The organism is Klebsiella sp. A-Nf5 (assembly GCF_002810545.1).
GTDB classification, from domain to species: domain Bacteria; phylum Pseudomonadota; class Gammaproteobacteria; order Enterobacterales; family Enterobacteriaceae; genus Klebsiella; species Klebsiella variicola.
On record NZ_PIOG01000184.1, the window covers coordinates 54696 to 98718 of the forward strand.

The 44023-nt window shown below is 59.6% G+C and carries 40 protein-coding genes and 1 pseudogene (1 of these 41 running past the window's edge); 28 read left to right on the top strand and 13 right to left on the bottom strand.

Annotated elements, in window-relative coordinates:
* Nucleotides 1-590, bottom strand: the start of a protein-coding gene (gene pqqU, locus CWM53_RS19880) for a TonB-dependent receptor PqqU (protein WP_165785100.1). Its footprint begins 1516 nt before the window's first position; the window shows 590 of its 2106 coding nt (coding positions 1-590); it begins with the start codon at nucleotides 588-590; its stop codon lies off the left edge, out of view.
* 259 nt (nucleotides 591-849) lie between these two features.
* Between pqqU and CWM53_RS19885 the strand changes: the two genes are divergently transcribed.
* Both CWM53_RS19885 and CWM53_RS19890 read left to right on the top strand, forming a co-directional pair.
* Nucleotides 850-1911: a YncE family protein gene (locus tag CWM53_RS19885; protein WP_008804698.1), complete on the top strand. Its 1062-nt coding sequence runs from the start codon at nucleotides 850-852 to the stop codon at nucleotides 1909-1911.
* A 161-nt stretch (nucleotides 1912-2072) separates the two neighbouring features.
* Complete coding sequence (locus tag CWM53_RS19890) at nucleotides 2073-2294, top strand: YgdI/YgdR family lipoprotein (RefSeq protein WP_002906779.1); 222 nt, start codon at nucleotides 2073-2075, stop codon at nucleotides 2292-2294.
* A gap of 50 nt (nucleotides 2295-2344) precedes the next feature.
* Here CWM53_RS19890 and ansP read toward each other — a convergent pair whose 3' ends face one another.
* Together ansP and CWM53_RS19900 are read right to left on the bottom strand one after the other, a co-directional pair.
* Nucleotides 2345-3799 (bottom strand): L-asparagine permease, encoded by a 1455-nt coding sequence (gene ansP, locus CWM53_RS19895; RefSeq protein ID WP_100696468.1) that lies wholly within the window; start codon nucleotides 3797-3799, stop codon nucleotides 2345-2347.
* Between the two features lie 189 nt (nucleotides 3800-3988).
* The gene (locus CWM53_RS19900; protein WP_100729612.1) at nucleotides 3989-4876 is read right to left on the bottom strand and encodes a LysR family transcriptional regulator; all 888 of its coding nucleotides are present in this window, start codon (nucleotides 4874-4876) and stop codon (nucleotides 3989-3991) included.
* Between the two features lie 194 nt (nucleotides 4877-5070).
* Between CWM53_RS19900 and dapF the strand changes: the two genes are divergently transcribed.
* Nucleotides 5071-5937 carry a diaminopimelate epimerase gene (gene dapF / locus CWM53_RS19905; RefSeq protein ID WP_074385707.1) on the top strand — a complete coding sequence of 289 codons (867 nt, stop codon included), beginning with the start codon at nucleotides 5071-5073 and terminating at the stop codon, nucleotides 5935-5937.
* Nucleotides 5938-5960: 23 nt separating this feature from the next.
* Here the strand turns inward: dapF and CWM53_RS19910 are convergent, their stop codons facing one another.
* Entirely contained in the window at nucleotides 5961-6656 is a 696-nt protein-coding gene (locus CWM53_RS19910) for a class I SAM-dependent methyltransferase (protein WP_074385708.1), read from the bottom strand.
* A gap of 95 nt (nucleotides 6657-6751) precedes the next feature.
* On the opposite strand from CWM53_RS19910, the gene CWM53_RS19915 reads away from it, so the two are divergent.
* The 8 genes and pseudogenes from CWM53_RS19915 to CWM53_RS19955 all read left to right on the top strand — a co-directional run bounded on the left by CWM53_RS19915 (nucleotide 6752) and on the right by CWM53_RS19955 (nucleotide 14911).
* On the top strand, nucleotides 6752-7303 hold the full coding sequence (locus CWM53_RS19915) for a shikimate kinase (protein WP_074385709.1): 552 nt from the start codon (nucleotides 6752-6754) through the stop codon (nucleotides 7301-7303).
* Nucleotides 7304-7394: 91 nt separating this feature from the next.
* Nucleotides 7395-8402: an MsnO8 family LLM class oxidoreductase gene (locus tag CWM53_RS19920; RefSeq protein WP_074385710.1), complete on the top strand. Its 1008-nt coding sequence runs from the start codon at nucleotides 7395-7397 to the stop codon at nucleotides 8400-8402.
* Nucleotides 8392-9513, top strand: coding sequence for a M20 peptidase aminoacylase family protein (locus CWM53_RS19925; protein ID WP_100729613.1), 1122 nt, complete (start codon nucleotides 8392-8394; stop codon nucleotides 9511-9513). Before CWM53_RS19920 ends, CWM53_RS19925 begins: the two co-directional genes overlap by 11 nt.
* 24 nt (nucleotides 9514-9537) lie before the next feature.
* Nucleotides 9538-11801: pseudogene (locus tag CWM53_RS32025) on the top strand (NtaA/DmoA family FMN-dependent monooxygenase).
* A gap of 11 nt (nucleotides 11802-11812) precedes the next feature.
* Nucleotides 11813-12322, top strand: coding sequence for a GNAT family N-acetyltransferase (locus tag CWM53_RS19940; RefSeq protein WP_008804708.1), 510 nt, complete (start codon nucleotides 11813-11815; stop codon nucleotides 12320-12322).
* 9 nt (nucleotides 12323-12331) lie between these two features.
* The gene (locus CWM53_RS19945; protein ID WP_008804709.1) at nucleotides 12332-13258 is read left to right on the top strand and encodes an amino acid ABC transporter permease; all 927 of its coding nucleotides are present in this window, start codon (nucleotides 12332-12334) and stop codon (nucleotides 13256-13258) included.
* Nucleotides 13242-14021 carry an amino acid ABC transporter ATP-binding protein gene (locus CWM53_RS19950; protein WP_008804710.1) on the top strand — a complete coding sequence of 260 codons (780 nt, stop codon included), beginning with the start codon at nucleotides 13242-13244 and terminating at the stop codon, nucleotides 14019-14021. Before CWM53_RS19945 ends, CWM53_RS19950 begins: the two co-directional genes overlap by 17 nt.
* A gap of 38 nt (nucleotides 14022-14059) precedes the next feature.
* The gene (locus CWM53_RS19955) at nucleotides 14060-14911 is read left to right on the top strand and encodes a transporter substrate-binding domain-containing protein (protein WP_162678287.1); all 852 of its coding nucleotides are present in this window, start codon (nucleotides 14060-14062) and stop codon (nucleotides 14909-14911) included.
* 65 nt (nucleotides 14912-14976) lie between these two features.
* Here the strand turns inward: CWM53_RS19955 and CWM53_RS19960 are convergent, their stop codons facing one another.
* Entirely contained in the window at nucleotides 14977-16287 is a 1311-nt protein-coding gene (locus CWM53_RS19960; protein WP_100729615.1) for an MFS transporter, read from the bottom strand.
* A 204-nt stretch (nucleotides 16288-16491) separates the two neighbouring features.
* On the bottom strand, nucleotides 16492-17688 hold the full coding sequence (locus CWM53_RS19965; protein WP_061154444.1) for an L-talarate/galactarate dehydratase: 1197 nt from the start codon (nucleotides 17686-17688) through the stop codon (nucleotides 16492-16494).
* Between the two features lie 304 nt (nucleotides 17689-17992).
* Between CWM53_RS19965 and CWM53_RS19970 the strand changes: the two genes are divergently transcribed.
* From CWM53_RS19970 to pptA, 3 genes are all read left to right on the top strand, one after another.
* Nucleotides 17993-18997 (top strand): LacI family DNA-binding transcriptional regulator, encoded by a 1005-nt coding sequence (locus CWM53_RS19970; RefSeq protein WP_100675513.1) that lies wholly within the window; start codon nucleotides 17993-17995, stop codon nucleotides 18995-18997.
* Between the two features lie 83 nt (nucleotides 18998-19080).
* Nucleotides 19081-19698, top strand: coding sequence for a glutathione S-transferase family protein (locus tag CWM53_RS19975; protein ID WP_100630559.1), 618 nt, complete (start codon nucleotides 19081-19083; stop codon nucleotides 19696-19698).
* A 70-nt stretch (nucleotides 19699-19768) separates the two neighbouring features.
* The gene (pptA, locus tag CWM53_RS19980; RefSeq protein WP_002906690.1) at nucleotides 19769-19996 is read left to right on the top strand and encodes a tautomerase PptA; all 228 of its coding nucleotides are present in this window, start codon (nucleotides 19769-19771) and stop codon (nucleotides 19994-19996) included.
* Between the two features lie 39 nt (nucleotides 19997-20035).
* On the opposite strand, the gene CWM53_RS19985 is transcribed toward pptA, so the two are convergent.
* From CWM53_RS19985 to CWM53_RS19995, 3 genes are read right to left on the bottom strand one after another with little or no spacing between them, the layout of a single operon-like run.
* Nucleotides 20036-21646 (bottom strand): carbohydrate porin, encoded by a 1611-nt coding sequence (locus CWM53_RS19985; RefSeq protein ID WP_012968090.1) that lies wholly within the window; start codon nucleotides 21644-21646, stop codon nucleotides 20036-20038.
* A gap of 42 nt (nucleotides 21647-21688) precedes the next feature.
* Nucleotides 21689-23071: an MFS transporter gene (locus tag CWM53_RS19990; protein ID WP_100729616.1), complete on the bottom strand. Its 1383-nt coding sequence runs from the start codon at nucleotides 23069-23071 to the stop codon at nucleotides 21689-21691.
* A 23-nt stretch (nucleotides 23072-23094) separates the two neighbouring features.
* On the bottom strand, nucleotides 23095-24663 hold the full coding sequence (locus CWM53_RS19995; RefSeq protein WP_100729617.1) for a family 78 glycoside hydrolase catalytic domain: 1569 nt from the start codon (nucleotides 24661-24663) through the stop codon (nucleotides 23095-23097).
* Between the two features lie 204 nt (nucleotides 24664-24867).
* Between CWM53_RS19995 and CWM53_RS20000 the strand changes: the two genes are divergently transcribed.
* Entirely contained in the window at nucleotides 24868-25692 is an 825-nt protein-coding gene (locus CWM53_RS20000) for a helix-turn-helix domain-containing protein (protein WP_074385719.1), read from the top strand.
* 56 nt (nucleotides 25693-25748) lie between these two features.
* Here CWM53_RS20000 and CWM53_RS20005 read toward each other — a convergent pair whose 3' ends face one another.
* On the bottom strand, nucleotides 25749-26330 hold the full coding sequence (locus tag CWM53_RS20005) for a flavin reductase family protein (RefSeq protein WP_004151228.1): 582 nt from the start codon (nucleotides 26328-26330) through the stop codon (nucleotides 25749-25751).
* A 211-nt stretch (nucleotides 26331-26541) separates the two neighbouring features.
* Between CWM53_RS20005 and CWM53_RS20010 the strand changes: the two genes are divergently transcribed.
* The 4 genes from CWM53_RS20010 to nhoA all read left to right on the top strand — a co-directional run bounded on the left by CWM53_RS20010 (nucleotide 26542) and on the right by nhoA (nucleotide 30848).
* Nucleotides 26542-27246, top strand: a complete 705-nt coding sequence (locus CWM53_RS20010) for an ABC transporter ATP-binding protein (protein WP_012541582.1) — start codon at nucleotides 26542-26544, stop codon at nucleotides 27244-27246.
* Nucleotides 27243-28211, top strand: coding sequence for an ABC transporter substrate-binding protein (locus tag CWM53_RS20015; protein ID WP_008804721.1), 969 nt, complete (start codon nucleotides 27243-27245; stop codon nucleotides 28209-28211). The genes CWM53_RS20010 and CWM53_RS20015 overlap by 4 nt, the downstream gene beginning before the upstream one ends.
* A gap of 59 nt (nucleotides 28212-28270) precedes the next feature.
* On the top strand, nucleotides 28271-29926 hold the full coding sequence (locus tag CWM53_RS20020) for an ABC transporter permease (RefSeq protein ID WP_100729618.1): 1656 nt from the start codon (nucleotides 28271-28273) through the stop codon (nucleotides 29924-29926).
* Nucleotides 29927-30002: 76 nt separating this feature from the next.
* On the top strand, nucleotides 30003-30848 hold the full coding sequence (nhoA, locus tag CWM53_RS20025) for an N-hydroxyarylamine O-acetyltransferase (RefSeq protein ID WP_070544480.1): 846 nt from the start codon (nucleotides 30003-30005) through the stop codon (nucleotides 30846-30848).
* A 189-nt stretch (nucleotides 30849-31037) separates the two neighbouring features.
* Here the strand turns inward: nhoA and CWM53_RS20030 are convergent, their stop codons facing one another.
* The gene (locus CWM53_RS20030) at nucleotides 31038-31613 is read right to left on the bottom strand and encodes a TetR family transcriptional regulator (RefSeq protein ID WP_100729619.1); all 576 of its coding nucleotides are present in this window, start codon (nucleotides 31611-31613) and stop codon (nucleotides 31038-31040) included.
* Nucleotides 31614-31736: 123 nt separating this feature from the next.
* Between CWM53_RS20030 and kmrA the strand changes: the two genes are divergently transcribed.
* Nucleotides 31737-33236, top strand: coding sequence for an efflux MFS transporter KmrA (gene kmrA / locus CWM53_RS20035; protein WP_061154453.1), 1500 nt, complete (start codon nucleotides 31737-31739; stop codon nucleotides 33234-33236).
* Here the strand turns inward: kmrA and CWM53_RS20040 are convergent.
* Nucleotides 33231-34067, bottom strand: a complete 837-nt coding sequence (locus CWM53_RS20040; RefSeq protein WP_165784119.1) for an IclR family transcriptional regulator C-terminal domain-containing protein — start codon at nucleotides 34065-34067, stop codon at nucleotides 33231-33233. The genes kmrA and CWM53_RS20040 overlap by 6 nt on opposite strands.
* 171 nt (nucleotides 34068-34238) lie before the next feature.
* Here CWM53_RS20040 and CWM53_RS20045 point away from each other — a divergent pair, with 171 nt between their 5' ends.
* The 7 genes from CWM53_RS20045 to CWM53_RS20075 all read left to right on the top strand — a co-directional run bounded on the left by CWM53_RS20045 (nucleotide 34239) and on the right by CWM53_RS20075 (nucleotide 40487).
* Entirely contained in the window at nucleotides 34239-35402 is a 1164-nt protein-coding gene (locus CWM53_RS20045) for a muconate cycloisomerase family protein (RefSeq protein WP_165785101.1), read from the top strand.
* A 12-nt stretch (nucleotides 35403-35414) separates the two neighbouring features.
* The gene (gene catC / locus CWM53_RS20050; RefSeq protein WP_061154455.1) at nucleotides 35415-35705 is read left to right on the top strand and encodes a muconolactone Delta-isomerase; all 291 of its coding nucleotides are present in this window, start codon (nucleotides 35415-35417) and stop codon (nucleotides 35703-35705) included.
* 69 nt (nucleotides 35706-35774) lie between these two features.
* Nucleotides 35775-36701 (top strand): catechol 1,2-dioxygenase, encoded by a 927-nt coding sequence (gene catA, locus CWM53_RS20055; protein ID WP_100729621.1) that lies wholly within the window; start codon nucleotides 35775-35777, stop codon nucleotides 36699-36701.
* Between the two features lie 109 nt (nucleotides 36702-36810).
* Nucleotides 36811-38193 (top strand): Rieske 2Fe-2S domain-containing protein, encoded by a 1383-nt coding sequence (locus CWM53_RS20060; protein ID WP_100729622.1) that lies wholly within the window; start codon nucleotides 36811-36813, stop codon nucleotides 38191-38193.
* Nucleotides 38193-38678 carry a benzoate 1,2-dioxygenase small subunit gene (benB, locus tag CWM53_RS20065; protein WP_100630551.1) on the top strand — a complete coding sequence of 162 codons (486 nt, stop codon included), beginning with the start codon at nucleotides 38193-38195 and terminating at the stop codon, nucleotides 38676-38678. Before CWM53_RS20060 ends, benB begins: the two co-directional genes overlap by 1 nt.
* A gap of 9 nt (nucleotides 38679-38687) precedes the next feature.
* On the top strand, nucleotides 38688-39704 hold the full coding sequence (gene benC, locus CWM53_RS20070; RefSeq protein ID WP_100729623.1) for a benzoate 1,2-dioxygenase electron transfer component BenC: 1017 nt from the start codon (nucleotides 38688-38690) through the stop codon (nucleotides 39702-39704).
* A gap of 9 nt (nucleotides 39705-39713) precedes the next feature.
* Nucleotides 39714-40487, top strand: coding sequence for a 1,6-dihydroxycyclohexa-2,4-diene-1-carboxylate dehydrogenase (locus tag CWM53_RS20075; protein ID WP_100750838.1), 774 nt, complete (start codon nucleotides 39714-39716; stop codon nucleotides 40485-40487).
* On the opposite strand, the gene yddG is transcribed toward CWM53_RS20075, so the two are convergent.
* On the bottom strand, nucleotides 40484-41362 hold the full coding sequence (yddG, locus tag CWM53_RS20080) for an aromatic amino acid DMT transporter YddG (RefSeq protein WP_074385729.1): 879 nt from the start codon (nucleotides 41360-41362) through the stop codon (nucleotides 40484-40486). The genes CWM53_RS20075 and yddG overlap by 4 nt on opposite strands.
* A gap of 225 nt (nucleotides 41363-41587) precedes the next feature.
* Here yddG and fdnG point away from each other — a divergent pair.
* Nucleotides 41588-44023, top strand: a 2436-nt coding sequence (fdnG, locus tag CWM53_RS20090) for a formate dehydrogenase-N subunit alpha (RefSeq protein ID WP_165785102.1), incomplete at its 3' end; no start/stop codon positions are given.

Here is a 44023-nt window from a genome sequence, read left to right on the forward strand (position 1 = left end):
ACATCGCCTGCATGGCTGCCGTCGCCAACCGCGCCAGTGGCCTTCATCCCGTAGTGCCAGGTACCGAAGCTGCCATAGTAGCTGCTGGCTTCCACGGTGGGCGGCTGGGTGCCGGTCTGGCTGGTGACGTTGATCACCCCGCCGGACGAGTTACCGTACAGGGCAGAGAAGGGGCCGCGCAGCACCTCAATAGTGTCGACGCTGCCAATATCGATATTCGAGGTCTGCCCCTGGCCGTCGGGCATGGTCGCCGGAATGCCATCGACATAGATGCGCAGTCCGCGTACGCCATAGGTTGAGCGGGAGCCAAAGCCACGAATCGACAGTTGCAGATCCTGGGCATAGTTTTGCCGGTTCTGCACCTGCAAGCCCGGTACGGCGCCCAGTGATTCAGAGAGGTTGACGCGCGGGGCGGCCTGGCGCATTTCATCCCCATTGACCACGCTGACGGCGGCGGGGGTATCCAGTTCAGAAACAGTGGTTGGCGCGGCGGTCACCACCATGGTTTGTTCATCAGCGGCCTGGGCGGCGGCGATGAGCGGCAGCAGCAGAGCCGGCAGGGCCGCGTGACGCACGGACAGGATTTTCATCGATAGTACTCGGGAAACGAACCAAATGGAACATATGTAGATATGTTACCCCGTTTGTAAAATATTTGAAAATTATTAACCGTCGTTGGTTAACGGATAGTGCTTCTTGCTGATGAATTTACCGAACAACAACAATTAGCGCTCCACTTTGAGATAAATAATGATTACTATTCGCATTCAAAAATAAAGGTAAAGCCAGGACTTTACCGCCGGAAGCGATGTCGGGTCAGCACATACTGGTTTATCAAAGGGAGTCGTCATGTCACTACGTCATTTTGCCGCGCCGCGTCTGCGCCATTCACTGTTATTCACCTCTCTGCTGCTGGCAGGTAGCTTTAGCGCCCACGCTGCGGATGAGATGCTGCGTAAGGCCGTCGGAAAAGGGGCCTACGAAATGGCCTACAGCCAGCAGGAGAACGCGTTATGGGTCGCCACGTCGCAGAGTCGCTCACTGGACAAGGGCGGTATTGTTTATCGTCTTGACCCCACCACCCTGGACGTGACGCAGATTATTCACAACGATCTGAAGCCGTTCGGCGCCGCTATCAACCATGCCACCGGCACGTTGTGGTTTGGCAATACCGTCGACAGCACCGTCACCGCCATTGACGCCAAAACCGGCGCCGTGAAAGGGCGTCTGGTGCTGGACGAGCGTCAGCGCAGTGAAACCGTACGCCCACTGCAACCGCGCGAGCTGGCGGTCAATGAGCAGACCAACACGGTCTACATTACCGGTCTGGGCAAAGAGAGCGTGATTTGGGTGGTAGATGGCGCGACCCTGAAGCTGAAAACCACTATTACCGGCACCGGGGCAATGGCGACGGGTCTGGCGATCGATCCGCAGGCGAAACGCCTCTATACCACCAATGCCGACGGCGAACTGCTGACCATCGACAGCGAGAGCAATACCATTGTGTCGCGCAAGAAATTGCAGGACGATGGCAAAGCGCACTTCTACTTAAACCTGAGCCTTGATACCGCCGGTCACCGCGCCTTTATTACCGACAGCAAGCAGCCGGAAGTGCTGGTGGTCGATACCCGCGATGGTAAGGTGCTGGAGAAAATCGCCGCGCCGGAATCGCTGGCGGTGCTGTTTAACCCGACGCGTAATGAAGCCTATGTGACGCACCGTAAGGCCGGGGAAGTCAGCGTTATCGACGGTAAGCGCTACAAGATCGTGAAGACCTTTAAAACGCCGACTCACCCCAACAGCCTGGCGCTCTCTGATGACGGCAAAACGCTGTACGTCAGCGTGAAACAGGCTTCCAGCCGTGAGAAAGAGGCCACTGCGCCGGATGATGTGATCCGTATCGCGCTGTAAGCCAGCTGCCCGGGCGCGACGACGATCGGTCAAGGTCGCGCCCCGTATGCCGTCCGGCACCTCACCCTCTGTTACAAACGCGTATTGGCCTGATAAACCAGATGGTTATACACTTAACCCTTTCCCGCTTCGCGCGGGCAGTGGTAATCAGTGGAGATAAAATGAAAAAGCCATTTATGGTGATTTGCGCCGGTGCGATGCTGGCGCTGCTGGCAGGCTGTTCGTCCAACTACGTTATGACCACCAAAAGCGGTCAGACGATCGTCACCCACGGCAAGCCGCAGCTGGATAAAGAAACGGGGATGACCAGCTATATTGATGAGTCTGGTAATAAGCGGGAAATTAACAGCAGCGACGTGTCGCAGCTGGTTGAGGATAACTAAATCCTGACCTCCCGGTTTGCCCGCGATGGACAAACCGGGAGTCCTGCCAGTTACTTCCTGAGCGTCGGCGCCGTACTGTGGATCGCATGCACGCGTTTACGCACGCCAAACCAGCCAGCTACCAGCAGCACCGCCAGCAGTGGAATTGAGCCAATGGTGTAAGTGCCGTTCGGATAATCGAAGGCCATCAGCACCAGCACGCTGAACAGGAACAGCAGCGTCAGCCAGGAGGTGAATGGCGCCCCCGGCATTCTGAAGCTCACCTTCGCCGCTTTTCCTTCCTTGATCGCTTTGCGCAGACGCATCTGACACACCACGATAAAGCCCCAGGAAGCAATGATCCCCAGTGACGCGACGTTCAGCACGATCTCAAACACCTGCGACGGCACCAGATAGTTGAGGAACACCCCCACCACATACACCGCCAGCGTCGCCAGGATCCCGGCGTAAGGGACGTGGTGACGGCTCATCTTCGACATAAACTTCGGCGCGGAGCCCCCCATCGACATCGAGCGCAGGATACGTCCGGTGCTGTAGAGTCCGGAGTTGAGGCTGGAGAGGGCGGCGGTTAACACCACGATGTTCATCACGCTGCCGATATAAGGCACGCCCAGTTTTGAGAAGAAGGTGACGAACGGGCTCTGTCCTGCCTGGTAGGCGGTCCACGGCAGGAGCAGCACCAGCAGCACTACCGAACCGACGTAGAACAGGCCGATACGCCAGATCACGCTGTTAATGGCCTTAGGTACCATCGACTCCGGATCTTTACACTCGCCGGCCGCGGTGCCCACCAGCTCAATAGAGGCGAAGGCAAAGACCACGCCCTGCACCAGCACCAGCGCCGGCAGGAGGCCGTGAGGGAAGAAGCCGCCGTTATCAGTGATCAGGTGTAAGCCGGTGGTATTACCGTCCAGCGGCTTACCGGAGCCGAGGAAAATGGTGCCGACCACAAGGAACGCAACGATAGCCAGCACTTTGACCAGCGCGAACCAGAATTCCATCTCGGCGAACCATTTTACGCCGATCATGTTCATGGTACCGACGATCGCCAGCGCGCCAAGGGCGAAGACCCACTGTGGCACATCGCCAAACGCGCCCCAGTAGTGCATATACAGCGCCACGGCGGTGATATCGACGATCCCGGTCATGGCCCAGTTAACGAAGTACATCCAGCCGGCCACGTAAGCGGCCTTTTCACCGAGGAATTCCCTGGCATAGGAGACGAAGCTGCCGCTCGAGGGTCGGTGGAGAACCAGTTCGCCGAGAGCGCGAAGAATAAAGAAGGAGAAGATGCCGCAGACCAGATAGACCAGTGCGAGCGCTGGCCCTGCCATTTGTAAACGTGCCCCGGCGCCGAGGAACAAACCGGTACCGATAGCGCCGCCGATGGCGATCATCTGTACCTGACGGTTGCCCATCGCTTTGTGATAACCCGCTTCATGCGAGTTGAGCCAGTGGCGTTTTGCAGCATGGTGCTCCGCTGCAGTGTCGTGTTTCGTATTCATTGATGTATCAGTTTCCTGTCAATGCCCATGTTTGCAGCCGGAGTGGATGACGGCTGGCACATTATGCTGGCTTTCTCATCATTCTGACGTAGGAGATAAGCTCAGACATGGCGCTGAATCCTACACGTAACGTAATAGTTACGCACCTAAAACATTTACCGATAGCATTTGACAGATTTATCAATGAGATCAATGTCGCAGAGTTTTCAGCAACAGAGTGAAAGCGCTGGTATGCTGGCGTCGACTGGGGTAGTAGAGATGGTAGCCGGGGAAGGTAGGCGTCCAGTCTGCCAGCACCCGCACCAGCCGGCCACTGGCTACGGCCTCCGCTACACAGTCGTCCGGAACGTAGGCCAGACCCAGGCCCGCCTCCGCCGCGTCGATGCGCTGCGGCAGGCTGTTGAGGATCACTTGCCCCTCCACCCGCACCTGAATCTCCCGGCCGTCGCGGGCAAACTCCCAGGCGTAAAGCCCACCCCGTGTCGGCAGCCGCAGATTGATGCAACGATGCTGCGCAAGATCCCAGGGCGTCTGCGGCGTACCGGCCAGCTGCAGATAGGCTGGCGAACCCACCACCGCCATCCGCATATCCGGAGCAATGCGCACGGCAATCATCTCTTTCGCCACCTGTTCGCCGAGTCGCACCCCGGCGTCAAACCGGCCATCCACGATATCCGTGAGGCCATTATCAACAGTGATTTCGATGTTAATATCCGGATATTGCAGCATAAATGGCTTTAGCGCCGGCCAGAGTACGGTGCTGGTGGCATGCTCCCCGGCGGTGATGCGCAGGTTGCCCGCCGGGCGTTCGCGCGTATCGCGCAGCGCGGTCAGCGCCCGCTCCATCTCCTCCAGATGCGGACCGAGGCGCTGAATCAGTCGCTCGCCGGCCTCGGTCGGTACCACGCTGCGGGTGGTGCGGGTCAGCAGCCGCACATCGAGACGCGCTTCGAGATGGCGCATGGCATGGCTGAGCGCCGACTGCGACACCCCAAGCTGGGCCGCCGCGCGGGTAAAGCTGCGCTCACGCGCCACCACCATAAAGGAGAGCAGATCGTTTACGTTCTCTTTTAGCATAATCTTTCCGGATTGATGAATACTGCTCACAGGTACGCAGAGTGTATGCCCGATGAAGGGGAGGCGCCAGCCTGTTGGCCGGACGCAGTGGAGCAGAATGACCACGACGGTTAACAACGCAGGGTTTAATTCATCAAGACGGTGAATGTAATGTAAGATGTCCAAAAAACCGCAGCGCCAGGCGAACTCACACAATGACACCCTTACACTTTCATAAATATCACGGGCTGGGTAATGATTACCTGGTGTGCCATCGCGATGTTGCCGATCAGTTGAGCAACGAGCATATTCAAATTCTGTGTCATCGCCACTATGGCGTGGGATCGGATGGCCTGCTGATCGATAGCGGCGACCAAATTAATCCCACACTGCGTATTATCAATCCGGACGGCTCCGAGGCGGAGAAAAGCGGTAACGGGCTACGGATCTATGCGCGTTATCTTTTTGATATCGGTCGTGTCGGCCATGAGCCCTTTCTGGTACATACGGCGGGCGGTGACGTTTATTGCACTGTGCATGGCGATGTTCATCAGATTAGCGTCGACATGGGGCGGGCGAATTTCAATCCGGCGGCGCTGCCCGCCTTAGTGAATTTGCCTGAGGCGGTGAATTATCCCTTGCCGCTGGCGGATGAAACCCTGTCCGTCGTGCTGGTCTCGATGGGCAATCCCCACTGCGTTGTCCTCGTCGATAAGCTCGACCTGGCGCAGGTTCATCGTTTAGGGCCGCAAATCGAAAACCATTCCTTGTTCCCCAAACGCACCAATGTCCAGTTTGTGGAAGTTATCGATCGCCATACGCTGAAGATTGGTATCTGGGAGCGGGGCGCCGGGTTTACGATGGCCTCCGGGAGCAGCAGCTGTGCGGCTGCCAGCGCGATGCGCCGGTTAGGGAAGGTGGACGATCGGGTGGATGTCAACATGCCTGGTGGTCAGCTGCACATCACCTTCGACGCGGATTTTCAGGTTCGTATGCGTGGCCCGGTGCATAAAATCGCCAGCCTGACGCTGGATAGAGACTGCTTTGTTGGCGGCAGCGCCATCTTCACTGGCGCTGCATAACAGGTGGCGCGGTCAGCCTGAAATTAACTCTCCTGAGGATCAGCCGACGGCCCGTTTGCCGAACAAACGATGGTGGCATGATCCCACCAGGCATTGTGCTTAACGTCGGTGGCAAGGACGGTAAATTGCGCCTGCTGTATCTCATTCAGTAAAGCCGGGAGGGGTTTAAGCGTACGCCAGGGCTGCCCCTCTTTCAGGAGATGATGCTTGACAGGATCGTAAGTGGCGAGGTCTTCAGCATAACGAGGAAGCCCGCACATCGAGCCGATCACCAGCCGGCCTGCGGGTTTCAGCAATCTTCTCGCCTCGGCGAAAAAACGGCGACGCTGATCTTCCAGCAGACAATGTAGACAGCTGCCATCAATGATTAAGGCAAACTGGGCATCCTCACATTGAGAAAGATGACAGACGTTGCCGACGAAAAATGTGGCGTCCAGACCCGCTTGCTGAAAACGGTCTTCCGCCCAGCGGATCGCCGTTTCGGACACATCAACACCCCACACGGCATAGCCTCTTTCCGCCAGATACTGGGCGGCCATGGCACCATTGCCACATCCCAGTTCAAGTACCGGCGCGCCGGGAGCCGGTAAATAGCCATGGGAATCCAGCCAATGAAATGTTTTTTCCTGTTGTATCTTTGCCCTGGCAAAACCATCACCCGCCCAGGCGCTTGCTCCGTTGGCTAACAGCTGTCTGTAGCGTGCTTCATAGGGGTTCATCCTGAAAACACCTTTTATCATTGATTAAGATCACTACTGTATACGCCATTTAACATTGATATAAGTATTAGTTTGGCTACCTGGGAGAAACAGAAATGAACATCAACGTGGTCGGCACCAGCGGCTCAGGCAAATCCACCCTGGCCCGGCGCCTGGCACACCGGCTGGGACTACCCTGGATCGAGCTCGATCGCCTGTACTGGCGGCCGAACTGGCAGGGCACGCCGGATGAGGCGTTTTTCGCCGCCATTGCCGCCGCCACGGCCTCGCCGGGCTGGGTGCTGGATGGCAATTACAATCGCAGCCGCAGCGTCAAATGGCGCGAGGTGGATCTGGTGATCTGGGTCGATTATAGCCTCTGGCGCACGCTGCGCCAGGCGGTGTGGCGGGCGGCGAGCCGGGCGTGGCGGCATCAGGAGCTGTGGCCGGGCACGGGCAACCGCGAGAGCTTTCGCCGTTCGTTCTGCAGCCGGGAATCCATTATCCTCTGGACGCTGAAAACCTGGCGGCAGAATCGCCGACGCTATCTGGCCGATATGCAGGATCCGCAATATCGTCATATTCGCTTCGTCCGGGTGCACAATCCGCGGCAGGCAGAGGCGCTGCTCCGCGAGCTGGAAGCGCAGCGGTCAGGCGGGCATATCTAATTTTCAGCAGTACACATGTGAATTAATTGTTTCTCAATAGTTAGCAGAGATTTTAATAATGCAGGCACGTACTTTCATATGAGCCTGCGAAATGTCTTATCGAATCAGTATCCTGGATAAAAGTCCGCTTGCCGCCGGGGAAACCGCCGCGCAGGCGCTGGCGCGTACATTAACGCTGGCGCAACACGCCGAAGCCTGGGGCTATCACCGTTTCTGGGTCGCCGAACACCACAATACCGATCAGCTGGCGAGCCCCTCGCCGGAGCTGGTTATCGCCTGGCTGCTGGGCCACACCCGGCGGATCCGCCTCGGGTCCGGCGGCGTCATGCTCCAGCACTATAGCCCCTATAAGGTCGCGGAAAACTTTAACCTGCTGGCCGCCCTCGCGCCGGGTCGCATCGATCTCGGCGTCGGCAAAGCGCCTGGCGGCCTGCCGCTCTCCACCCGCGCCCTGCAGCAGGGCCTGCATCAGGAGGAGAAAGGGACCTTTGCCGATCAGCTGGCGCAGCTGGATAACTGGCTGTCGCTGACTGAGCCCGGTGGAGAGGAGAGCCTGCGCGCCACGCCGATCCCGCCGCGTCGGGCCGACGGTTTCCTGCTCGGTGCCAGCCTGGAGAGTGCGGAACTGGCGGCTCGTCTTGACTGGAACTTTGTCTTTGCCGCTCATCTCAATGGTGACAGCGCGCTGCGCCGTTCCGTGTTCAACCGCTGGCGCGAGCTGAGCCCGCGTGAGGCGATCGTCGCCGTGCAGGTGGTGGTGGCCGACGATCCGGCCACCGCCGCCGCGCTGGCGCAGCAGGTCGAGGTGTGGGGCGTCGAGCTGGAGAACGGCCAGCGGGTGACCGTCGCCAGTGAGGCTCAGGCCGTCGCCTTTGCCCGCCAGGCTGGCAGCCGGCCGACACGCATCCACCGCCGCGAATCCTCACTGATCTCCGGTACTCCCGAACAGGTTAAAGCCCGGCTTGACGCGCTGCAGGCGGAAGATCAACTGGATGAACTCATCATTGATACCCCTATTAGCGACGGGCCAGCGCGCCTGCACTCCCTGCGCCTGCTGGCGCAGGCTCACTACGGCAAGGAGGTGCTGAATGTCCTTTGAACAACAACTGATTAGCTGGCGGCGCGAGCTGCACCAGAACCCGGAGCTCTCCCTGCAGGAGGTGGCCACCACCGCGCGGATCCACGACTGGCTGCAGAGCGGCGGGCTGACCCTGCTGCCCTACGATCTGAAAACCGGGCTGGTCACCGAAGTCGGCAGCGGCGACAAGGTGGTTGCCCTGCGGGCGGACATCGACGCGTTGCCCATCGAGGAGGCGACCAGTCTGTCCTATCGCTCGCAGAACCCCGGGGTGATGCATGCCTGCGGCCATGATATTCACACCAGCGTGATGCTGGGGGCGGCGCTGCTGCTGAAGGAGCGGGAAGCGGAACTCCCGGGGCGGGTGCGGATCCTGTTTCAGCCGGCGGAGGAAAATTTTGGCGGGGCAAAAACCCTGATCCGTGCCGGGGCGCTGGAGGATGTGTCGGCGATCTTTGGCATGCACAATGAGCCCGGCCTGCCGGTGGGCGAATTTGCCACCCGCGGCGGCGCGTTCTACGCCAACGTCGACCGCTTCGTCTTCAAAGTGACCGGGAAGGGGGCGCATGCCGCCCGCCCACACGAAGGAAAGGATGCGATCCTGCTGGCCAGCCAGCTGGTGACGGTGCTGCAGAGCGTGGCCAGCCGGGAAGTGAACACCCTCGACTCGGTGGTGCTCAGCGTGACGCGGATCCAGGGAGGCAATACCTGGAACGTGCTGCCGGAGAGCGTCGAGCTGGAAGGGACGCTGCGTACTCACAGCAGTGAAGTGCAGCAGCGGGTCAAGGCCCGGGTCAGCGAGATCGCGGCCGGTTTCGCCAGCGCCTTTGGCGCACAGATTGACGTCTTCTGGTATGCCGGCCCGACGGCCCTGGTCAATGACGCCCGCTGGGCCGACTTCGCCAGCGACGTGGCGGCCCAGGCTGGGTACCGCACCCATCACGCCGATCTGCATCTCGGTGGCGAAGATTTTGCGGTCTATCTTCAGCATATTCCCGGGGCGTTCGTCAGCATCGGCAGCGCCAGCGAATATGGTCTGCACCATCCGGCATTTAATCCGGACGAACGGCTTATTGCGCCCGCAGCGCACTATTTCGCCCAGCTGGCGGAACAGGCATTACAACACATTTAATGGATGACAGGGGAAGGGGTAGCTATGTCTGAAAATCGACAATTGCGTCTGGGAACGATATTACATGGCGCATCGGGAAATATGTCCGCCTGGCGTCATCCGGCGGCGCAGGCTGACGCCAGTATTAATTTTAACTTCGTCACACAGACGGCGTTAAAAGCGGAAGAGGGAAAGCTGGATTTCATTTTTGTCGCCGACGGGTTATATATCAATGAAAAATCGATTCCCCATTTTTTAAATCGCTTCGAACCTTTAACGGTACTTTCCGCGCTGGCCGCGGTCACCCGGCGTCTGGGACTGGTGGGGACCTTATCCACTTCGTACAGCGAGCCGTTTACCACCGCCCGCCAGTTCGCCAGCCTCGACCATTTAAGCCAGGGACGGGCGGGGTGGAACGTCGTCACTTCGCCGCTGGAAGGGTCGGCGAAAAACTTCTCCCGGGCTCAGCATCCGGATCATGCGCTGCGCTATCGCATTGCCGATGAATATCTGCAGGTGGCGAAAGGCTTATGGGATTCGTGGGAAGAAGACGCCTTCGTGCGCAATAAAGAGAGCGGCCAGTTCTTTGACAAAAATAAACTGCATACGCTCGATCACCATGGCGATTTCTTTAAAGTGGCCGGCCCGCTGAATATTGCCCGTACGCCACAGGGACGGCCGATTATTTTCCAGGCCGGCGCGTCGGACGACGGCAAGAAATTAGCCGCACGCCACGCCGATGCCATTTTTACCCATCAGGAATCGCTGGCCGAGGCGCAGGCATTTTATCAGGATGTCAAAAGCCAACTCACCGCATATCAGCGCACCCCGGACCAACTGCATATCTTCCAGGGCGTCAGCGTCATCGTCGGGGATGACGCCGAGGATGCGGAACGTCAGTACCAGACTACCGCGGCGCTGGTCTCCATCGAGGATGCGCTGAATTATCTGGGGCGGTATTTCGAACATCATGATTTTTCACAGTATCCGCTTGATGAGCCGTTCCCGGATATTGGCGACCTCGGACAAAACAGCTTCCGCAGCACCACCGACGAGATTAAACGTCACGCCCGCGAGCGGGGATTAACCCTGCGCCAGGTGGCCCTGGAGGCAGCGAGCCCGCGTCCGCGCTTTACCGGCACCGCCAGCGATGTCGCCGATGGCCTGCAATTGTGGTTCGAACAGCACGCGGCGGACGGCTTCATTATTCAGGGCGGCACGCCGGAAACCTTCCCGCGCTTTGTGGATGAGGTGGTTCCGCTGTTACAGGCGCGCGGCCTGTTCCGTCGCGACTATCCGGGCACCACCCTGCGGGAAAGTCTGGGTCTGGCGCTACCTGCTAATCAATTCCAAAAATAATAAAAGAGAATCACGCTATGCAGAAAACAACACTCTTGCTGGCCGTCGCGTTGGCATTTAGCGCCTCGTCGTGGGCCCAGGACGTCAAGATCAATGGCACCGGGGTGAGCCTGGAGGCCAACAAAACGCCGATTCACACCGCGAAAAATCCACAGGCCATTGCGCTGTTGCCGAAAGATCTGCATCTGGCGGTGCCGGGGAAATTCACCGTCGCGGTGGCAGCCCTGAACTCACCACCGCTGACGGTCTTCGCCGATGACAACAAAACCCTGCTCGGCAGCGAGACGGATATCGCCCGACTGGTGGCGGAGAGCCTCGGACTGGAAGTGAACGTGGTTCCTACTTCATGGGAAGACTGGCCGCTGGGCGTCACCTCCGGCAAATATGATGCCGCGATCAGCAATATTACCGTCACCAAAGAGCGCAAAGAGAAGTTCGATTTCGCCACCTACCGCAAGGACTCGCTGGGCTTCTACGTCAAAAGCACCAGTCCGCTGAGCAAAATTGACAAGGCGGAAGACATCGCCGGGCTGAAGATTATCGTCGGCTCCGGTACCAACCAGGAGGCGATCCTGCTGGCGTGGAACGCAGAGAACGTCAAGAAGGGGCTGAAGCCGTTTACCCCGGTCTACACCAAGGATGACGCCGCCCAGACGCTGGCTCTGCAAACCGGACGAGCCGACGCCTTTTTTGGCCCTAACGTAATTGGCGCATGGAAAGCGGCGCTGACCGGCAAAACCAAACTGGTGGGCAGCGTCGACGGCGGCTGGCCGAAAGCGGCGCATATCGCGGTGACGCTGAAAAAAGACAGCGGGCTGGTGAATGCCGTCCAGGCGGCGCTGAACGGCGCTATCGCCAGCGGGGACTACGCCAAAGTGCTTAACCGCTGGGGCGAAGGGGTGGAGAGTATTCCGCAATCAGAAATCAACCCACCCGGACTGGGCGACTGACAGGAGGCGCGATGAGCGAAGCATTCCGCGATATTTCTCCGGACGCACCGGAGCTGCAGCCGATTATTAGCGGGCTGTTTGCCGAATATGCCGCCCGCTACGGCGACTATTTTTCCCGCGATGCGGAAGTGGAGTTGACTGAGTGGTATTTGCCGCCGCAGGGGTTGTTTATCGTCCTTGAGCGTGAGGGAGAAATTATCGCCACCGGTGCTTATAAACCGAAAGATCGCCACACCGCGGAGATCAAACGTATCTGGACGCACCGCCGTCTGCGCCAGCAGGGGCTGGCGGCGAAGGTGGTCCAGGAGCTGGAGCGGCGGGCGGTGCTGGCCGGGTACAGCCATATCTACCTGACCACCGGCTTCCGTCAACCGGAGGCGGTAAAGCTCTATCTCAGCCAGGGGTATGAGGCGCAGTTTGACCTCACGCGAGACCCGGAAGAGTACAGCCAGCCGCCCTATGACGGCCGACTGCGGTTCACTAAAGCGCTGGCGGTGAGCGCCTTCAGCCACAGCGCCTGAGGAGGCATGATGCATTCATCTGAAACAATAAAAGTGGTGCCGGCGCGCTATCCGCTGCGGGTAGTCGGGGCGCTGGTCGCCCTGCTGGTGCTGGCGGTGGTGATCCAGTCGGTGGCCTTTAACCCGCGCTGGGAGTGGGGCGTCTTCGCCCGCTGGTTCTTCGACCCGGTGATCCTCGAGGGGTTGGGACAAACCCTGCTCCTGACCCTGCTCGGCACGGTGCTGAGCGTGATCTTCGGCGGCCTGCTGGCGCTGGCCCGCTTGTCCTCATCGTGGCTGCTCAGTAGCCTCGCCTGGGGTTATATCTGGCTGTTTCGCTCGCTGCCGCTGATTGTGGTGCTGATTATTCTCTATAACTTTTCTTATCTCTACGACACCCTGTCGCTGGGGATCCCGTTTACCGGCGTGACCTGGGCCAGCTATCAGACCATTAACGTGCTGGGGCAATTCTCCACAGCGGTGGTGGGCCTGACGCTGGTGCAGAGCGCCTATACCGCGGAGATCATTCGCGGCGGCTTTTTGGGGGTCGACCATGGGCAGTATGAAGCCGCCGCCGCGCTGGGGCTTCCCGCCTGGCGACGTACGTTGCGCATTATTCTGCCGCAGGCGCTGCGCACCATCCTGCCCTCCGGCTTCAATGAGATCATCAGTCTGGCGAAAGGAACGGCGATGGTGTACGTCCTGGCGATGCCGGAGCTGTTCTACACCATCCAGATGATCTACAACCGTACCCAGGAGGTGATCCCGCTGTTGATGGTCGGCGCCGCCTGGTATCTGGCGATCACCAGCGTCCTCTCCGCCATTCAGTATCTGGTGGAACGCGCCCTGGCGCGCAGCGAGCGCCGCTCGGCGGTAAACAGCGCCCGCAGCAGCCGTCTGAATCAACCCGCACGTCAACCACAGCCCCAGGAGGCCGTTCATGCCCAGCTCTCATAATGGCCATATCTCTATCACCGGGGTCAGCAAATACTATGGCCGCCACAAGGCGCTGGACGATGTGTCGCTGGAGATCCCCCCGGGCACGGTGACGGTGATCCTCGGCCCTTCCGGCTCGGGCAAGTCCACGCTGCTGCGCACCATTAATCACCTCGAACGCGTCGATGAGGGATTTATTCAGATTGATGGCGACTATATCGGCTATCGCCGCAAAGGCGACAAGCTGTATGAGATGAAAGAGAAGGAGATCCTCCGCCAGCGGATCAACGTCGGCTACGTTTTCCAGAATTTTAACCTGTTTCCGCATCTGACGGTGCTGGAGAACCTGATAGAGGCGCCGATCGCCCACAAGCAGGTCACGCGCAAAGAGGCTATTGCCCGCGCCTATGAACTGCTGGACGTCGTCGGACTGCGCAATAAAGCCGACGCCTGGTCGCGGCATCTCTCCGGCGGCCAGCAGCAGCGTATCGCGATTGCCCGGGCGCTGGCCCTGGACCCGCGGGTGATCCTGTTTGATGAGCCCACCTCGGCGCTGGATCCTGAGCTGGTGGGCGAGGTACTGGATGTGATCAAGAAGCTGGCGCGCTCCGGTACCACCCTGGTGGTGGTGACCCACGAGGTAGGCTTTGCCCGCGAGGTGGCCGACCAGGTGGTGTTTATGGTCGACGGCAGGATCGTCGAGCAGGGCAGCAGCGATGAGGTGCTCAACCATCCGCAGCATCCGCGTACCCGGCAGTTTTTATCCAGGGTGCTGCCGTCATGAACAGAGCGATAGTGACCCTTGTGCTCAGCGCCCTCGCCATGGACGCTCAGGCGGCGCTGGATCTGCGCGCCAATGAGCAGCCATTGCCGGTCACCCGCGACCCGCAGGCGATAGCGAAAATTCCGCCAGGCTATCGCTTCGTGGAGCCGGGGACGCTAACGGTGGCGATCTCGGCGCTCAATTCGCCGCCGCTGGCGCTGCTGGCCAGCGACAACCGCACGCGGATCGGCAGCGACCCGGATGTTGCCCGCCTGCTGGCCGGAAGCCTTGGCCTGAAACTCAGGCTGGTGCCCACCGCGTGGGAGGACTGGCCGCTGGGCATCGCCTCCGGCCGCTACGACGTGGCGCTGATCAATATCGCGGTGACCGAGAAGCGCAAAGAGAAGTTCGATTTTGCGACTTACCGGGTGGACTCCCTGGCCTTCTCGGTGAAATCCACCAGCGACATCGCCGCGGTAAACGGACCCGCTGACCTCGCCGGGCGCAAAGTGATCGTCGGGTCCGGCACCAATCAGGAACGGATCCTGCTGGGCTGGAACGACGACAACCGGGCAGCCGGGCGGCCGCTGGCCCAGCCGGTCTACCTGACCGATGATGCCTCCGGCAATCTCTATATCCAGTCCGGGCGAGCGGATATCTTTTTCGGCCCGCAGTCGGTGGCAGCCTATAAGGCCGCTCTCAACGGACAGACCAGGGTGGTGGGCCTGGGGCCGAAAAAGGCGTGGGTGGCGACGACCACTAAAAAAGGCAACGGCCTGGTCTTTGCCTTGCAGGCAGCACTCGACGGGGCGATTGCCCGCGGTGAATATCAGCAGGTGCTGGCGCGCTGGGGAGAGCAGGGCGAGGCGGTGGCGCAGTCGGTGGTCAACCCGCCGGGGATTACCTACTAAAAAACCGCTGTTTCGCCGGAGTACGATGCGAAACAGCGGAGGCGAATGCTCGCCAGGGTCTTCAATCAAACGGTGCGTGGAGTGAGCGTCAAGCGATCCAGCGGCCCAACGATAAACAGATAGGAGAACAGACCCAGCACGCCCATGGAACCGACGTAGAGAATGGCGTAATCAAACGAGTGGGTGTTGGCGAGGATCACCCCGATGACCAGCGGGGTAATGATGCTCGCCAGGTTACCGCACATATTGAACACGCCACCGGCAATACCGAGCATCTCTTTCGGCGAGGTGTCGCTCAGCACACACCAGCCGAGGTTCCCGAAACCTTTGGCAAAGAACGCCAGACTCATGGCGGCGATCACCACCACTTCCGAGGAGGTGTAGTTGGCGACGACAATGACGCAGGAGAGCAGCATGCCGCAGATCACCGGGAGCTTACGGGCGGTGGTCAGACTGTAACCGCGTTTCAGCAGCCAGTCCGAAAACACGCCGCCCAGCAGGCCGCCGATAAATCCGGCAATCGCCGGGATACTGGCGACAAACCCGACCTTGAGGATTGATATGCCTTTAGCCTGGTAGAGGTAAGTCGGAAACCAGGTGAGGAAGAACCAGGTAATCGATGTGACGCAGAACTGGCCGATATAAACCCCGATCATCATGCGATTGACGCAGACGCTTTTAATCTGCGCGAGAGTTAATTTTTGCTTTGTTTTTTGGCTACCTAATTCCGGTACGCCGCCGCCTTCACGAATATAATCGAGCTCCTGCGGGTTAATTTTAGGGTGATGTGAAGGATCCTTTACTTTTACCAGCCAGAATATTCCCAGCACCACCCCGATAGCGCCAATATAATAAAAGACATAGTGCCAGCTTAAATTATGCAGAATGATGGTCATCAGCGGCGTAATAATGCCCAGCGAAATATACTGCGCGGCCTGATAGACTGAGGTGACAAATCCACGCTCTTTATTGGGGAACCACTGGACGCTCAGGCGACTGTTGGCCGGAAAAGCGGGGGCTTCAATGGCGCCCATCATCAGACGCAGGATCACCAGCACCACCAGCGGACTGGCAAACAGATAAATAGTGCCCTGAAACATAGTGACGACCGACCAGCCAATCAGCGCGCAGCCGTAGACCAACCGCGAACCATATTTATCCAGCAGCCAGCCACCGGGGATTTGCATAATGACGTAGGAAATACCAAAAACCGAAAAGGCCAGGCCCATTGCTTCAGGGTCAAAACCTAACTCTTTACTCATCATCGGCGCGACAACGGACAGGGTGGCCCGGTCTGCATAATTAAATACGGTCGCGAGAAATAAAAAAACCAATATTCCGTAACGCACGTTGCTGCGTTTTATTTGCTGTTGCATGTTATTCAACTCCTTTGCAGGGTTGTGAAGACACGTCATCTTTCATGCCGCTTTGATGCTTGCTGACGGATTTCGTGTATTGCGAGTACAGCGGGTCAGAGGTTTATCCCCGGTGGCGCTGCGCTTACCGGGGCTACGGGTTCTCAGTGGGCTGCGGACCGGTAGCCCGGATAAGGCGTGGACGCCGTCATCCGGGAAAAGTCATTACGGGCGAGTTCCAAACTCGCAGCTTTGCTGGGTCCAGCGGCGGGCCTGCTCGCTGAGGGTGAAGCCCAGACCATGGCGTTCGGAAACCCACATCCGGCCATCGCGCAGTTCTAACTGCTCGTTAAACAGCGGGTTCAGCCACTCGAAGTGCTCCAGCCACGGTTCCAGCGGGTAGGCGGCGGCGAGATGCAGGTGCACCTCCATCGCAAAGTGCGGGGCCAGTTTGCGACCGTGCTTCGCGGCCAGATCCATTATTTTCAGGAACGGGGAGATCCCACCGACGCGCGGGGCATCCGGTTGCACGAAGTCGCTGGCGTTGCCGAGGATCAACTGCTCATGTTCGCGGAAGCTGGTCAGCATCTCGCCGGTGGCAATCGGCGTATCCAGCGCGGCGGCCAGCTGCGCGTGGCCTTCGACGTCATAGGCATCCAGCGGCTCCTCAATCCAGATCAGATTGAACGGCTCCATTTTGCGCCCCATGCGGATGGCGGTTTCGCGATCCCATTGCTGGTTGGCATCCACCATCAGCGGAAAGTCATCACCCAGCACTTCGCGCACCGCCGTCAGACGACGGATATCCTCGGCAGTATTAGGCTGACCGACTTTCAGTTTAATCCCGCCGATGCCGTTTTCACGGGAGATAGCCACGTTTTTCAACACCTGATCCAGTGGGGTATGCAGGAAGCCGCCGGAAGTGTTGTAGCACTGCACGGAATCACGATGTGAACCCAGCAGTTTGGCCAGCGGTAGACCGGCGCGTTTGGCTTTCATATCCCACAGGGCAATATCGATAGGGGAGATAGCTTGTACCGCCATGCCGCTACGGCCGACGGAAGCCCCGGCCCACAACAGTTTGGTGTAGATCTTGTCGATGTCGTTTGGATCTTCGCCAAGCAGATTATCGGCTATCTCTTTGGCGTGAGCGTAAATGCCCTGGCCGCCCGCACGTTTCGAATAACTAAAGCCAACGCCGGTGAATCCATCCCGGGAGTGAATTTCCGCGATGATAATCGCCACTTCGGTCAGCGGTTTTTGACGACCGGTCAGCACTTTGGCATCGCTGACGGGAGTGGCCAGCGGCAGAAAAGCCAGCGACAGCCTGACGTGGTCAATGCGGTCACCGGTTTCAGCGGCGGTTTTGACGCCGGTGGTTTTGGCGTAGGTTACGGACTCGGAATTGGCGCTTGAGGTCATAGTGGTGTCCTTTTCGATAATTAAATGATTGCGCTATCATTTGTAATGGTGAAATGCTTTTGACGCTACGGTAGTGGTTTTAATTTGTACAAACGATCACAATTGGCCGTTATAAAGGCGAAAAATTTGCCGTGCAGGTCACAATCCAAAACAGTTTGTGAAAAGTGACAAGTTATAATGATAGCGATAACATTTTGTGTTGCAGGTCGTTGATTCTGTTAGGGGAGAAGCGGCGGGCGCTGGCAATTGCGTGGGGCATCATCAATAATGCCCACAGGAAACGACTTAACACAGGGGCTTAGCCGTGAAAAGCAAAAAACCGACGCGGGCGCCGACGCTGGAGGATGTGGCTCGCAGCGCCGGGTTGTCGCCGATGACGGTCAGTCGGGCGCTGAATACGCCCCAGCTGGTCAGGCCAAAAACGGTAGAGAAAGTGATGCAGGCGGTGCAGGCGACGGGCTATATCCCCAATGCGCTGGCCGGCGGCCTCGCCTCCAGGCGCAGCAAACTGGTGGCGGTCGTGGTACCGCAAATCAATAACAATATGTTTGTCGATACCATCCAGGCGCTGAGCGATACCCTGGCGGCGCGCGGCTACCATATGCTGCTGTGCGTGGCGGGCTATGACCGGCACACCGAAGCCGAGCTGGTCTCCACCTTGCTTTCGCGGCGCCCTGATGGCGTGGTGTTAACCGGCATCCAGCATGCACCGCTGTTAAAGAAAACGATCCTTAACGCCGCCACGCCGGTGGTGGAAATCTGGGATCTCACCCCGACGCCGCTGGATATGCTGGTCGGTTTTTCCCATGAAAAAGTGGGCGAAACCATTGGCGAGTACGTGCTGGAGAAAGGCTACCGGCGACCAGGCCTGCTGTGGGCGGGCGATGCGCGCGCGATGTTGCGTAAGCAGGGGCTCTGTGCCCGACTGGCTAAAAAAGGGCTGGACGATGCGCCTCAGGTTGAAGTGCCGCTCCCGGCGTCGCTGGCGCTGGGGCGAAGCGGTCTGGCGGAGCTGCTCGCCGGCGGCGAATTTGATGTGATCATCTGCAGCTCAGACACCCTCGCCCAGGGGGCGATTATGGAAGCCGAAAGCCGGGGGCTACGCGTACCGCAGGAACTGGCGGTGATCGGTTTTGGCGATCTGGATTTCGCCGCCAGCAATCGTCCGGCCATCACTACCGTCAGCGTCGACCGTCATGCCATCGGTGAACGGGCCGCCACGCTGCTGGCTGACCGCATCGAAGGGGGAGAAGACAGCGGGGTGATTATAGATATCGGCTTTCAGCTGGTGGCACGAGAATCGGCGTAGGCCTGCCTTTTCAGGGCGTGGTGTGCCGGGTGGGTGAGCGGCGAATTTCTGCCTACACTTAGGCTTTACCCTGGAGGCAGACCATGATAACCGTTTATGGCGTGCCGGGATGGGGCTCGACGATTAGCGAGCTGATGCTCTCCCTGGCCGATATTCCCTACGAGGTGGTTGACGTGGAGGGCTTTGACCAGCCCGGTCCGGCGCGCGAGCGTCTGCGGCAGATTAACCCGCTGTGCCAGGTGCCCACCCTGCAGCTGGCCGACGGGAGCATCATGACCGAAACCGCCGCCATCGCGCTGATGATCCTCGACCAGCGTCCCGATCTGGCCCCCGCGCCAGGGACGCCGCAGCGTCAGCAGTTCCAGCGTCTGCTGGTCTGGCTGGTGGCCAACGTCTATCCTACCTTTACTTATGCCGATTACCCGGAACGCTGGGCGCCCGCCGCCGCGGAGCAACTGGTGGAGAATTGTCGCCAGTACCGGAAAAATCTCTATCTCTGGTTCGAACAGCAGCTGGCCGCCGGGCCGTGGGCGCTGGGCGCGTCGGTAACGTTGCTGGATTGCTATATCGCGGCGATGTACAGCTGGGGGCCGCGACAGGCGTGGTTTGACGACCACGCGCCAAAATTCGCCGCCATCGCCCGGGCGGTCTGTCAGCGACCGGAGTTGGCCGCGGCGCTTCGCCGTAACAAGCTGATTTAACGCACGCGATGGCAACCAGAACGGCCATTCTGTGGTAGCGTTATGGTTCTGACCACAAGGAGTCTTTGCTATGCCGCATGTTGATATTAAATGCTTTCCCCGTGAACTGACTGACGAACAAAAAACCGCGCTGGCCGCCGACATCACTGAGGTGCTGATCCGCCATCTGAACAGCAAAGAGAGCGCTGTCAGCGTCGCGCTGACTCAGGTTGAGCCGGACGCGTGGCAGGCGGTGTGGGACAGTGAGATCGCCCCGCAGATGGCGCAGTTAATTAAGAAGCCGGGTTATAGCATGTAGTTGCCACTGGCGGGCATGAAGTCCGCCAGTGACGATCCGTCAGAACCAAATCTCCGTCTGCACGCCGAAGTTCCATGTCCCACCGGCGGTAAAGCCTTTACTGCCGAAATCATCGTTGATCGCATAACGATCCAGGTCTTTATCCCAGTTCATCCACGTGACAAAGAAACGTATCTCCGGCCGCGCTTTGATATCAAACACATCGCCCACTTTAAAAGTGGGGGCGAAGGTCAGCTTGTAGAAATCACCGCGCACCGCCTGATACTGATAAACGTTGTCATTATAGCGATAGCTGCGCCCGTTCGGATTGAGATCCATATACTGCCACGAGGCCTCATACAGCAGGGCGAAGTGAGCGGAGATCCCTTGCGACACCCGCAGGTTAAACGTCGCCCAGTCGTAGCGGTCGCCGTCGCGATAGCGGTCTTCGCTGTGCTGGGCTATCACCGACGGCGCCAGCTGCCAGTTTTTCCCCAACGGCAGGATCCCGTACGAGGCAAAGCGCAGGGAAGCCGCGTTCTCGGTCAGGTCGCCATCGCTCCCAGGCTGACGCGCTTCGGCGCCCAGCCCGACGCCGTACTGCAGCGCGCTTTCCGACACCCCCGGCGCCAGGCCGTAGAACTGCTGTTTGTCGTGCAGGGCCAGCATCGCGTAGTAGCCGTTTTTGGCGGTGTTATCGCTGCGCAGGGCATAGCTCCCGGTGGTCGAGGTATTATCTTTCAGGTCATCGTTACCCTGGGCGGTCATCACCGTGGTCATCAGCTGCCAGTTGCCGTAAAAATGGTTGGCGGTGAACAGCAGATTCTGGATGTCATTATCCGCGTAATTATCGCTGCCAAGGTCGCCGAAGTTACGCGCATACACCGAATAATCGCCGCGCAGGCCGCTTCCCCAGTCGACATCGTTGATCCCGCCGCCGGTGCCACCGAGGAACATGATGTCGCTATCGGTAAAGTGGATATCGAAGTTATCCCGATCGAAGCGTTTGCCGGCCCAGATCGAGGCGCGTTTTAACGGTCCGGTGAACTCGGCGAAGTCGCCCATCTCGACGTACAGCTGACGAATGTTCAGATGGTGGCTGTCGTTATCCTGAACCCACGGATCCGGGTTGGTGGCCCCGTCGGCGAGCATGGTCTTAAAGCGCGCCCATGAGCCATCGTTGAAGGTAAGCTTTTTGCCAAAGCTCAGCTCAGCGTAATTATCTTTTTCGTTGCCGAGACGACCGACGTGGGCATCGCCGTTGAGCGAACTGGCCGGGGAGATGCCTGGCCCGCCGCGGGCACCTTTGCCGTGGCTGTTGACTAACATTCCGGAACGGGCGTAGGCGTTAAAGGTAAAGCCGTCGTCCGGGGCGCGCTTCGCCAGCTGCTCGCTCAGCTGCTGATTGGTGGCCTGCTGTTTTTGTTCGCGGGCCGTGGTCTGCTGGCTGAGCGCCTGCACCTGCTGCTCCGCCGCCGCCGCGCGCTGTTCAGCGGCGGCGGTTTGCTGTTCTGCCCGCTGCGCGCGGCGGCTGGCTTCGCTGGCCTGCTGTTCGGCGAGATTGAGGCGCGCTTCCAATTGCGCCAGCCGTTGTTCGACGCTCAACCCGGCGGCGCTGGTGAGTGGAAAAAGGGCGCAGCAAACCGCTGCGCTAATCACAGAGATACGCATAAAAGTCCTTAATTTATCCAGAGGTTAAATCAGCGGGGCGCCTTACATGGCGGGGGATTCTCCGGTGGCCGGGGCCGGGGCTGGCGAGGCGCCGCGTCCGGCATCGAGGTCGGCACGGATCTGCTCATAGTGATCGTCGAGGCGGTAGAAGCGGCCCATCCACAGCATCGAAGCGAGGATCAACAGCGCCGGAATGTACAGATAGCAGGCCTTGATGGCCAACAGGGCGCTGTCGCTTTGCGCCTGGTTGGCGATATAGCCGCCGGAGGAGAGCAGTACCCCGGTGATCGCCCCGGCGCTGGCCATCGCCACCTTGCCGAGAAAGCCGTTTATCGAGGTCAGGATCCCAGCGGTATTAATGCCGGTTTTCCACACGCCGTAATCCACCGGGTCGGCCTGCATCGAGAAATAGATAGCCGTGCGCTGACCGGCGCCAAGGGAGAGGATCACCGCCCCGACGATCAGCCCCAGCGCGTAGGTGCCAGAGAGCATCATCATCCCCATCCCGAGCAGATTGATCGCGCTGGCGACCAGATAGACATGACGTTTTTTCATGCGTCGGGCCAGCAGCGGGACGGTGAGGGTGCCGAGCAGGGGAACGAAGGTGGAGATCCCGGCGATAACCGCCGTCAGCTCGGTATTCCCGACGTAATAGTGGAAGAAGTACACCAGCGCTCCGGTCTGAAAGAAAAAGGCCCCCCACATCAGAAAGATATTGCTGGCGAAGATCCACCACGGACGATTGGCGCGGAGGCTAATCCAGGCGCGTTTCAGGGTCATGCGCTCCCCGGTGAGGGTGATCTTTTCTTCGACGTTGCGAAAGCTCACCAGCAGGAAAAAGGCCGCCAGTACGCCAAAAATCACTGCGGTATAGAGGAATCCCTGCTGCTGATTGCCCTTGCCCAGCGCACCGACCAGCGGCAGGGTGGCCACGGCGACGATGGTGGCCCCGAGGGATCCCAGCAGAATACGTACCGCCGACAGCGTGGTGCGCTCTGCGGAATCACTGGTTAAAAACGGCAGCATGGCGCAGAACGGAATGTTCACCAGAGTGTAGAGGAACGACAGACACAGATAGGTGACAAAGGCGTACAGCAGTTTGCCGGTGGTGCCGAAATCCGGCACATAAAAGGCCAGAATACACAGCAGACCAAAAGGCAGGGCGCCGATCAGCAGCCAGGGACGGCAGCGCCCCCAACGGGTGGCGGTATTGTCGATCACCAGCCCCATCAGCACGTCGGCCACGCCATCCACCAAGCGGGTGACCAGGAACATCAGCCCGACGTAATAGGCCGGGAGGCCCATCACGTCGGTGTAAAAGAACATCAGATACAGAGAGATCATCTGCCACACAAGGTTGCAGGAGAGATCGGCAATGCCATAACCAAGGCGCTGCCGCCACAGGGTAAACGTTGTTTCTGCCATAAATCACTCGCTTATCGTTGTTGTTAAAGTCCGTACTGGCGAATAAACCAGGCCGGGGTACAGCTCCACGCATGGCAGTAACTGTTGATGAGCTTACTGCCATACGGGGAAAAGTCAGGATGCTGTGGGTCGAAAATTTCCCAGAAGGTGTCGGCGCCGTAGTCAACCATCGCCCCCCAGTAGGCCTTGATCTCCGCTACCGCCTCCTCGCGCAGGCCGCACTGCAGCAGGGCGACAATGTGATGATGGCGCAGGTACGGGGTATTCATGGCAATGGCGGGCGGCTGTTGCTGCAGGCGGCGCATCAGCGCTTGCCGCTGCCCGGCGGTGCCAACCTCCGCCAGTACCAGCCAGATCTGCGATGCCCATGAGACCTGGCGCGCGGCGCCGCTGATAAACACCTGCCGCTCGCTGTCCCACAGGTGCTGCTGAGCGGCCTCTTTCAGCTGCGCCAGTGTGGCGGTGTCGTCGGGTACCCGCTGTGGCTCAATACGCTGCGCCAGCCAGATGGCGCGCTGCAGGCAGTAGATGAGCACCCCCTGCGCCGCCGCCTGTTTATTCAGATCCGCCTGCCAGTCGATAAATACCCACCAGTCATCGCTGTCGCGCACCAGGCCGCGGGTATCGCAACGGGTCAGCGCCAGCTCGATTTGCCGTCGCGCCGTGGGCCACAGTTCACGGGCGGTTTCCATGTCGCCAGTGCTTTGCAGGTAGTGATAGAGTACGTCGACAAAAAATAATGAATAATCAAAGAGAAAGGTGTCATCGGCGCGCACGTCAGGCTGGACAAAGACATTGGCGGAGACCATGCCATCTTCCCGGGTATGGCCGGCAAACAGGTACAGGCAGCGGCGGACCAGATCGTGGTGGCCGAAGGTCACGTCATTGACCAGCGCCTGCAGGCGCAGGTCGCCGAGCCACAGCCGACGGTCGCGTTTCGGCCCATCCTCAAACACCTCCTGCATGCAGTTTTGCAGGGTGCGAACCGCGACGTCATCAATGGCTTTCATCTGCGGATCGGCGATGACCGCCGGCTGCGGGTTGCCGGCAGAGGTAACGGTTTCCAGGGCTATCTCATCGAACTGCAGACGAAATTTGCGCGACAGCGCTTTGATCTCCACCTTCAGATAGCGCAGGCAGTAGCGACGTGGCAGGTCAACCCGGGCGGGCAGGACGTCGAGCCACAGATCCTGTTGCTGCAACCAGCTGCTGCTCAGCCACCCCTGGTACTCGCTGAACGGCTCGCAGACTTCGCTCAGCGTTTCGCCGAAGGTGAAGTGCAGATGGGCCGGGGCATCCGGCGGGCTGCCGACGCTGCGACAGCTGAACTGCAGGTAGCCAACAAAATGGCTGCCAAAGTCAATAATGATGCTGTCGCCGACGCTGAGCGGTTGCTGATAAAACTGCTCCGGGGTGCAGACGGCATGCCCCCGCCAGCCGGTCAGCGCCTTGGGATCGGGTTCAGCCCTGACGATGGCCTGTGGCGCCTGGCGCTGACGATGCAGCGCGGGCGTCAGGGCGGCCGCACGCTGTAATAAATGCGGATGGCGGGTCATCGCCACACTGGAATTGTATTGAATTGCCTGTGACATACTGCGTCCTCTCCATTAGGTTAGGCGCAGCATAGGCCGTCGTCTGGCGGCGCCACCACTCTGGCAATGCCAAACCGTCAGTGAAAATGGCAGGAATAATGAGGTGGGGGCGCTGGCGATCACAAATCCGCACATCGGGCGAGTGACGAAGGCTGGAATAGATTATCGTGCCCCTGCGCACCACGCTGTTCAGGATTTGCTGTAATGATGACACTGACCGTTGAGTATTATTTCACCCATCCCCAGGATAAGCTCGGCATGTACGCCAGCGACCCGGAAGATAATAGCCAGGAACATGGCCACGAGTTTGCCGAGCTGGTGATCGTCGAGGAGGGGCATGGATTACACGTTATTAATGGCCGCCCGCTGTATATCCAGCAGGGCGATGTATTTTACGTCCAGCCTGGCGATGTCCACTATTATGATGAGCTGGGGACGCTGAAGCTGATTAATGTCTTAATTAATCCGGCGGTGGCCTTTCGCTATTTACAGCAGATGGAGGGATTGCTGCAGCAATTATCGGCGCAGCGCGCCGCCTGCTATGGCTGGCTGGCGCCTGAGACCCGCAGCTATTGTCGGGAACTGGTGGAAAAGATATTTTCCCTGGCGCTGAGGGCGGCGGATAATACCCCGCTACGTGAGTCTCTCTTTTTCCAGCTGGTGACCACCATTCTCACAGCCGAGTCGGAAGCAGAATATAGCAGCACCCGCTATAAACTCCATAAATTACTCACCTGGCTGCAGGAGCACTGTTTCGAAGAACATAACTGGCAGCAGCTGGCGGAGCAATTTCATCTCACCACCCGCACGGCGTTTCGCCATATTAAAGAGGCCACCGGCTTAACGCCGGATAATTATCTGAAACGCCTGCGGCTGGTCTCCGCGCGGGTCAAATTACGTGAAACGGAGATGACCATTACCGAAGTGGCTTATCTGTGCGGCTTCGCCAACAGCAACCACTTTACCACCCTGTATAAAAAAGTGTTTGGCCTGACCCCCAGCGCCGATCGCCGCCGCCCACCGTGTTGAAAAGGGGGGGGCCGCAGGCCGGGCAGGGGAAACCGGCCGCCTGCGGCAAGTCACGCTTATTCGTCGAGGGAGTTTGCCCGCACATGACGACCGCTGGCGACAAAATTGCCGGTGCCAAGATGATGCAGGGTATTGAGCTTATCGTCGTCGAACTGCCAGCGTCCGGTGACGAACGCGCGCTCATCGGCGGCGGCAGACACCACCTCCCCGAACAGGGTGTCGTACTGGGTCTGGGCCGCCGTCGCCGGCAGCAGTCGGCACTCCATCCATGCCAGACACTTCTCCTCGATCAGCGGCAACCCCAGCTCCGGACCGGTCACTACCGGGATCCCCCAGGCATTGAATTTGTCCTCATCGCGGCCGCTGACGCTGCCGACGGCGTAGGTCCAGCTGGCGGCGGCGACGCCGGGAACCACAATGCCGAAGGTGCCGTTGCGCTCGATGATCTCCCGCGTCCAGGTGCTTTTATCCACCACAATAGCCACCCGCGGCGGGGCGAATTCCACCGGCATTGACCAGGCGGCGGCCATGACGTTGCGCCGGTCGGACGGGGCATCGTAGCTGGTGATCAAAATGGTCGGGCCGTGGTTGAGCAGGCGGCTGGCATATTGCAGTTCAACGTGGCGAAAGCGGCTCATAGGCGTTCCTTGAATAATGGGTCGGTTGGCAGGTAACACGTTAAGCCGCAATGAAAATGTAATCAATACGTCATCTCGTCTGACTATAGTCGCCAGCACTAAGTCCCAAAGAGGATCACAATATGTTGGCTCCCCTGATGTTATCCCAGGTGAGCGTGCCCCGTCGGATGTCGGCCGCCGGGCAGGTCTCGCTGTCCCGAAAGGGAGGGCGATGATGCGCACGCTGACCCCTATCACCCTGCAGGAGGTCTCTTTTGCCTTCGCAGAGACTCCCGTTCTTGACCGTTTCTCGTTGCATATCGAACCCGGCCGCATCGTGGCGCTACTGGGTCCGTCCGGCTGCGGCAAAAGCACTTTGCTGCGTCTGCTGGCCGGGCTGAGCGTGCCGGCCAGCGGCGAAATCCGCTTTGGCGACAGGCTGGTCGCCCGCGCAGGATGGGGATTGCCCCCGGAGCAGCGCGATATCGGCATGGTTTTTCAGGATTACGCCCTCTGGCCGCATATGAGCGTGGCGCAGAACGTCGCCTTTCCACTGCGCATGCGCGGTGTCTCCCGTAGCGAACGCGAGCGCCGGGTCAGCGAGGCGCTGGCGCGGGTAGGCCTCAACGGTTTCGCCGAACGTAAACCCTCTGGTCTTTCTGGCGGTCAGCAGCAGCGGGTGGCGCTGGCGCGGGCGATCGTCGCCGCGCCGCGGGTGCTGCTGTTTGATGAACCGCTCTCCAACCTGGACAGCGAACTGCGCGAATCGCTGTGCGGCGAAATGAGCCGCCTGTTGCGACAGCTCGGCATCACCGCCGTGTATGTCACCCATGACCGACGTGAAGCCGAGCTGTTAGCCGACCAGATTGTCTATTTATCCGCGGGCCGCGTGGCCGCTGTCCGCGCCGTTACGCCAACCTCAGGGGAAGTTGCATGAACACCGTTATGACCGTTAAGAAAGGAGTGGTACTCGCGATGGCTCTCTCCGCCATGATGCTTTCCAGCGCCCATGCGCTGACCGTTTACACCGCCGGCCCTGGCTCGCTGGCGAAAAGCCTGGCCAGCGGTTTTGAACAACAGACCGGGGTGAAGGTGACGGTTTTCCAGGCCACCACCGGCAAAGTGATGGCCCGACTGGAGGCCGAGCAGGCCAACCCGCAGGCGGATGTGCTGATCTCCGCCTCGTGGGATACCGCCGAAGATCTGCACCAGCGGGGCTGGTTGCTGCCTTTTGCGAGCGCCAACGCCGACCAGGTACCGGCGAACCTGAAATCAGCGGACTATATCGCCCAGGGCGTCTCCGCCCTGGGTATTGTCTGGAACAGTAAAAGTGGCACCCCGGAACCGAAAGAGTGGCGGGATCTCACCCAGCCGGCGTTTAAAGACAAGGTGACAACCCCCGACCCGGCGCTCTCCGGCGCGTCGCTGGATTTGCTGATCGGGCTGCAAAACAGCATGGGCGACCAGGCCTGGCAACTGTTTGACGATCTGAAAAAGAACGGCATGGTGGTCAGCGGACCCAACGCCCAGGCGGTGACGCCGGTGATGCAGGGGGCGAAAGCAGCGGTATTTGGCGCGGTGGATTATGTCTCCTACGGCAATATTCAGCAGGGCGAGTCGCTGAAGGTGATCTTCCCGGCCAGCGGAACGGTGATTGCCCCGCGCCCGATGATGATCCTCAAAACCAGCCAGCATGCCGACGATGCCAAAGCCTTTATCGATTATGTTCTGTCGCCGGAAGGTCAGGCGAGGGTTGCCGATGCCTGGCTGATGCCCGCCCGCCGCGACGTGGCGGCCAAACGTCCGTTACTGGACGCGCTGAAGGTGCTGCCCACCACCAGCGAAGGCAGCAGCGAACGGGGCGCCGTGCTCGCCCGCTTCAGTCAGCTGTACGCGCAGTAATTGCTCCTGTTCCTCCGGCGCTGGCCGCCGGGGGGACCCCTCAGCTTCAGGAACCGGTTGTGAAACAAACATTCCTTTCCGGCGCGACCCTCGCCGCCCTGGTGATGCTGGTCGCGTTACCGTTAGTGTTTATTCTGCTGCAGGCGATTTTTCCCCATTTTAGCGCTGGTTCGCTCGGGAATGCCTTTGGTGGCGTCTCGGCGCTGCTGGCCGATCCCCAGTTACCGGCGATGCTCGGCGGTACGCTGTGGATCGCCGCCGGCGTGGCGCTGGTCAGCGTAATGATTGGTCTGCCGCTCGGCATCCTGCGCGGTATGTTTTCGCTGCCGCTGCCCCGGCTGTGGGATCTCCTGTTTTTGATCCCCTTTCTGACGCCGCCCTATATCTCGGCGCTCTCCTGGATGCTGGCCCTGCAAAGCCAGGGCTATCTGCAGCAGCTGACCGGCTGGCAATTGAACGATCTGCTGTTCAGCCGCAGCGGTATCGTACTGGTGATGACCTTTAATATTTTCCCGGTGGTGTACTTTGCCGTCTCCCGCAGCCTGCTGGCGAGCGGGACCCGGCTGGCGGTGGTCGCCCGCGTCCATGGCGCCAGCGCCTGGCGCGCCTTCTGGCACGTGACGCTGCCGATGCTCTCCCCGGCGCTGGCGGCGGGCACGCTGCTGGCGTTTACCCTCGCTATCGAGGAGTTTGGCGTACCGGCGGCGCTGGGCAGCCGTGCGGGAGTGGTGATGCTGACGGTCGGTATTGAGAAAAAACTGGCCGACTGGCCGGTGGACCTTACCGGCGCCGCGCTGCTGTCACTGCTGCTGATGGCGGTGGCGTTGTTCGCCTGGTGGCTGCAAATACGGCTGGTGGGGGAGAAAGAGGTCACCAGCGTCACCGGCAAGCCGGGAGAAAACCGCGGGGCATCGCTGGGCTGGATGACGCTGCCCGCCGTGCTGGTAATGGCGGCCGTCGGCGGCCTGGCGGTCGGCGTCCCCGCCGCCTCGATGATGCTCACCAGCGTGATGGGCACGCTCTCAGGGGGCGTGAGTGTTGAGAATGTCACGCTGCGTCACTTCGCGGCGCTGTTTGACCAGCAGGGGGATGCCCTGTCGGCCCTCGGCACCAGCCTGTCGCTGGCCCTGGGCTCGGCGCTGATCGTCGGCGCGCTGGGCCTGCTGGCCGCCTGGCTGGTGATGGTGCAGAAGATTAAAGGGCGCGGGATGGTGGACGCGCTGTCGCTGATGCCGGCGGCGCTGCCGGGCGTGGTGGTGGGGGTCGGTTTGATCCTGCTGTGGAATCAGCCTTTCTGGCCGCGTTCGCCCTATAACACGCTGTGGATGTTGCTGCTCTCCTATTGCTGCCTGCTGTTGCCCTGGCCGGTGCGCTATGTCGGCAGCGCGCTGCGCCAGCTGGGCCCCAATCTTGAGCCCGCCGCCCGGGTGCACGGGGCGTCGCCGCTACAGGCGCTGCGGTTGATTGTCCTGCCGCTGGTCTTTCCGGCGCTGCTGGCGGCGATGCTGATGGTGTTCGCGGTGGCGTCCCGGGAGCTGGTGACCTCGCTGCTGCTCTCTCCAGCCGGTACGCAAACCGTGTCGGTGTTTATCTGGCGCCAGTTCGAACAGGGTTCCGTCGGTCAGGGCATGGCGATGGCCAGCCTGACGCTGTTGACCGGTCTGGTCCTGATGCTGACGGCGCTGGCGCTAATGCAGCGCAGCACGCGCGGTTAACGACAAGCGCACAAAAAAGACGGTCGGCGCGGAAAAATAGGCTATAAATGTCGGACACCTACAGCTGGAGGCCTTGATGAGTCCCTTTTTACGCGCCTATTTTTCCCGTCTGGGCTGGACGGGTGAGCCTGATGTATCCATTGATACCCTGCGGGAACTGCATCTGCAGCATAACAGCGCCATCCCCTTTGAAAACCTCGACGTCCTGCTGCCGCGTGAGATCCACCTTGACGATCGGGCGCTGGAAGAGAAGCTGATCGCCGCCCGCCGCGGGGGGTATTGTTTTGAACAGAATGGCCTGCTGGAGCGCGCGCTGCGCGAGATAGGCTTTAACGTCCGCAGCCTGCTGGGCCGCGTGGTGCTGGCCAATCCGCCGCAGATGCCGCCGCGTACTCACCGTTTATTGCTGGTGGAAGTGGCGGGCGAGCGCTGGATCGCCGACGTCGGCTTCGGCGGCCAGACGCTGACCGCGCCGATCAAACTGCTGGCCGATATCCCCCAGCAAACGCCGCACGGTAGCTATCGTCTGGTGCATGAAGGCGATGAGTGGACGCTGCAGTTCAACCATCACGAACACTGGCAGTCGATGTACCATTTCGATTTAGGCCGCCAGTATGCGTCTGATTATGTGATGGGCAACTTCTGGTCGGCGCACTGGCCGCAGTCCCATTTCCGTCACCATCTGCTGATGTGCCGTCATCTGCCGGACGGCGGCAAAATGACCCTCACCAATTTCCACTTTACCCACTGGGAGAATAACCACGTGGTGGAGAAGGTCGATTTTGCCGATGTCTCCGCGCTGTATGAAGCGCTGCAGACCCGCTTCGGGCTGGGTGTCGACGATCCTAAACATGGCTTTAGTGAAGCGGCGCTGGCGGCGGTAATGGCGGCGTTCGATACCCATCCGGAAGCCGGGAAGTAAATTTCCTCATGCCCGGTGGCGCTGCGCTGACCGGGCATGGGGGAAAGCTATCGAATGAAGATAGAAGCGTTTATGTAGGCCGGATAAGGCGTAGCCGCCATCCGGCAAACTAACGGCGCAACGGGGTCAATGGCCTCCGCCAGCAGTCAGTGCCCGCGATGGATCCATGCCACGCCCTGGCAGCGTCCGCTAAAACAATTCCATGGTAATCATCTTATTCAAATAACGGCTAAACGCCGCCTCATCCAGGGTCTGGGTGCCGAGGGCATAAATCCCGTCGAGGCCGCACACCATGGCGATAAAACGCCAGGCGATATCCGCCGGTGGTTCAGACGATCGAAATTCGCCGCAGGCGAGGCCCTGCTTGATGATGGCGACGGTCTCTTCATGCCACATGTTCATGGTCAGCAGGTAGGCCGCTTTGATGTCCGGGTCGCTGTCGGCCAGCACCTGGCCTTCGCGCCACAGGCGGATATAGGGCTCCAGCCGGCCATCTTCACTGCCAATCATCGAGAATAACCGCTCGCGCCAGCTGGCGTCTTCGGCCACCAGCGGCATATCGAGCATCTCGCGGATCAGACGGATGAAAACCTGCGATTTCAGCTCGCCGATGGAGGCGAAGTGGTGGTGCAACTGCCCGGCGGCCACCTCGGCTTCGCGGGCGATCTGTCGCACGGTCATGGCGGCAAAACCCCCGCGCAGCGCCAGCCGCATGGCGGCCTGCATAATCCATTCCCGTCGTGCATCCCGCTGTAAATAGTGCATAGAACCCCGCTGTCATCTGACTTTGGCCGAGTGTAACAAAAAGTTGGACATGTGTTCAACAATCCGGCAGGATCGCCATCCTGGACGTGCGTCCAATTTCCAACATTGATTGAGGTACAAGCTATGTCACGGCAATGGATGACGCTGATGGCGATTTTACTGGTTTATATTCCGGTGGCGATTGACGCCACGGTATTGCATGTGGCTGCCCCGACGCTCAGCGTCGCACTGGGTAGCAGCGGTAATGAACTGCTGTGGATCATTGATATCTACTCCTTAGTCATGGCCGGTATGGTGCTGCCGATGGGCGCCCTCGGCGATAAAATTGGCTTCAAGCGCCTGCTGCTGCTCGGCAGCGCCATTTTTGGCGTCGCCTCGCTGTGTGCCGCGCTGTCGCCGACGGCCCTGACGCTGATTGCCTCACGCGCTTTGCTGGCGGTGGGGGCGGCGATGATCGTCCCGGCGACGCTGGCTGGGATCCGCAGCACCTTTGCCGAGGCCAGCCAGCGCAATATGGCGCTGGGTCTGTGGGCGGCGGTGGGCTCCGGCGGCGCGGCCTTTGGCCCACTGGTGGGCGGCATGCTGCTGGAGCATTTCTACTGGGGGTCGGTATTCCTGATCAACGTGCCGATCGTGCTGGTGGTTATCGCCATTAATGCGAAGGTGGTGCCGCGCCAGCCCGCGCGCCGCGAACAACCGCTCAATCTGCTGCAGGCGCTCATTTTAATTGCCTCGATCCTGATGCTGGTGTTTAGCGCGAAATCGGCGCTGAAGGGCCAGCTGGCGCTGTGGCTCACCGCACTGGTGGCGATCGGCGGGGCGGCGATGTTGACCTGGTTTATCCGCAAGCAGCTGTCGGCGGCCCGCCCGATGGTGGATATGCGGCTGTTCACCCATCGTATTATTTTAAGCGGGGTGATGATGGCGATGACGGCCCTGATTACTCTGGTCGGTTTTGAACTGCTGATGGCTCAGGAGCTGCAGTTTGTGCATCAGAAAACGCCGTTCGAGGCGGGGATGTTTATGCTGCCGGTGATGGTCGCCAGTGGCTTCAGCGGTCCGATCGCCGGAATACTGGTGTCGAAACTGGGACTACGGCAGGTCGCGACGGGCGGAATGTTGCTCAGCGCCTTCAGCTTTCTTGGCCTCGCGCTTACGGATTTCAGCACTCAGCCGTGGCAGGCGTGGGGGCTGATGACATTGCTGGGCTTCAGCGTCGCCAGCGCGCTGCTGGCCTCCAGTTCCGCGATTATGGCGGCGGCGCCGAAGGAGAAAGCGGCGGCGGCCGGGGCGATCGAAACCATGGCCTATGAACTTGGCGCCGGTCTCGGCATTGCGCTGTTCGGCCTGATCCTGACCCGCAGCTACAGCGCCACCATTGTGCTGCCGCCTGGCCTGAACGATGCTATGGCACAGCAGGCGTCGTCGTCGATTGGCGAGGCGGTCAGTCTGACCGAGGCGCTGCCCGCCGGGGTGGCCGAAGCGCTGATGGCGGCGGCGAAGGCGGCCTTTACCCAGGCTCACAGCCTGGTGCTGGCGACGGCGGGCGTACTGCTTCTGCTGCTGGCCGCCGGCATCTGGCGCAGTCTGGCGAGCGTGGCGAAACCGCAGTCAACGCTATAGCTGTAGCGACAGGTCCATCGCCGCGCGTCGAAGCGGGGCGAGGGCCTTCTCTTTTAACGCCGCGGTGCTGATCGTCGCGGCGGGGACTCCGACATTCAGCGCCGCCACCACCTGGCCATGGCGCGACAGCACGGGCACCGCCAGCGAACACAACCCTACCTCAATCTGCCGGTCGGCGAGGGCATAGCCCTGCATGCGCACCCGGGCGATCTCTGCACGTAAACCAGCCATATCGCACAGAGTATGCGGGGTGTAGCGGATTAACGCTGCTCGTGACAGTGTCACTTCAAGCTGTTCCTCCGGCAGCGCGCTCAGCAACACCCGTCCCATAGAGGTCGCCCACGCTGGCAGGCGGCTGCCGCGCCCCAGGTCGACGCTCAGTAAATTATTGACCGCCGCGCGGGCGATATAGAGCACGTTGTCGCCGTCCAGCGTCGCCGCTGAGCAGGATTCGCCGAGCGCTTTGCCGAGGCTATCCAGCGCCGTCTGCGCGACTTTCGCCAGCGGCGTGCCGGCCAGATAGGCGTGGCCGACGGCCAGCACCCGGGGCAGCAGTTCATAGCTGCGGCCATCCGGGCTGTGCACCATGCCCAGCGCGGCGAGGGTATACAGGCAGCGGCGTACCGCCGCGCGGGAGATTTGGGTTTTCTGGCTCAACTGGGAAATGGTCAGCCGCTGGCGCTGGGGGGTAAAAGCGTTAAGGACCTCCAGCCCGCGGGCCAGAGACAGCATAAAGTTGGGATCGTGCTCGGCCTGCCTGGCGCTCAAGGTGGTGGGGGTATGGTCACGCATTGATTCCCTCTCCGTTGCAATGCAAAGCTCACGGGGCATCACTATACCGTGCGCAAACCGCACCGTCCTGAATTGTGCCGGATTTACCACCGCGATCACATTATTAACTGCCTTTTAACAAACGTGCCGATAATCGCACAACATTTCGATTATCGCCGTTGACCATCGACCAGGCTGAACCCTATTGTCAATGGCACACACCTCCCCGTTATGGATGTGGGTACAAAAAGTTATACATCTCACCAGGAACCGAAAATGACCGCCACCGTAGAACGTATTGAGAGCTGGATAGTGGATGTCCCGACCATCCGGCCACACAAGTTATCGATGACCACCATGGGCTGCCAGACGCTGGTGATCGTCCGCCTTACCCGCTCCGACGGCATCTGCGGCATCGGCGAAGCCACCACCATTGGCGGCTTGAGCTATGGCGTCGAGAGCCCGGAGGCCATCTCGTCGGCGATAACCCATTATCTGACGCCGCTGTTGAAAGGGCAGCCGGCCGATAACCTGAATGCGCTGACTGCCCGCATGAACAGCGCCATTAAAGGCAACACCTTTGCGAAGTCCGCCGTTGAAACCGCGCTGCTGGATGCGCAGGGCAAAGCCTTAGGGTTGCCGGTGTCGGCGCTGCTCGGTGGGGCGCTGCAAACGGCGTTGCCGGTGCTGTGGACCTTAGCCAGCGGCGATACCGCGAAAGATATTGCCGAAGGGGAAAAACTGTTAGCTGAGCGCCGCCATCATGCGTTCAAACTGAAAATTGGCGCGCGGGAATTAGCCACCGACCTGCGTCATACCCGGGCCATTGTGGAAGCGTTAGGCGATCGCGCCAGCATCCGCGTCGACGTCAACCAGGCCTGGGACGCCGCGACCGGCGCGAAAGGCTGCCGCGAACTGGCGGCGATGGGCGTCGACCTCATCGAACAGCCGGTCAGCGCCCACGATAATGCCGCACTGGTGCGCCTGAGCCAGCAAATTGAAACCGCGATCCTCGCGGATGAAGCGGTCGCGACCGCCTACGATGGTTATCAGCTGGCGCAGCAGGGCTTTACCGGCGCTTATGCCCTGAAAATCGCCAAAGCCGGGGGACCGAATAGCGTGCTGGCGCTGGCCAGCGTCTCCCAGGCGGCGGGGATTGGCCTGTATGGCGGCACCATGCTGGAAGGGACCGTCGGTACCGTTGCCTCTCTGCACGCCTGGTCGACGTTGCCGCTGCAGTGGGGAACCGAGATGTTCGGCCCGCTGCTCCTCAAAGACGATATCGTCAGCGTACCGCTGACCTTTGCCGACGGCCAGGTGGCGTTGCCGCAAACGCCAGGGCTCGGCGTGGAGCTGGATGAAGACAAGCTGCGCTTCTATTTCCGTAAAGCATAACAGGAGAAAATCATGCTATTTAAAGTGGAGATGACCGTTAATATTCCGCTCGGTTTTCCTGCCGCCGAAGCGGATGAAATTAAACAACGCGAAAAAGCCTATTCGCAGCAATTACAACGTGAAGGCAAATGGCGACATATCTGGCGCGTCGCCGGTCTTTACGCCAATGTCAGTATTTTCGATGTTCAAGATGCCGAAGAGTTACATCAAATTTTAATGGGATTGCCGCTGTATCCTTTTATGGATATTCGCGTCGAGGCGCTATGCCGTCATCCCTCGTCTGTTCGTGAAGACGATAGCTAATAATAATAACATCTGTCCTCATGCCGGGAACACCCGGCAAATATCCTACAACGATAAGAGAGAATAATTATGAGTAATGCTTTCGTACAACAAGAAGCCGTGCAGAAATTATTACGTGAAGGCGCGGGGTTAAATGTTCCTGGCGGTAATGAACGCTTTAAAGCCATTGTCCACCGTCTGCTGGAGAATATCTGCACGCTGATCGACGACTATAACGTCAGCGAAGAAGAGTTCTGGCATGCGGTGAACTACTTGCACGAACTGGGCGGCCGTCAGGAAGCGGCGCTGCTGGCGGCGGGGCTGGGACTGGAGCATTTCCTCGACCTGCGTCAGGACGCCATCGACGCGGCGGCGCGGCGGGAAACCGGTACCCCACGCACCATCGAAGGACCGCTGTATGTGGCCAATGCGCCGCTGGCCGACAGCCACGCCCGGATGGATGATGGCGCCGATGCCGGGGAAGTGATGTGGCTGCATGGTCAGGTTAAAGATAATCAGGGCCAGCCGGTAGCCAATGCCATCGTTGATATCTGGCACGCCAATACCCTCGGCAATTATTCGTTCTTCGATCAGAGCCAGAGCGACTACAACCTGCGCCGGCGGATCCGCACCGGCGCCGATGGCCGCTACAGCGTGCGCAGCATCATGCCATCCGGATACGGCTGTCCGCCGGATGGCCCGACGCAGAAGTTGCTGGACCAGTTAGGCCGCCACGGCAACCGTCCGGCGCACATTCACTTCTTCGTCTCCGCCCCGGGCCATAAGCATCTGACCAGCCAGATTAACCTCAGCGGCGATAAATATCTGTGGGATGATTTTGCTTTTGCCACCCGCGACGGTCTGATTGCCGACCCGGTAAAAGTGACCGACCGCGAGACCATCGCGCAGCGCGATCTTGAGGGAGAGCACACCGAGGTCTGTTTTGATTTCACCCTGTGTAAAGCCCTGAACGCCGACGAAGAGCACCGCGGCTCGCGTCTGCGCGCCAAAGAGTAATCGGCTTTACTGGCCACGGGCACGCTGCTGCCCGGGCCGGATATTGCACCCGAAAACGACAAATTCACCCTGTTTCTTTCATCCTGAATCCTGCAGGAGGGACTGACTCATGCAAAAAACGCTCTCAGCGCTCAAAGACAAAATCACCAACGCGTTAATTGTCGACCGTGAAAATCATATCTACCGTTGTCATCGTTCTATATTTACCGATCAACAGTTATTTGATTTCGAAATGAAAAATATATTTGAAGGGAATTGGGTTTTTCTTGCCCATGAAAGTCAAATCCCAGAGCCGGGTGACTATTATACCCTGACGCTGGGGCGCCAGCCGGTTATTATTACCCGCGATAAAAAGAATGAACTGCACGCGTTAATTAATAGCTGCGCCCACCGCGGCGCGATGTTATGCCGACGCAAAAGCGGAAATAAAAACTCATTTACCTGTCCGTTCCATGGCTGGACCTTCAGCAATAATGGCAAATTATTAAAAGCCAAAGATGAGAGCACCGGCGGTTATCCTGAAACCTTCAAACAGGAAGGATCTCACGATCTGCAAAAGTTGCCGCGCTTTCAGTCTTACCGCGGTTTCTTATTCGGGAGCCTCAACGCCGACGTGCAGTCGCTGGAGGAGTATCTCGGCGAAACCCGCAAAATCATCGATCTGATTGTCGATCAGGCGCCGGACGGGCTGGAAGTGCTGAAGGGCTCGTCGAGCTACGTTTACGAAGGCAACTGGAAGCTGGGCGCAGAGAACGGCGCCGATGGTTATCACGTCAGCGTGGTCCACTGGAACTACGCCTCAACCATGTCACGCCGCAACTATGAAGCAGAAGGGACGCATGCGGTTGACGCCAACGGCTGGTCAAAGAGCGTCGGCGGCGGCTACGGTTTTGACAATGGCCATATGCTGCTGTGGACCCGGGCGCTGAACCCGGAAGTGCGCCCGGTGTATGCCCACCGCGAGCGTCTGCAGGCGGAATTTGGCGAACTGCGCGCCGACCAGATGGTCAACGAAACCCGCAACCTGTGCCTTTATCCCAACGTCTATCTGATGGATCAGTTTTCTACCCAGATCCGCGTGATCCGCCCGATTGCGGTGGATAAAACCGAAGTCACCATCTGGTGCTTTGCGCCAAAAGGGGAATCTGACCAGGCGCGGGCGCTGCGCATCCGCCAGTATGAAGATTTCTTTAACGTTAGCGGCATGGGGACGCCGGACGATCTGGAAGAGTTCAGCGCCTGCCAGCGCGGCTATCTTGGCGAAAATCTGCCCTGGAGCGATCTGAGCCGCGGCGCGCTGCGCTGGGTCGATGGCCCGGATGAGCACGCCAGGCACGCGGGCTTCACGCCACGACTCAGCGGGGTGAAATCGGAAGATGAAGCGCTGTACATCGCCCATCACCATCACTGGCAAACGGTGATGCTGGCGGCGCTGGAACAGGAACAGCAGCGCTACGACCAGTCGATTACCCAGCGCGTGGAGGTGGCCTGATGCTGAATCTCGAACACGTTCGTCAGTTTCTCTATTACGAAGCCCGCCTGCTGGATGACCGTCAGTGGGACGAATGGCTGAGCTGTTACAGCCCGCAGGTGGTCTACTGGATGCCGGCGTGGGGCGATGACGACCAGCTGACGCGCGATCCGCAAAAAGAGATTTCCCTTATCTACTACCCCAACCGTGAAGGCCTGGAAGATCGCGTCTATCGCATTAAAACCGAACGTTCCGGCGCCAGCACGCCGGAGCCGCGTACGACGCACATCATCAGCAATGTTGAACTGATGGGCGAAAGCGATGAGGGGCTGGCGGTGCGCTACAACTGGGTCACCTGGAGCCATCGCTATCAACACACCGATGCCTATTTCGGCTCTACCTGCTGCACGCTAATTGAGCAGGACGGCAGGCCGCAGATCGTTCGTAAAACGGTACGCCTGAATAACGACTATATCCGTCAGGTGATTGACGTTTACCACATTTAAGAGGCGCTTATGACCTTCAATATTGCTCTTAATTTTGAGGACGGCATTACCCGCTTTATTCAATGTAATGCCGGGGAGAAGGTGCTGGATGCCGCCTATCGCCAGAAGGTGAATCTGCCGATGGACTGTTCGGACGGCGTTTGCGGTACCTGCAAATGTCACTGCGCCAGCGGTGAATACGATCTGGGGGAGGATTATCTCGACGAGGCGTTAAGCGACGACGAAGCGCAGGCCCGTCAGGTGCTGACCTGCCAGATGGTCCCGACCAGCGACTGTGTGATCGATGTGCCGGTGGTCGCCGCGCAGTGTAAAACCGCGCTGACCAACACCGGGGCGGAGGTGCGGCAGGTGAATTGTCTGTCCGATACCGCCATCGAACTGGTGGTCGCCCTGGATGAGCCGCTGGCTTTCCTGCCGGGGCAATATATCAACATTCAGGTACCGGGCACGCCTCATGTGCGCGCCTACTCATTCAGCTCGCTGCCGGGTTCTCTCGAAGGGCGCTTTCTTATTCGTAACGTGCCTGGCGGCATGATGAGCCAGTGGTTAACCCAGCAGGCGCGGCCCGGCGATCGTCTGATCCTCAGCGGGCCCATGGGCAGCTTCTATTTGCGCCACGGCGAACGCCCGCTGCTCATGCTGGCGGGCGGTACCGGGCTGGCGCCGCTGCTGTCCATGTTACACACCCTGCAGACACAGGGCAGTCAGCGCCCGGTAACGCTACTGTACGGCGTGACCCGCGATTGCGATCTGGTGAAAACCGACGCGCTGGATGCGTTTAACCAACAACTGACGGGATATCGCTGGCTGCCGGTGGTAGCCGATGAAAACAGTACCTGCCCACAGCGCGGTTTTGTCACCGACCATCTTGACGACGCCATGCTGAATAACGGCGACGTCGATATCTATCTTTGTGGGCCGCCGCCGATGGTCAACGCAGTCGCCACGACGCTGCGCGACAGAGGCATTTCCCCGGCAGGCTTCTGGTATGAGAAATTTATCGCCAGCCAGAGCGCGGCGGCATAAGGAGGCAGTATGCGTTTTACCGATAAGGTCGTTGCCATTACCGGCGCGGCGCAGGGGATTGGCCGCCAGACCGCGGAGCAGGCGGCAGCCGAAGGCGCTGCCCTGTTGCTGATTGACCGCTCGCCTTACGTACACGAACTGGCTGCCGTTCTAGCCCAGTCCGGAAGTCAGGTACTGGCGCTGGAGGCTGACCTTGAGCAGTGGCAGAGTACCGAGCAGGCGTTTGCCTCGGGCGTTGCCCATTTTGGCCGCCTCGATGTGTTAATCAATAACGTCGGGGGGACTATCTGGGCGCGGCCGTTTGCCGAATACCAACCGGAGCAGATCGAGAAAGAGATCCGCCGCTCGTTGTTCCCCACGCTGTGGGGCTGCCGTGCGGCGCTGCCCTGGATGTTGAAGCAGGGGAAAGGCAGCATCGTCAATATCTCGTCGGTGGCAACGGCGGGGGTGAACCGGGTGCCTTACTCGGCGGCGAAAGGCGGCGTTAACGCGCTGACCCGGTCGATTGCCATGGAGTACAGCGGCAGCGGTATTCGGATTAACGCCGTCGCACCGGGCGGGACGGAGGCGCCGCCACGTCTGACGCCGCGCAACGATGAGCAACCGAGCGAGCAGGAAAAGGCGTGGTATCAGCAGGTGGTCGATCAGACGGTGGCGAGCAGCCTGATGCGCCGGTACGGCACGCTGGCGGAACAGGCGAATGCGATCCTGTTTCTCGCCAGCGATGAGGCCAGCTATATCACCGGCGTGACGATACCGGTGGCGGGCGGCGATCTCGGTTAGCGGCGAGTGGCGTACCAGCAGAGCAGGGAGCCGAGACACACCATCCCGGCGCCCTGCCAGAAGGACCACGATAGCGTGGCGCTGAGCAGGACTGCCGCCAGCGCGGAAGAGAGCACCGGCGTGAAGTACGACGCCGCCGCCAGCAGGCTGACGTTGCCGTGCAGGATCCCGACGTTCCACGCCGCGTAGGCCAGCCCCAGCGCCACGGAGACCGTCATCAGCTTAATGACTACCGGCCAGCTAAACAGCATCGGCGGCTGGTCGCTGGCGAGAAATTTCAGCCATAGCGTCAGGGCGGTTAACAGGACAAAGAGGGTAATGCCATTTTTACCTTTGGCGTACTTCGCGGTCACTGTGCAGTACGCCGCCCAGATAAACGCGCCGACAAATGCCAGAATGTAGCTTAATGGGCTGGACACCACGTTATTGATGATTTCCTCGGGGTTGAGTCCGTGCTCGCCGCCAAGTACCCAGCTCACGCCGAACAGCGCCAGCACTAAACCGGGGATCACCAGCCAGCTGCTTTTCTGGCCATTAAAGAGAATGGCGAACAAAATCGTCAGGCTGGGCCACAGGTAATTGACCATCCCCACTTCAATGGCCTGCTGGCGGGTGGCGGCGAACCCCAGCGACAGGGCGAGGCAGATTTCATAGCTGACAAACAGCACGCTGCCGGCCAGCAGATAGCGGCGCGGGATCTGGCGCAGGTTGGGAAAGCCAACGGTAAAAATGAGCAGCAGGCCGCTGAGGCTATAAATCATCGCCGCGCCGCCAACAGGGCCTAACCCTTCGCTAACGCCGCGAATCAATCCGACCATCGTGCTCCATAAGATAATGGCGGCGAAGCCTATTGATGTCGCTCTCTTTTTTTGCATATTTAACCTGATAGTGACGCAAACGCAGCCGGAATTTATAACACCTTTTGCCGGTCGATGGTCGATATTTCCCGCCGGCGTTAACTCTTTGGTATTAGTCAAACTCGTCGCTGCTGACTATTAAGGGGGCGAGCGTTTTCGACCTTGATTTGACGCAAATAAAACAAAGGTATTGCTGTTAGTTTCCTCCGCGCGATGAATCAACATCCTGCATGGAGGAATGCAATGGACGTCAGCCGCAGAAAGTTCTTTAAGATCTGCGCAGGCGGTATGGCCGGAACCACAGCCGCCGCCCTGGGCTTTGCCCCGAAAATGGCGCTGGCTCAGGCACGCAATTTCAAATTGCTGCGTGCGAAAGAGATCCGCAACACCTGCACTTACTGCTCCGTTGGCTGTGGGCTATTAATGTATAGCCTCGGCGACGGCGCGAAAAACGCCAAAGAAGCGATTTACCATATTGAAGGGGACCCGGACCATCCGGTGAGCCGCGGCGCGCTGTGCCCGAAAGGCGCTGGCCTGCTGGACTATGTCCACAGTGAAAACCGCCTGCGATATCCGCAATACCGCGCCCCGGGCTCGGATACATGGCAGCGCATCTCCTGGGACGAAGCCTTTAGCCGCATCGCCAGACTGATGAAAGCCGACCGCGACGCCAACTTTATTGAAAAGAACGAGCAGGGCGTGACGGTTAACCGCTGGCTTTCCACCGGCATGCTGTGCGCCTCGGCGGCAAGCAATGAGACCGGCATGCTGACGCAAAAGTTTGTGCGTTCGCTCGGCATGCTGGCGGTAGACAACCAGGCGCGCGTCTGACACGGACCAACGGTAGCAAGTCTTGCTCCAACATTTGGTCGCGGTGCGATGACCAACCACTGGGTTGATATCAAAAACGCTAACGTCGTGGTGGTGATGGGCGGCAACGCCGCCGAAGCGCATCCGGTGGGGTTCCGCTGGGCGATGGAAGCGAAAAACAATAACGATGCCACGCTTATCGTCGTCGACCCGCGCTTTACGCGTACCGCGTCGGTGGCCGATATCTATGCGCCGATTCGTTCCGGTACCGACATTACCTTCCTGTCGGGCGTGCTGCTGTACCTGATCGAAAATAATAAGATCAATGCCGAGTACGTGAAGCATTACACCAATGCCAGCCTGCTGGTACGGGATGATTTTGCCTTCGAAGAGGGCCTGTTCAGCGGCTACGATGCGGAAAAGCGCCAGTACGATAAATCGTCCTGGAACTACCAGTTCGATGAAAACGGCTACGCCAAACGCGATGAAACACTCAGCCATCCGCGCTGCGTGTGGAATCTGCTCAGGCAGCATGTTTCCCGCTACACGCCGGAAGTGGTGGAGAATATCTGCGGTACGCCGAAAGCGGACTTCCTGAAAGTATGCGAGGTGCTGGCGTCAACCAGCGCCGCGGACCGCACCACCACCTTCCTGTATGCCCTGGGCTGGACGCAGCACACCGTCGGCGCGCAGAACATCCGCACCATGGCGATGATCCAGCTGCTGCTTGGCAACATGGGCATGGCCGGCGGCGGCGTCAACGCGCTGCGCGGCCACTCTAATATTCAGGGGCTGACCGATTTGGGACTGCTGTCGACCAGTCTGCCGGGCTATTTGACGCTGCCGTCCGATAAACAGAGCGATCTGCAAAGTTATCTTAGCGCCAACACGCCGAAGGCGACGCTGCCCGGGCAGGTGAACTACTGGAGCAACTACCCGAAATTCTTTGTCAGCCTGATGAAATCGTTCTATGGCGAGGCGGCGCAGAAAGAGAACGACTGGGGCTTCAACTGGTTGCCGAAATGGGATCAGGCTTACGACGTTATCAAGTACTTCAATATGATGGATAACGGCAACGTCACCGGCTATATCTGTCAGGGCTTTAACCCGGTAGCGTCCTTCCCGGACAAAAACAAAGTGGTGCGTAGCCTCAGCAAGCTGAAGTATCTGGTGGTTATCGATCCGCTGGTGACCGAAACCTCGACCTTCTGGCAGAACCACGGCGAGTCAAATGATGTCGACCCGGCCGCGATTCAGACCGAAGTCTTCCGTCTGCCGTCGACCTGCTTTGCCGAAGAAGATGGCTCGATCGCCAACTCCGGCCGCTGGCTGCAGTGGCACTGGAAAGGTCAGGACGCACCGGGGGAAGCGCGCAACGATGGCGAAATCCTGGCTGGGATCTATCACCGTCTGCGCGAGCTGTACCGTCGCGAAGGCGGGAAGGGCGCGGAACCGCTGCTGAAAATGAGCTGGCGCTATAAGCAGCCAGACCATCCGGAATCGGCAGAAGTGGCAAAAGAGAACAACGGCTACGCGCTGGCGGATCTCTACGATCAAAATGGCGCTCTGCTGGCGAAAAAAGGCCAACTGCTCAATAGCTTCGCGCTGCTGCGCGATGACGGCAGCACCGCGTCGTCGTGCTGGATCTATACCGGCAGCTGGACCGAGCAGGGTAACCAGATGGCGAATCGTGATAACGCCGATCCTTCGGGCCTGGGCAATACGCTGGGATGGGCCTGGGCGTGGCCGCTCAATCGTCGGGTGCTGTATAACCGCGCTTCGGCTGATATTAACGGCAAGCCGTGGGATGCGAAGCGGATGCTGATCCAGTGGAACGGCAGCAAGTGGGTCGGAAATGATATTCCGGAC

Coding starts and splice junctions, on each gene's coding strand:
- CWM53_RS19885 (WP_008804698.1), top strand. CDS start 850: ATGTCACTACGTCATTTTGCCGCGCCGCGTCTGCGCCATTCACTGTTA.
- CWM53_RS19890 (WP_002906779.1), top strand. CDS start 2,073: ATGAAAAAGCCATTTATGGTGATTTGCGCCGGTGCGATGCTGGCGCTG.
- ansP (WP_100696468.1), bottom strand. CDS start 3,799: ATGAATACGAAACACGACACTGCAGCGGAGCACCATGCTGCAAAACGC.
- CWM53_RS19900 (WP_100729612.1), bottom strand. CDS start 4,876: ATGCTAAAAGAGAACGTAAACGATCTGCTCTCCTTTATGGTGGTGGCG.
- dapF (WP_074385707.1), top strand. CDS start 5,071: ATGACACCCTTACACTTTCATAAATATCACGGGCTGGGTAATGATTAC.
- CWM53_RS19910 (WP_074385708.1), bottom strand. CDS start 6,656: ATGAACCCCTATGAAGCACGCTACAGACAGCTGTTAGCCAACGGAGCA.
- CWM53_RS19915 (WP_074385709.1), top strand. CDS start 6,752: ATGAACATCAACGTGGTCGGCACCAGCGGCTCAGGCAAATCCACCCTG.
- CWM53_RS19920 (WP_074385710.1), top strand. CDS start 7,395: ATGTCTTATCGAATCAGTATCCTGGATAAAAGTCCGCTTGCCGCCGGG.
- CWM53_RS19925 (WP_100729613.1), top strand. CDS start 8,392: ATGTCCTTTGAACAACAACTGATTAGCTGGCGGCGCGAGCTGCACCAG.
- CWM53_RS19940 (WP_008804708.1), top strand. CDS start 11,813: ATGAGCGAAGCATTCCGCGATATTTCTCCGGACGCACCGGAGCTGCAG.
- CWM53_RS19945 (WP_008804709.1), top strand. CDS start 12,332: ATGCATTCATCTGAAACAATAAAAGTGGTGCCGGCGCGCTATCCGCTG.
- CWM53_RS19950 (WP_008804710.1), top strand. CDS start 13,242: ATGCCCAGCTCTCATAATGGCCATATCTCTATCACCGGGGTCAGCAAA.
- CWM53_RS19955 (WP_162678287.1), top strand. CDS start 14,060: ATGGACGCTCAGGCGGCGCTGGATCTGCGCGCCAATGAGCAGCCATTG.
- CWM53_RS19960 (WP_100729615.1), bottom strand. CDS start 16,287: ATGCAACAGCAAATAAAACGCAGCAACGTGCGTTACGGAATATTGGTT.
- CWM53_RS19965 (WP_061154444.1), bottom strand. CDS start 17,688: ATGACCTCAAGCGCCAATTCCGAGTCCGTAACCTACGCCAAAACCACC.
- CWM53_RS19975 (WP_100630559.1), top strand. CDS start 19,081: ATGATAACCGTTTATGGCGTGCCGGGATGGGGCTCGACGATTAGCGAG.
- pptA (WP_002906690.1), top strand. CDS start 19,769: ATGCCGCATGTTGATATTAAATGCTTTCCCCGTGAACTGACTGACGAA.
- CWM53_RS19985 (WP_012968090.1), bottom strand. CDS start 21,646: ATGCGTATCTCTGTGATTAGCGCAGCGGTTTGCTGCGCCCTTTTTCCA.
- CWM53_RS19990 (WP_100729616.1), bottom strand. CDS start 23,071: ATGGCAGAAACAACGTTTACCCTGTGGCGGCAGCGCCTTGGTTATGGC.
- CWM53_RS19995 (WP_100729617.1), bottom strand. CDS start 24,663: ATGTCACAGGCAATTCAATACAATTCCAGTGTGGCGATGACCCGCCAT.
- CWM53_RS20000 (WP_074385719.1), top strand. CDS start 24,868: ATGATGACACTGACCGTTGAGTATTATTTCACCCATCCCCAGGATAAG.
- CWM53_RS20005 (WP_004151228.1), bottom strand. CDS start 26,330: ATGAGCCGCTTTCGCCACGTTGAACTGCAATATGCCAGCCGCCTGCTC.
- CWM53_RS20010 (WP_012541582.1), top strand. CDS start 26,542: ATGATGCGCACGCTGACCCCTATCACCCTGCAGGAGGTCTCTTTTGCC.
- CWM53_RS20015 (WP_008804721.1), top strand. CDS start 27,243: ATGAACACCGTTATGACCGTTAAGAAAGGAGTGGTACTCGCGATGGCT.
- nhoA (WP_070544480.1), top strand. CDS start 30,003: ATGAGTCCCTTTTTACGCGCCTATTTTTCCCGTCTGGGCTGGACGGGT.
- CWM53_RS20030 (WP_100729619.1), bottom strand. CDS start 31,613: ATGCACTATTTACAGCGGGATGCACGACGGGAATGGATTATGCAGGCC.
- kmrA (WP_061154453.1), top strand. CDS start 31,737: ATGTCACGGCAATGGATGACGCTGATGGCGATTTTACTGGTTTATATT.
- CWM53_RS20040 (WP_165784119.1), bottom strand. CDS start 34,067: ATGCCCCGTGAGCTTTGCATTGCAACGGAGAGGGAATCAATGCGTGAC.
- CWM53_RS20045 (WP_165785101.1), top strand. CDS start 34,239: ATGGATGTGGGTACAAAAAGTTATACATCTCACCAGGAACCGAAAATG.
- catC (WP_061154455.1), top strand. CDS start 35,415: ATGCTATTTAAAGTGGAGATGACCGTTAATATTCCGCTCGGTTTTCCT.
- catA (WP_100729621.1), top strand. CDS start 35,775: ATGAGTAATGCTTTCGTACAACAAGAAGCCGTGCAGAAATTATTACGT.
- CWM53_RS20060 (WP_100729622.1), top strand. CDS start 36,811: ATGCAAAAAACGCTCTCAGCGCTCAAAGACAAAATCACCAACGCGTTA.
- benB (WP_100630551.1), top strand. CDS start 38,193: ATGCTGAATCTCGAACACGTTCGTCAGTTTCTCTATTACGAAGCCCGC.
- benC (WP_100729623.1), top strand. CDS start 38,688: ATGACCTTCAATATTGCTCTTAATTTTGAGGACGGCATTACCCGCTTT.
- CWM53_RS20075 (WP_100750838.1), top strand. CDS start 39,714: ATGCGTTTTACCGATAAGGTCGTTGCCATTACCGGCGCGGCGCAGGGG.
- yddG (WP_074385729.1), bottom strand. CDS start 41,362: ATGCAAAAAAAGAGAGCGACATCAATAGGCTTCGCCGCCATTATCTTA.